We start from the raw sequence: 57671 nt of genomic DNA, 5'->3' as shown, positions 1-57671 counted from the left end.
TTTTTCACACGTTGGTTCATTTGGTAAACGGACTCTGGCCGTAAAACAATGGGTAGATCCATTCCTCGAAATTTAAGAACCACAAATCCTTTTTTTCCATCTTTCCAAATGGATTTGAATTCATTTAAATCTTTCGGGATACGTCCGTTAATTGACTCTACAACTTTGTATTTATATTTTTTGTATTTCGAAGTTTCAGGATCGTTAAATGTATAACTGAGTACAATGTCACGAACCGTATACCGATACAACAAATCCTGAATGAAATAACTATAATGATATTTTAAAGAACTATCTAAGTCCCCATCTTCCGAATGAAAAAAAGATCTGGTGATAGGTTGAAAAACAAACCCTGCTTGTAAAAAATAATCCTCTGTTGAGTCTCGATACAAATCCAAAGCATAATTTTTTTGCAGATTCACTTCCGCATCATACTGTTTTCCGGCCCGGTAATAACTAACGGTTACTTTGGAATTCAGTTGTTTGTTTTCTATCCAATCGATGATAAATTCTTTTTTGTTGGCACCAGAAATTTCGCCGTCATTGGTCAGCGGCAAACCATCTACTGCAGTTACAAAATCTTTTTCCTTTAAAACTTTTGAAAATGTAGAAGAAGGATAAATCCGGTTCACAAAAATTCCCGATTGGTCAGAGGGAACCTTCATCGCTTGTTTTAAACTTTTAGGATTTCCATTTTGAAAAGTAAAACCAATATTTGGAAATCCATCATACTTTCCGTCACCTATATCTTCTAAAAAATGACGAATGATATCATTCGATATCAAATAAGCAATGCCTTGTTCCAATGTACTAATTTGAAACACAAGACCTACTACTTTCCCATTTTGTACGGCGGGGCCACCAGAATTCCCTGGTTGGATATTAGCATTAATTTTTAATACATTTCGATAATCTAACCCGGAGTAGGTGTAACGATTTTTTTCAAAACGAAGGACAGATCCTTTTTCTACCGATAAACTATCAGCCCCATTCGGAAATCCTAGTAACAATACATCCGATCCTAAATTGGGAACTCCTTCCAAAAAGGAAAGGGAATTGGTTTGTTCCGAAAAATCGGGATCATTTACCTGTAATAATGCTAAATCACAATCATAACCAATATACTTAACATCTGCTAAATATTCTTTTTTCGTGAAACTACTTTTAACAAGAATTCTTTTGGCATCACGTACCACATGAGCGTTGGTTAAAATGGTTTGGCCAGGTAAAACAAAACCCGATCCAAATCCCGTATACAAATTCTTTTTCATCCATGGTTGTGTTTTGTTTTCGGTGTTAAATCCTTCATTACGAATGAGAACTACAGAACGAAAAATAGAATCAACCGCTGGCTCAGGATCAACTTGAGCCAAGAGAGAAAAACTCATTAGGAAAAAGAGAAAACTAAATTTTAATAATTTATTCATAATACAAAACGATTTTCTCCCAAAAGGTTTGCGTTTCGGTAATTTTTTTTAAAACAGCATTTCCTAAAACTCGATCACCGGGTTTTGGATCTTTCCAAATTGTATTGGATGAAATCAAATCACCTGATCCTGAAGAAGGAACTCGGATCAAACTATAAACAGAATCACGAACGCAAGAAATTCGAAAAACATAAGAAACTGTTTGGTCCCAATAAAAACTCTGATCCTTCTCGATAAATTCTAAAGGACAAGAGGAATCAAAAAATACTTCAATATTTGAAGGGACTTCTTTTCTCCTTTTGGGATTTTCAGAGATAGATTTAAAATAAAATAAATTAGGATTTTGGATTGGTTTGTAAGAACTGATTGGTTGTTTTCCTGCTACAACCACTGGATTCTGTTTTTTAGATGGGTAATCTAGTTCCGTATCATCTGTATTCGATTTTGATGATACGAAGGATGACTTAGTTTCACTTGCCACAAGTCCTGTTTCAATTTCTAAATATTGTTTTTTTCCAATTCGATGAACAGCTCTTAATTGGAAAGTATCTGGAGCCAGATTCCTTTTTTGGTTGGATTGGAACCTAATGAGCATGGGATCTGATTCATTTTGACAACTGAATCTAAAATAGGTAACAGATGAAATACTGGAAGCAGGTTCCAATCGACAACTTCCATCATCCACAGGAAAACTTCGATGGTTTCGAATCTGTTTTTTAATTTCAGTGGATGGTTTTCTCTCTTTCCATGCACTTACCTCTTCTTTCAGCAATTGTAAGGAAGAGTTTGTCATTGTGTGCTCTGCAAAAACAAATCCCGTCCCCAAAAGAAACAAAACCAATCCGAAGTATATAGATAATTGCCTGATCATGGAATACCGATTATAGTGATTATCGGCTGGTCTACCCTACAGAATCAACTGGCCTCCCTTTGATTTCTTTTCTCATTATGTCTCGAACCGAGGACGAACTTTTTTTTTGGTTTTCAGACTTTCAAAAATTCGAGGGGTGGAAAAGTAATGTAAGAAATAGGAGAATACTTTTTTGAACTGGAACTTTCTTAAAACCGAAATAGAACCTGGTGACTTCCTCATCGATTGTCGTTCCCAATCAGCATATGAAGAAGAAACATTAGAAGGTGCTTACTACTATCCATTTATCAAAAAAGCATTTGGATCCGATCCAGAATCCCAAAAAAAATTGTACGGGCCAATGACTGCTGTCGTACAAGAATTCCAAAAATCAAAAAAGACTCGAATCATCGTTTTCGATGAGGGAATGGGAATGTTTTCCACTCGTATGGTCTATTTACTTCGTGGAATGGGGATCAAAGATGCCTATGTCCTAGGCCAAAAATGGCCTGCTACGGGAAATAAAGCAAAAGGGGAACTAAAAGTAGAACCTCCGATTGCTGATAAAGTAAAACCCATTGAAGGTGTCGTGGACAAAGCCTTTATGGAGCGAAATCTTACGAAACTCCAAATTTTTGATGCCAGAACCATGGAAGAATACGAAGGCCGATTGCCACGCCTTACCGCTCCAGAAGAGGGAACTCTTTGTGGTCGTTTGCCAGGAGCTTTTTTATGGGATTGGAGAAATTTGTATGATGGGGAAGCCAACCTCATCGAACGTTCTTTATTCAAAAAACGCCTGAATGGTTTTCCTTTTATGCCAGAAAGACCCACTGTGATTTATGATTACAACGGGGCTCGGTCTTGTTTACTCGCACTCATGCTTCGTGAAGCAGGTTATATCGACATCACAACCTACCAAGGTTCTTGGTTTGAATGGAGAAAGTCGAGCCTACCGAAACAAGCAGTCGCCGTATTTGGTGCCAAACAAGGTGCTGCTGCAGCTCCTCGTGTGGGTGGAGTGGATCGCAAGAAAGTTTAAAAAAGGATTTACGAAACACAAAACCATCGATCCACTTACTCCTGCTCCTGGAGGGGTCGATGGTATCTCGTTTATTTTTTCTCTCGTTTTCAATTTTCTTTTTGGAATGTGCTTCTCGGGTCATTTCCAACCTTCCCATTTCGGAAGAATCCTTTCCCATAACACAAAAAATCCAATGGATTCAATCCACAAATGAATTCACATTAAGAAACCAGTCCCTCGCAAAAGACTTTATCAAACTTTCGTTAAACGAACCGTTTCTTTTGGCTTTTGCCAAAGAAACCACATCCAAATATCGGATGGCATCCTTTCAATTTAAAGAAAACCTCCAAAAATCCTGCACCAAACAATCCATAGATGAAATCAAAAAAGAATCGGGAAAAGTCAGCATCACAGGAAAGTTAACGGGAAAGGATTGTTCTAGCGATTACCAAATCCTCTTTATCGCTAAATCCGAAACCGAAATCGAATTCAAAATCACCCTTTCGGATCCCACACTCAACAGAATCCAGCTCCATTACGGTTCTTCACCTGATGAAAAAATCTTTGGGCTCGGCGAACAATTCACTTATGATGAACTCAAAGGAAAAACTCCGTTTTTGTTTACAGAAGAACAAGGAGTCGGACGCGGTGACCAACCGATCACGGCAGGAGCAAACTTACTCGCAGGTGCCGGTGGAAACGCTTACACAACCTATGCACCGATCCCTCACTATATTACTTCCGAAAACCGTTCTGTTTTTTTTGAAAACAGTGGTTATGCGAATTTTGATTTTGGAGATTCCAAAAAAATCAAAGTAGAATTTTGGGATTTCCAATCGGAAAAATCTCTTACCGGAACCATTTGGATTGGAACTTCTTCCAAAGCTCTGATTGAAGCTTATACCAAAAAAACAGGTAGATTTCCAAAACTCCCAGATTGGGCTTATGGAACTTGGCTTGGTATCCAAGGGGGAACTGAAAAAGTTTCTGCCATCGTCAAACAAGCAAAAGATGCAGGAAACCCTGTGACAGCACTTTGGATCCAGGACTGGTGCGGAAGACGAGTTACAAATTTTGGAGACCAACTCAAATGGCGTTGGTATGCGGATGATACTTTGTATCCTGACTTTAAAAAATTTGTTAAGTCGATGAATGATCAAAATTTACAGGTGTTAGGTTATATTAATTCCTTCCTTGCCGATACAGATCCTAAAAAACCGGGAGATGATTTTACAAACCCACTCTTAACAGAAGCAAAATCAAAAGGGTATCTTGTAAAAAACCAAAACGGTGAAGACTATCTCATCCAAACCGTTGGATTTCCCGCTTACCTGATTGACCTCACCAATCCGGCAGCCGTTCGTTGGACCAAAGACCTGATCAAAAAAAATATGATTGGGATGGGTCTTTCTGGTTGGATGGCTGATTTCGGAGAGTGGTTGCCTTATGACGCCAAACTTTATTCAGGTGTTGATGCCAAAATCTATCACAACCGTTATCCGGTCGATTGGGCCAAGGTCAATCGTGAGGCCATAAGAGAAGCTGGGATGGAAGGAAAAATTGTTTTTTTCACAAGAGCCGGATACAGTTATTCCAATGCCCACTCTACACTTTTTTGGGAAGGAGACCAAATGGTGAGTTTTGGAACCAATGACGGACTTCCTTCTTCTATCGTTGGACTCACAAGTTCAGGTATCAGTGGTTATGCGCTCAATCATAGTGATATTGGTGGTTACACAACCATTTCCAATCCACTTCGTAACTATCATAGACCCAAAGAACTTCTTTTACGATGGGCGGAAGCCTCTGCCTTCACACCAGTTTTCCGTACGCATGAAGGAAACAAACCTCTCAAAAATTGGCAAGTTTATACTTATACCAAACCGGATGGAACCAAATCCCTTGGTGACGAAGACACAGTGACACTTTTTGCAAAAATTGCCAGAATCCATTTTGCTCTTAAACCATATATTCAAAGTTTGGTGGAAGAAGCATCTCAAACAGGAATTCCTGTAGTGCGACACAATGCGATTGTGGAACCTGAAGACAAAAATTTATTAAAGTATAAATACCAGTTTTTCCTAGGAGATGACCTTCTTGTGGCTCCGGTTGTGGAAAGTGGGGAAATTGTTCAGGAAGTTTACCTTCCTCGTGGAAGATGGCAACACCTTTGGACAGGAACCACTTACGACGGTTATAGAAAAGTACAAGTTCCCGCACCCATCGGAAAACCACCGGCTTTCATTCGTGTCGGTGGAAAATCGGAAGGCCTTATCCGTTCTTCGATTAGTTCCATTCGTAATAAAGACTAAGTAGTGGAGAAAAAACCCAAATGAAATTTGCACTGATTGGAGACATCCACGGGTATTGGAACCAACTTGATATCGAGTATTTCAATGCATCGGATTACGATTGTTTGTTTTTTACAGGAGACCTTCGAGGAAATCCCAAACTTGGTAAAATTTCTTTCCAAGGTCTCACCAAACGCGCGTATATGATACCCGGGAATTGGGATGGGATGAGTCTCACATCTATCATTGGAGAAGTGATCCAATCCAAAATCCTCATCCATTCAGGGCAAATTGGTCAAAACCGTAGGATGCGAAAACTTTCAGAGTTAGTAAAACCTATCTCATTACTCGGTTACAGTTCTTTAGTTTTATCCCCTGAATTGGATTTAAGCCTTATCGTAGGGCGGCCTCATGCTATGGGTGGGGGTCTTAGTTTTGCACCCAATATGCAAAAAACCTATATGGTTTCCAATATGGAAACATCGATCGAAAAATACAAACGTCTGATCGATGGAACCAAAGAGAAAAATTTATTTTTTCTTTCGCATAACGGGCCTTTTGGTTTGGGTGCAGCAAAAAATTCAATTTATGGGGCAGAATTTAAAAAAGAAGGTGGGGACTGGGGAGACATGGATCTAACAGAAGCCATTAGTTACGCTAAATCCATCGGGAAAAAAGTACCCTTGGTTCTGTCGGGCCATATGCACCACGCCATTAGTAAAAAGAAAGAAAGAGAAACCCATGAATACACAGGCGGAACTTTCTATGTCAATGGAGCCAAGGTCCCAAGAATCCAAGAAGGAAAACATTTCCATACAAAGATCGAATGGGACGGAGGTTCAGCCACTGTGATTCCCCTTTGGGTTTAGTGATCATTCACTAACCTAAATTAGTTTCGATTTCAATTTTCCCAGACAAAAGTTTATGCACCGGACAAGCATTGGCAACAGCGAGTAACCTCTCTCGTTGTTCTGTGCTTAGATTTCCAGAAAGAACCACAACTCTTGTAAATTTATGATCCTCTGCTGATCGTTTATCGATTGTTACGTGAACTTCTACAGAATCCAAAGGATATTCTTTTTTATCAGCATACATTCTTACTGTAATCGATGTGCAAGCACCTAAAGAAGAAGCTAACAATTCTGTTGGCATGGGCCCAAGATCCGTTCCTTCTTTGGAAGCCGGTTCGTCAGCAATCCAACTATGTTTACCTGCTGAAATTTTAGTTTCGTATTTCGTTTTGGCAGTGGATACTACTACCTTGTCTTCAAATACTGCTGTCATTTGGATTCTCCTCTATGAATTCGTTCGGCTTCTTTTCTGGTTAGATCACGATTCTTTAACATCGCATCTTCTACTTTTAGACGTATTGCTTCAAACTCTTCTTCATTCAAATTACGAGGAACCGAAATGGGTTCGCCGTAAGAAACAACAAAAGTAGTAAAGGGTTTCGGAACTCTATGTTTGTCCCAAGCTCTTTCTAAAATCCATTGCCTACTACACTCATAATGAAATGGAACTATGGGAACTTGAGTGACCTGCGCTGCAGCAATGATTCCCGGTTGGAGAATGAAGGCGGGGCCACGTGGGCCGTCAGGTGTAAAGGCAGCAGGTAAACCTTTCTTTAAATGTTGGATCACAGCCTTTAATGCCTTTGACCCACCTTTGGAACTACTCCCCCGAACACTTGTATTTCCAAACCGATGAACGACTTGATTGATATAGTCTCCGTCTTTGGATTCAGAAATCAAAACGGCTACGTCTTTTCCCCTGTGCAAATAAGGAGAGTACAAAACGTTCGTATGCCAAATTGAATAGATAAATGGTTTTTTGTTTTTGAATAATTCTTCGTATCGTTCGTTTGTCAGAAAACGAAACCTGGAAGTGAGGCCAATCAAACGTTGGAACCAAACGGCGATGAGTGGCAACAACCAGACTAAAAATCTACGTTTCAAATCGAATTTCTCTCCCTAGAGATTAGATTCCAGGGAAAGACAAATCTAAAGAAAGATCAAGTTAAGTTTTCTTTTTGAACAAATCACCGAGTTTGCCCAAATCTTCTGGTTTGATATTGGCTCCGGCGGCTTTTTTATTTTCTTCCTGAATTTCTTTATACACTTCCGCCCGGTGGACAGAAACATTTTTGGGAGCTTTGACACCAATCTTAACTTGATCCCCTTTGATATCGACAATCACAATTTCGATATCGTCACCGATCATAATCGATTGGTTGCTCCTCCTTGCGAGAACTAACACGGATTATACCTTTTCGGAAGACATCTCTTCCATAGATTCGATTATATTTTTTCGAATGGGATGATTTTCATCTCGAGAAATACATTGTTTCCCTTTTCCTTCTTTTCCATTCAAAATGATCGGGCCTTGTAAATTGGCCGTCATCCCTTTTGGGTTATCATGGGGAATGGTAACAATGAGAAAAATAAGGCCGTCTTTCCAAGTGGTAAGTCCAATGTCATGTAATTCCTCATCAGAAACCGCTGGTTTATAATCATTCATAAATAGTTCAGGTTGGATGACAATAAATGCAAGTCCCGATTCCTTTGTGGATTGTAACCATTTAAATGGACTTTCTGGACTTTCTTCAATGAGAGCATACTCATCAAATTCATCAAATCCAAGTAACCCTTGCGGGAATTTTAGGATTTGTTTTGCGTCCACTTGGATGGTTCCGAAAGGTTTTGTGTGAATCGTTACCGACATTCTAGTTCCTGTACTTTCTTTTCTTTCTAATATAACCGTCATTTAGTTTCCGTTACCGAAGGAAATCCATAAGAGTTGGTTTGATAATTTTAGAACCAACATTTAACGCATAACTATGAATTGTTTCTAACCACTTCATATTCATAATGGTTTCTGGGAAATCGATACCTTCGTTTTTAGCAAGAAGTTCTGTCATATACATTTTGTCGTAAGAAACTCGTTCTTCATGTTGTTCCAAACGATTCATACGAGCACCAATGGTTGACCGGTGGCGAAGGATATTTTCCAAAGCCAAATCCAAATCACCCAAATCCCTTCCACCGATTCGTTCTTGGTCTTTTTGGATCAAATCATTTCGAAGTTGGATGAGAACATCAAATACAGAAAGTCCAGTGACCGTTGCCGACTTAGAAAAGTTATTCGGTGGTTCGCTCGCACTTGGTTCAATGAGTCCAATGTCACGAAGTACAGTCCCTCCATCCACATCCTCTAACCAAATTTGGTGAGGTGCTGTAGAAGAAATAGAAATGTTATCTTGAGCAAGTTTACTTGCTTTGACTTCCAATGGTGAGTTATTGATTTTATCAATCACATCGTCGATGGTATCACCCACAGAGATATGAATCTCCACTCCATCAATTTTAAACTTTTGGTCGGAAGTGGCTTGGTAAGCAGAGTTATCCACTTTGGAAGTGACACTGACGTTGGTTCCCCAAAACACTTTGTTACCAGGAATGGTAATGGGAATGTATTCGCCTTTTTCGATTTCACGGAGTTGTTCTCCGATATCACCGCGATACTCTACACCTACGTATTGGTTTTTGAGTTCGAGGCCTTGCAGACCTTTAATTTTCGATTCAATTGGTTCAAAGGGAGGTCTTTCGATGACATGACCACCAAACAAAGGTTGTCCGGTCGCATCACGAGCATTGGCAAGATCCACAATGGCACGTAAATGTTGGTCGATCTCTTTACCGATCGCCACTTCCAATTCAAATCCCTTGTCCCCTTGGTAAATTCCGTTTCCGGCCTGAACCGTAAGAACACGAGCCCTTTGGAAAATTTCTCCCATTTTGTCTAGGACACCATCAATCTGTTGTAACCTTTGGTATCCATCCCCAATGTTTTCTTCGTATTGGGAAAGTTCGTTCAGACGTGACCTGAAGTACATTTGGTTTGTGGCCGCACCCGGATCATCCGATGGTTTACGGATTTTTAATCCTGTACCGAGTTGGGTTTGGGTTTCGTCCATAGCCACTTGGTGGCGGTTTAAGTTCCGCACCAAGGAATTGTTTTGCATCATGTTAGTGATTCTGATCATGATTATACACCTAACCTATTGATGATGGTATCTAACATTTCATTGAGTGTTGAGATCATTCTTGCGGAAGCATTATAAGATTGTTGGAACTGAACCATATTGGCCATCTCCTCATCTAAGTTCACACCCATCACAGACTGACGCATGTTTTCTAGTTCCACCATCAGTTCATTTTGAGTGGTATACTCTTGTTTTGCTTCTCTTGCTTCTGTCCCTAGTCTAGAGATGAGTGAGTTATAAAAATCATCCGTTGTTTTGGAATAATCAAACATCACCGGTTTTTCTCGGAGGGCCGCTGCAATGAGAAGGGCATTGGATCCGTCTTTTTGACCGTTTGGTGAATTGTAATCACCAGATCCATTCACATCTTTACCACGAGCTGCGGCAATGTTTGCCGGATTGTTTCTCACATCTTCTGACATTTTAAAGAAAGAAGAAGGATGATACATCGGTGTGAGAGTGATGTCCTGCGCATTGGCTTGGAATTTGTTGATCTCACCCACTTTTCGGTAATCAAAAGACCCAGCAACCCCAGTCGCTGTTAAGATTCCAGTAAGACCCACAAGAAGTTCCCCGGAGTCTTCTAAGTGGCGGATCATAAAGTTTTCTTTTTTATCGAGAGGGTTCGTGGTTGCTTTTAGCGCCAACTGGTTGTCATGCGACATGTAAGCCACAACACCTGTTTCCGAACGATTGATTCGTTTGATGACTGCATTCAAAGTATCATCTTTGGAATAAGGAACTAAAATTTCAGTTTCTCCCCCAGGACTTGCTTTTAGAAAACGCATGGTTCCGGAAATTCCAATCGGACGATCGGCATCAATTGATGTACGACCTGTCACACGAAACACTGCGGTTTTATCGTTGAGTCCATCTCCATCGGTATCAATTTCACCAAAGGTATTGGTGGCGAGTGCTCGACTTTCAAAAAAGTTAAGATTGGTTTTTCCATTCAAACCAAATCCATCTTTATGGATTTCGTTGATGACATCCATTGCATTGATGGCAAGGGCATCCACCGCATTGATTTTTTCGACAAGGATTCGGTCTCTGATTTCGTATAAAGCTTGGATACTTCCCTTACGAAGAAGGACTGTATCCCCAGTCTCTGACCATTTTAAATCTAAAAGGCCATCGTTATTTGGATTTCCAACCAAATCGATTTTGTGAACCTTTTGGCCTTGGACTAGGATCTGTTGGCCAATAAAAACCATAAGTTCGTCTTCATCGCTACGACCAATGGTAATGTCCGCCATCCCCGCTAGTTCTTGTAAAAGTTCATCCCTTCTATCCAAAAGGTCATTGGGATTATCACCTAATGCTTGTGATTTTGTGATTTTTTCATTCAGAGATTTGATATTCTCTGCCACTGTATTCAAATGATTTACTTTTGATTCAATCTCACGATTGGACTGGTCGCGAAGTAATGAAAGTTTTCTATACACATCTTCCATTCGAGAACCAAGGGCTTCCGCTTTTTCCTGGACCACGGCTCTATGTGCTGTTTCTTCTGGATAGTTAGAAAGATCTTCCCAAGAAGACCAAAACTGATCCATCATAGAACGAAGGGTCGTTCCTGTTGGTTCATTAAAAACAGTTTCTACTTGGTATAAATAATCGTTCTTTTTCCCCCAATATTCTTTGAGAGAAGAAGAATCAATGATACGGTCATCAATGAAATTATCACGAACTCTTTCGATTTCGGAAATTTTTACCCCTTGTCCAATTTGCCCCGGCACTTCTGCTCGGTTGAAAGCTGGCTCATAAAGGGGATCCATACTATTCATCACCACTCGTTGGCGAGCATAATGTTTGTTATCCGCATTGGATATGTTATGACCAGTGGTTTGGATCGCTTGTTGGTGGACCGAAAGTCCTCGTTTTCCTATTTCAATTCCTTGGAATGTTGATCCCATACGATTCTCCTAGGCAGTCGCGTTCAAAATGATCGCGCCCTTTTGGCCCTGCCCACGCCTTGTCGGTTGTTTGTGTGAGGTATAAACTTTTTCTCTGGATAACTCTTGCAAAGAGTCAACAGTTGTTTGCAAAAACTCTTTTCTTGTTTTTAAGAGTTTATCATTCGTGATGATGGCATCTTTCAAATCTGCCACGACCTTCTTTAATTCTAAAGCAAAGGTTTTGAGTTTAAAATTGGAATCACGATCCATTTGGTTTAAAAAACTAGTGAGAGTGATGGAAGATTCGTCTTTTGTGAATTTTTCTTTTTCGTAGACGTCTTCGATGGCCTTCATGCGAATTCGTTCCAATTCGGAGGCTTCTACCATAATATGATAACTATCTTTGACAAGGGACTCGAGAGTTTTTCCGTCCGCAGAATGGATGGCCGCTCTTTTTTTGCCTTCCAATTCCAGAAGGCGCTTGTAACAGTCTATTTCATTAGTAAATAAACTTCTAAGTGATTCTACCCAATCCAACATGCGAATTCCTTTTCCCTTATGGGAAGGATCGACGGATTCCCAAACTAGCTTAGGAAAATTTATAAAAATTTACTATTTTCAGGCCTATGTCACTAAAATCGCCTTGTACCAAAGTCTGTATGATGGATCCCGACTCAGGACTCTGTGCGGGATGTTTTCGAACCATTGAGGAGATTGGAAAATGGTCGGTGATGACCGAAGAGGAGAGAGAAAAAGTTTGGAGTGAGCTCCCGCAAAGAAAAGCGGGAAACTCTCTCAGGTAAATTGGTTATTTAGTACCTTTATCGATCTTATTGCGGTGTTCTTCGCACAATCTATAGAGTTGGTCTGTAGATGGATTCTTCTTTGTGACTTTTTTTCCGCATACAATACACATTCCTTGGGCTCTTCTTCTTTTGTATAACAATTGAACTCGCTCTGCACCGGAAAGATTGTATTTACTGATTTGAAGGCGAACCCCTTTTACCAAATAGCTTCCGATGGCAGTCTCTTCGCCTTTTTTTAATTCGGCAAAAATCTTACTCAGCTCATCCGGTTTTATCGATTTAGGTTTCATACATTCTCCTGCTTTCTTGCTAAATTTAACTCTCTGTTAGATTCTAAATGTTAATGCACATTAGTCAGTACCCACTAACGCGCAACACAATTTTGAAATCATATCCGAATTGTCGAATATAGACAAAAAAACTAGGGATAAACTCTAATATTTAGAATCATTTTTGTGTTGGCAGAGGTTAAAATATCTATTAAGATCAAATCATTGGAGCCAAGTATGGAAAAGAAATACAAAACACTCAAAGATTTTTTCCCATTTTATTTAGAAGAACATAGTAATCCCTTCAACCGTGCTCTTCACTTCATTGGATCAAGTCTAGCCTTAGGATGTATCCTTGGATTTTTATCTACAGGTAAGTTCTATATCTTAGCCTTTGCCCTTGTTAGTGGGTATTTCTTCGCATGGATTGGGCATTTTTTTGTAGAAAAGAACCGACCGGCAACCTTTACCTATCCGTTTTATTCTTTTATCTCCGATTGGATCATGTATTTCAAGATGTTGACCGGGCGCATCGATGTAGAATTTGCCAAAATTAAGTCAAATAAAGGATAAGATGAAACTTGTTCTCAACTTCCTTGTAACTCTTGTTTTGTTCGTTGGTTGTCGTCCTAAAGAAATCACCAAACAAGAGATCACTTCCCTTCGGGACGGAAACCACGAAAGTTTGGTGAGTTATGGCAATTTGATTTTACCAAAAATCCTTGGACCAGAACTCAAACGTTTTGAATCGGAAGTGGACAAAGACCAAAAGAGCGAAGTGAACATCACCTACGGTAGTAACTCCGCACTCACCTTTAATGATAACTCTGATTATAGGAAAACAGGGACGGAATACCAAAGTTTGGTCATGTTAAGAGTGGGTTATGCCCTGGCCCTCCATCATTTCCATAGACTTTCTCTCAGCCTTTCTAAACCTTTTTTCATTCAGGGGGAAAACAACCCGGATGCAGAAATCCAAGAAGCAGAAATTTTTAGAACCACTATTTCCAAATCGGAACTCGATAGTTTTTGGGAAAACCATCCTAACTTTGATCCCTACATTGCTCCCAAAATCGGAGACAAAGAATGGGAAAAAATCACAGGGGAAATTCAGAAATTATGGAAAGTGGAATTGGATGAATTTAGCAGGGTCAAGTTGGAATGACCCAAGGCTGCGAATCACCTAACGCCCGCTCCAAACGATCTAAATAAGATAGTTTGGGAATTTCGTAAGCACCCAACTGCCAGGTCACATGATTGAGTTGTTGGGTGTCAAAAAGCTCAAAACCAGAAGTTCTTAGTTTTTCAAATAGATGATACAATCCCACCTTCCCTGCATCTGATTCAAAAGAAAACATACTTTCCCCGGCAAAAAATTTGCCAATGGCAACTCCATAAACCCCACCAACGAGTACATTCTCTGAATTCCAAACTTCTACGGAATGGGCCCATCCCAACCTATGTAGTTCCGCATAACCTTCGATAAATCCAGGTGTGATCCAAGTATTATCTTTTTCTCTATAAGAACAACCTTGCATCACGATGGGAAAGGCTTCATTAAAACTAATCCGAAATTTTCCTTGTTTTACTTTTCTCTGAACGGTTTTGGAAAAATGAACTCTTTGTAAATCAAAGATGGCACGGGGATCCAGACAATACCAACGAACTGGATCTTCCGACCAAGGGAAAATTCCATGCGTATATGCATATAACAAACGCTCTACGGAAAAATCCCCACCTACAGCGATTAAATCTTCCTTCCATGTCCGTGGGTTTTTAAAGAATTGATCAAATGTCCTTTGTGTCAAGGTTCCAATACTTCCTTAGGATAATCGTAAACAATTTTTACTTTCAGACTTTTTCCATTTTCATCATTGATATTGGAAAGTCCTTCAAATTGTAAGATCCTTCTCGTTTGGACATCGTAAACCAAAAGGAAAGGTTTCACAACTTGTTTCAAAAGAAAATTATCAACCTCTAATCGTAAATACAAAGCAGGCCTTCCCTTCCATTCTCCGTCGCGGATTTTTTCCGCAGCAAATTTATAATCATCAAGTTGGATGGGAGCCAGAAAATGAAAAGACAACCTTTCTCCTTTGGATAAAGGTTCCCAATTGTTTCTGACAAAATAATCAAAACCCCCGTCCATCACAGCGGGTGTTTTGGGTGTGTAAGTTTTTTCGGAAAGTGGATCTTCTTTTTTACGTTTGGAAAATAACCGGACAGACCTACCTTTTACATCCGCTCCTTCAATATAACCATCACGAAAGTCCTCCGTTTTAAATGTAGGAACTTCTGCGTTTTTATCAAATTCGATGTGTTTGGTGCCAAAAACCTTTCCTTCCGCATCTTTGTATTGGATATCCGAATAGATGTGTTTTCCATTATTATAATATTCTTTATGATTGTCAGAATATATGTATTTTCCAGTACTTAGGTCGTACGCCTTTCCGAAGTATTGGTACTTTGGTTTTTCTGCCCATAGAGGCAAAAAGGATGGAAAAACTATGGCAAAAATTAGGATTTTACGTATCATACTGCTTAGACCATGAAAAAATACAGACTGACCGACCAAAGGACACTTTTAGGAATTGTTTCCAAACTCACCAGTACCGTCCTCCAAGAAAGAGATTCCAAACAAAAGTTCACTCTTACAAACCCGGTTGCGGTGAACGATATTTTGAAGTCGGTTCATATCACGATCACAACAACGGAACCCCTCCTATCCAAACCAAAATCCTTGGTCTGTGTTCTTAAAGAAAATAGAGTCGAACTTCGTGTCAAACCAGTGAACCCTTACCAAGACGATCTTCTCCAAGTTTACGAAATCCTCATCGAACCTTTGGAACGCTCAGCCAAACGAGCAGCCATTGAAGACATCTCCGCTTATGAAATCAAAATGGCACAAACGGCAGATCTCGGAACTGTCATCTCAATCTATGGAAAAACTTCGATCATCAACCAAATTTTGACCCAATGGCAAGTCCACTTAGAACAAACTCTGACAAACTATGGATACTTTATTAAAAAAGTACAAATTGGTTTTTATTATGCTGTGGACACACAACTAATGGAAGCCCTTGCCACCTCCAAAGCCCCATATTACGTGCGTGATGCGAATCGAAGGGTTTTTTATACAGATAGAAGTTTTTATAGTCCGAAAAAACTCACAGAAATATATATTCGTTCTTACTTAGATTCTCTCCTCTTAAACAATACTAAATCCACACTCATTTTTCCATTTTTTGCCAATGGAAAAGTATTACTCGGATATTTTGAAATCATTAGCAATTTGCCAGACTTGGGAAATCCTTCCTTACAATCCGATATCGAAGGCCCAGAAGGAATTGGTTCTTTACTCACCTTTTTAGAACAAAAAGCAGAAGAATTTATTTTCCAATTAGAATTTGCCTATGCCAAAGATTGGGAAACCGCCATTCGCACAACACCCGTTAGAGATATTAGCCAGGATGGACGTGGGATTAGTATGTCCTTACCTGCTGGCACTAATATCGAAAACAGAACGTTAGGTTCTCCTGTCTCCTTTCAAATGGTTATCAATTCTTCTCCCTACACTTTTTATGGAAGTCTCAGAAGTCTAAAAAAAGCAGAATCAGATATTACAAATATAGGAATTCAAATTTTCCAATGTGACAAACCAGAAGGGATGTCTTTACTCAGTACATACGCATCTAATTTAATTGGAGAGGCTGTTTCGTGACGCAAGAACAATATGAAACCATCCTATCATTATTAACAGAGATACAAAAATCAGGAGGATCCGATCCTTATCGATTGGTTCTTTATCTGGTTCCCAATGTAGGAATTATTTTTGGTACCACACTTTTGTTTTTTTTGTTTCAGTGGTGGCATAAACAAAAGATGGCTCTGATCCAATCAGGGCAATACAAACCTTGGAGTTTTGACATCAGATTGTATTCATTTTTCCTAGGTCTTTTGTTGACATTCACTGGTTTTGCCTTATCGTTTGTATTTATACTCGTCTTAGGTAGTTCTATGGCGATGTTAGGAGGGTTAATCCCATTCGCAATTGGACTCGGTCTCTTGACCTTTTACAAAATGAGTCGGTAGAGTCGACAAAACGGATCTGTAATGAGGAGGATTGGAATTCTGTCCAATCTGTCTTACGTGGAGACGTGTCCCAATTCGAAGTGCTCATGAAAAGATACCAAGGTATGGTATTTTCACAGGCAAAAAAAGCCTTCCTCACGGATGAAGAAGCAGAAGATTTCACCCAAGAAGTTTTTTTAAAAACTTACGAATCACTCAGCCAATTTCGCGGTGAATCACAATTTTCCACTTGGTTGTTTCAGATCGCAAGGTTTCGCCTAACAAAAGTTTTTAAAAAGAAAAAACTACCCATTACTGATTGGAAAGAAGATATCAGTTCTGTTGCCGATCATTCAAAACCTAGTGTAGTAGATATTTTAGACAAAGAAGAAACAAGCCACAACTTGCGATCCCTCATTGCAAAATTACCAAAATCATACCAAATGCCGATTTTATTACATTACTTTGAAAATAAACCTCTCAAAGAAATTGCATCCGATTTAAATATAAAACTGGGTACGATCAAAAGCCATATTTCCAGAGGGAAGGATCTTATCAGAAAATGGTGGTCACATGAAATCGAAAGTTGATCCCAAAATCATTCGCAACACCGACGCATTTCATCATCCTGATCCGTTTTTAAAACATTCGGAAGCACCTCCTGTCATCCGTTTGCGTGTGTTAGGACAAATATTGCCACTGAAGTTTTTATTTTCCTCCGTAGGGCTTTCTATTTTGTTATTTCTTATCCCTATGGTGACAATGTTTCTTTCCGTTTTTTATCATGAGAACACAGGATTACTTTTACCGATTTTGATTAGTTCCAGTTTGTTTTTCTGTTTTTACTCACTTGTACTTGGCTTTTTACTCCTCAACACAAGAATTCCTTTTCTGAATGAATGGAAAGAGAAACTTGGATTTGAAGAGGTCTAGAGTATTCGTGAAAGGTCTATTGGTTCTCCCCATTCTTTGTTTTGCCATCTCCCTTTCCGCCGAGGCGTTGCCATCAGCGGAAGAATTTTTGAAAATGGATTTGGATAAATCTCTACCGTTAATCGAGTCCCTTTCCAAAGAGGATTCCAAAGTGCTCGTTTCGGAGCTCCGAACAGAAATCAAAAAGTCCTATCCGAAGGCAGACCATTTTTATTTTCTCATCTCTCACTTGGAAGAAATCCAAGCCATTGAAAAAGAACAAGCCCGCCTTCGTTCCCTACTTTGGGTCTACGTACTTGCATTCTTGTTATTTTTTGGATTCCTTGGATTTTTGTTACTCAGACAACGCCAAGCCATCCGAGACATCAACCAAATGCTCGAGAAATAGATAGATATCGTTTCATTGTAATCATTTTGTATTCTGTTTGTAATGAATCCCTGTTACTTTTGGAATAATTCATGAAAATACTAATTGTAGATGACGAAGAAGACATTGCAGGACTGATCCAATTCCATTTAGAGGAAGAAGGATTTCAGACTGAAGTATGTCACAATGGGATGGAAGTCCTCCCTCGTTTAGAAAAAAACCTCCCCGAAGGAATCATCTTAGATTTGATGTTACCGGGAATCGGTGGGATGGATCTTTGCAAACGCATCAAAGAAAAATACCCTCACATTCCTATTTTAATGGTAACCGCAAAAACTGGGGAAACAGATGTAGTACTTGGTCTAGAGCTTGGTGCCGATGACTACATTCGCAAACCATTTAATATTCGAGAACTTGTTGCTCGCGTAAGAACCGTTACGCGAAGAACTACAGATCCAAACCAAGAAGTTCAAGGAACCATATCCACCGGAAAAATCCAAATCAATCCAACTGCACACAAAGTGTTTGTCGAAGGAACTGAAATTGATCTGACATTAATCGAATTCAAACTTTTACAACTGTTTGCAGGAAATCCTGGAGTGGCTTTTTCTCGGGACAAACTCCTGGATCGGATTTGGGGAAAAGATGTTTTTGTAACGGATAGAACCGTAGATGTAAATATCAAACGCCTTCGCGACAAATTACTTTCCGAAAAAGAAAGATTAGAAACCATTCGCGGGGTCGGTTACCGATTCCGAGATGCGTAGTTTTTTTTCTACATTACTGTTACTCAACTGGGGTCTTTTACTTGTTTTGTTGACCCTAGCATTGGGTGTATTTTATATTTACGATCTAGTTGTGCCCGCAGTACGGCCGCTCATCCTATTTGGTTTTGTTTTAATTTCTATTTTCGGTACATTTTATATTTCTACAAACATTGCGATGCGAATCACAGATCCGCTAGCCACTGTTGAGAAAAAAACAAAAGAAATCAATGCGGGTGATTTTGGAGTTGAACTTTCATCACCTGACATTCGAGAACTTGCCACACTGACCTCTTCCATTAACGAAATGGCAAGACGACTCAAAGTTCAATTTTTGGATTTAACCGTAGAAAAAGAAAAGTTTAATTATTTATTACAAAACTTAAAGGAAGGTGTTTTTGCGATTGATCGAAATGAAAAATTTCTATTTTTAAATCGTAATATTTCGGATACATTGATCCAAAAAAATTCCCAGTTTAAAGATTATATTCCTTCGATAAAAAATAAAGAACTCCTCACTTTCATTAAAGATAAAATCCATCATGGAGTGGAAGGGAAAACAGAATTTCAAGATGGAATTCACTTTTATACAGCCCGAATTTATCCTATCAAATCCGATTCCATGATCCAGTTGTACATTGGTGTGTTGTCAGACATCACTGAAGACAGGCAAAACCAACTCATTCGCGAACAATTTTTCCAAAATGCATCTCATGAATTAAAGACTCCCATAACATCGATTAAAGGGTACGCAGAGACTTTGGAATACAAACTAAAACTTCCACAAGATTCGAATGAAAGGAAATTCTTAGATGCCATTCTGCGAAATACGGAAAGACTCATTCGGATTGTAGAAGATATGTTGACGGTCTCACGTCTTGAAAACCATAAAACTGTTTTAAACCTGACTGACTTTTCGCTTTTGGATCTCGTAAAGAATGTATCGGACTCTCTCGGTGTCATTTATTCTCAGAAAAAACAGAATTTGGTTTTGGACATCCCCTCGGACTTCAAAGTGCAGGCCGATCGTTTGTTACTAGAAGATCTACTTGTGAATTTAATTTCCAACGCCTCAGCCTATAGCCCAGAAGGTTCCAGTGTGATTGTCAGGGCTTTGTCGACAGAAAATAATAACCAAATCCAGGTGATCGACCATGGAATTGGAATTTCTGCGGAAGATGCAGAAAGGATCTTTGAACGTTTTTTCCGAGTGGATACCAATCGTTCCAGAAAAGAGGGGGGAACGGGACTTGGTCTTTCCATTGTCAAACACATCGCTCGCCTGCATTCTGGAGAAGTTTCCGTTTCCCCAAACCCCAAAGGTGGCTCCATTTTTGCCTTTGAATTTCCTAAAAAATAGATTCTCGTAAGGGAAGTACCCGGATAGAATATTGGTATCCGGTAGGTATTTATGAAGTTTCCATTGGGATTTTATTCCTTCGGCAAAAACATAGGGATCAAAGACACAAGTTTAGATTTCGCAGTCATTTATTCGGAAAATCGATGTAAGGCGGCCGCCGTATTCACTCGGAATAATTTTCCAGGTGCTCCCATTTATGTAGGCCGTGACCATATCAAAGACGGTTACCTCCAAGCCATTGTCATCAATTCTAAAAATTCCAATGTTGCCACGGGGGAACAAGGAATCAAAAATTCTTATGCGATTTGTACGGAACTTGGAAAATCTTTAGGAATCCCTGCTGAAGACATTCTTCCTTCCTCCACTGGAGTGATTGGTGTTCCCCTTCCCATCGAAAAAATCCTTAACGCTTGTTCTACGGCAAAAGCAGATTTAAAATTAGGAAATTTAGAAGAAGTGGCAGAAGCCATTATGACTACCGACACTCGTAAAAAAATCTCCTATCGGACGATGACAAACCAAGCGGGTGAAGGGGTGATGTTTGGAATTGCTAAGGGTGCAGGAATGATTGAACCCAATATGGCAACGATGTTGTCTTATATACTTTCTGATTATTTACCCGAATCAGGTGACCTACAAGGAATTTTAAAACGAGTTGTCGATGTCACCTACAATTGTGTCACCATTGATTCCGATACATCCACAAGTGATACCGTGGTTCTGATGTGTTCGGGTGTTCTTGGAACCATCCCTGATGATGTTTTTGAATCTCACTTAAGAGAAATCGCAACCGACCTTTCTAAATTAATTGCCCGCGATGGAGAAGGTGCATCCAAACTAATTGAACTCACTGTTTCCCATGGACGCGATGATTCACAAGTAACAAAAATCGGAAAATCCATTCTTAATTCTCCTCTTGTGAAAACTGCTATTTACGGTGGGGATCCTAATTGGGGAAGATTTGTAATGGCCATTGGTAAGGTATTTGATGAACCCATTCCTTATGATTCTTTGGAAATTCAATTGGGTGGAATTTCTGTTAAGGGAGCTGACAACGACACCAAAACAAAGTTAGCCGAATATCTAAAATCAAATGAAGAAATCAAAATCTCTGTCATTTTAAATACAGGATCCTTTCTAAAAACTTTTTGGAGTTGTGATTTTACCGAAGGGTATATTCAGGAAAACGCTTACTATACAACATGAATTCTAACAAATTCAAAAGTACTCTAAAATATTTTTTACCTTCAAGTTATCAGTTAAAACTGTCTGTAACCAATATATTCACACGTACTTTGTTTATTTTACTCGTTTATCTTTCCTATTTTCTGATTCTTTCTCAGATTCCGGAACAGATGTCTTATCGTTTGGAACTTGCTTTACTACTAACAAGTGCCTTCGCTCTAATTTTATACCTACCCATAATCGAAAGACTCACTCGTTATATTCGAACCAGATTTTTATCAGAGTATCTGACAGAAGATGCAGAATCCTATCGGCAAGCCATCAAACGATTTAACTTTGATGCACTGGTTAAAAACGTTTTTCCGGATATGGTAAAAATTACGGGAAGTCATTCGGGAACAATGGGAGTCCTCACTCAGAATGGAACCTTTGCTTTTCACTCTTACTTCCGAGGTCGCCAAAAAAAACTCAGTCCCACAAAAGACATTACGGTAAAAACAAGTTTCCAATCTTTTTTACTAAGTAAAAGAAACGGTGCCTCTGTTGCAGAGACCTATTCGTATGAAAACATAAATAACGACTTTATGGAACTACATGCAAACTATATTTATCCTTTTATTTTTCGTGAAAAATTATTTGGATTTATTGCTGTATCCAATATTCCAAATTCAGAAGCTACACATAGTTTGTCACTACTCGCAGGTCAATCAGCACTCACCATTCACAATCATATTCTCTCTTACCATATTTCGGAAAATAAAAAATACCAAAAGGAAGCTGAGTATGCCGTTCGTGTACAAAATCTTTTGGAAACAGGAACCATTCCTGAACTTCTTGGTTGGAAAATTACAGCATTCAAAAGAACAAGTAGAAACCTAATCGAGTTTTTTCAGGTGGAAGATGGAAGTTGGTTTTTTGTCATTTTAAATGCAGGAAAATCTTACCAACATATTGGAATCATTCTTTCCTATATTTTAGGAGTTGTTTATTCCCAATCCAGGCTTCGCATTCTAAAAGGTTTTTCTGATATCAAAGCACTAATTCAATCCACCTTCCAAAAGTTAGACTGGAAAGAAAACTACGAGATGATCATTGGAAAAATTGGTCATTCAGAACTCTATATAGTGCAAGAAGGAAAACAATTCCGAATCACAAGGAATTCCGAGGAAGTTGTTGCAAGTATGGGATGGAAAAACATGATCAATATGGATAAAGGCCCCATCATCATTCAACAACGTGGCGAACCTGTGCTCAAATTTAGTTACGAAGAGCCCGAAATCAAATGAGAGAACTAACAATCACCATACTCTCTTCTCTTTTGTTTTTTTTAATCCTACTTTTTGCTTTTATTGGATTTCAAAATAACAACAAAAGACTTCCTTTTTATCATTATCCTTCGGGACTCATTGCCAATATAGGAGAAGGAAACCGTTCCCATTGGGGAAACTCAGTGGTTCAAGAAGATCTGGAAAAATTTGAATCCATAACAGATTTTACGAATATTGATTCGTATCCCTTACATATCAAAGACAACAGCGGAAACATTTATGAGGAAAATTTCAAACTCAAAACGCTTCGCAAAACAGATGTTCTCGGAGTCTTTTTTTCAGATTTATTTTTGGCCTTTTTTAGTTTAGCAATCGCAGTATATTTTTATTATTCCACAAGAGATGCTTTGATATTTGGTTTTTTTCTCAACTTTGGACTTGTCATTCTTTCTAATGTTTTTGTCCTCACATTTAAAAATTCTATCTTTTTGTTTATCCTAACTCTCTATTTAGGAAGTTTTCTCCAATATCATTTGATCTATAGACTTCGGGGAAAAGAAATCAACTCCAAATGGTTATTACCACAAGTTCTCATTTCATTTATCATGGCAATGATTGCCTCACAAGAAAAATCCGATATGTTGTTAATCGACAGAATCGTCTTAGTTGCTCATGCCATTACCATCTTATTTGGTTCGATTAACATTTTTGCCAATATTTTTGAAATCGTAAAATCAAAACCACGAGAAGAAGCTTTACTCAAACGGATCATACTTGTTTTCTCCATTTTCCTTTATGTATCACTTCCGATTAGCACTCTCTTTTTCGACAGATACCCTTGGTTTTTTATCAACAGATCCTTTATCATCATAACATATTTTTTATTTATACTTTCTTTCTTTTATGGAACTTACCGTTATACATTTGTTCCTTCATTGGTGATTTTTACACCGAGTATTGTCACTCTCATTTTGGTTTTAATTATTTTAGGAACCTATATCGGCACTATTTTTGTTTTAGATTTTATTCTACCCATTCGTTATTTAAAAGATCGTTGGGTATTTAACCTGATTTATCTTTTTTTAGTCACTGCTTATCTCATCCCTCTCAAACTAAGGGTCAAAGAATTATTCGATTATTGGTTCTTCGAACAAAATCCAAAATTAAGTGAAGGAATTAATAAAATCACTGCCCTTCTATCATCTCCACTTTCGATGCGAAAAACGATTCTAACCATCAACCGAACGGTAAAAGACACGGTAAATGTTTCCAATATCATCATCTTAATTCCAGGAGATCAATTCGCGAGTACCGACCTAAAAAATATCGACTTTGTTCGTATCTCACCCCAATCAGAAATTTGGAATTATTTTACAAGTACTGATCGTGTGACGGTAACTTCCCATCTTGAATATGGAATTGGTTTACGCGAAACTTTATATAATTTTCTAAAAGGACTCAATGTCCAATTGGCATTCCCAGCTTATGATTCTTCTTCGAACAAAAAAAATATCCAAGCAATGATTCTCATTGGAGAGAAGTTAGATAAAAAATATTTCTCCATTGGAGAATTAAAATTTATCAATGAAGTGGTGAAAATTTCGGGGATGTTACTCGAAAACTATAGTTTGTTAGAAGATGAAATTCAAAAAAGAAAAATTGTAAGGGACATCCAAACAGCATCCATTGTCGACAACACACTACGGCTCATTTTACCCAGTGAAGTCAAAGGAATTGATTACGGATATATTTCTAAACCGGCCGTGGGAATTTCTGGAGATTATTTAGACATCATTCCTATTTCCCAAACCAAGATGATTGTTTTGTTAGGTGATGTTGCTGGACATGGACTGGGAACCGGATTTTTAGTCAGTGCCATCAAAGGAATTGTGAGAGAACAATTACGAAATGGAACTTCACTCGAAGGATTGTTTCGTGAAATCAATTCGTTTTTCCGTGCAAGATATAAAGGAAACGAGTTTATGACTCTCCTCGGTGGGATTTTTGATTCCAAAGAAAATATTTTTAAGTACGTCAATGCAGGTCATCTTTCGCTCATTGAGATGCGGGCCGATGGACAAATCAAACTACATTCGAAAACACAACGAGTACTTGGAATTCTAGAAACGGATTACCACGCCCAAGAATTAAAATTACTGCCTGGAACCAAACTTTTCCTTTATTCGGATGGAATCACTGAAGCCTTCAGTGAAAGAGATGAAATTTTTGGTGAAGAAACATTAATTGAATTTTTGCATTTCAACGCACAAAAAACCGTAAAGGAAATCCCTCCCCTACTCGAATCCAAAATGACAAATTTTCGTGGGAACCGAGAACAATCGGATGATATCACATTTATTGGTCTTTCTTTTACACCGAACTAGCCGATATTAAAATCGATGATGGCAGAAAAACCGGTTAAGTTTGTCATTTTTCTCTCTTTGATTTTGAGTTTAGTGGCGTTTTGGGATCACCAATTCACTTCCTACCTCAAAGAGTTTGTTGTACTCATCCATGAAATCTGTCATGCCACTGCTGCTCTATTCAGCGGGGGTGTTGTCAAAGGGATTGCTCTCCATGGAAATGAAGGAGGGGAAACCATCGCGATCCCTGCTTCTTTTCGCGGTTCCTTTATTTTGGTAGTTTCCGCAGGATACATTGGTTCTTCCCTTGTCGGAGCTTTTTTGTTACGCCTCGGATTCCAAGGCCGCCATGCTCGCCAAACAATGATTTTGTTAGGATTGTTTCTGATCTCTGTCAGTGTCCTTTATTCTAAACTAGGTGACCTTGCTTATCTTACCGGAATTTTTTGGGGAGTGGGCATTCTTGTCACTGGGATGTTAGGTGAAACCATTTCCATCCTTTCCTTAGTGTTTTTAGGTACTAGTATCTCTCTCTATTCCCTATATGATCTCTCTGATTTTGCAGAAAGATTAACCGAAACGGACGCGGGAATCCTTGCCTTTTGGATGTCTGGTCTCGGCCCCGAAGACTTACAAAACCAGGAAGTTCCCACTGTGGTTGTGGTTCTAGGTTACATGATCGCGACCCTTTGGTCTCTCCTTAGCATTGGAATTATTTTTATGTCTCTACGAAGTTCCCTCAGCCACGAAGAATCTCATGATTTCCCGGAAGTGGAAGAGTCGTTCGAAAGGTTTCCCGGTGAGCTTTCTCCTGAAGCAAAACTTTGGTTGGAAAAACGTGGTGTGGATCCCGAAAGTGGGATCGTTTTGCCCCCGAATTTGTTCCAGGACTTCCCTCCCAAAGACAACAACCCCTAGTCCTTCTCACAAATTTTCATTTGCCGAGGACACCGACTTCATAAATATAGAATCTCAATGGCAAAAAGAATCCTTATCACAGGTGGAGCCGGATTCATCGGTTCTCATCTGGCAGAAACTCTTTTGAACGCTGGGAACCAAATCATCGTATTGGACAATTTCCACACCGGACGAAAAGAAAACCTAACTCACCTCCTCTCCAATCCGAACTTTGAACTGATCCGCCATGACATCACGGATCCTATCAAATTGGAAGTGGACGAAATTTACAATATGGCATGTCCGGCCTCTCCCGTTCATTACCAAAGTAATCCTATCAAAACCATCAAAACCAATGTTTTGGGTATGACAAACATGCTCGGACTTGCCAAACGAGTGAAAGCTCGAATCCTCCAAGCAAGCACATCTGAAGTTTATGGGAACCCACTCGAACACCCACAGACAGAATCCTATTGGGGAAATGTAAACACCATCGGAATCAGAAGTTGTTATGATGAAGGAAAACGTTTAGCAGAAACTTTATGTTTCGATTACCACCGCCAACATGGTGTAGACATTCGAGTGATCCGTATTTTTAATACTTATGGCCCAAGAATGATCCCGGATGACGGTCGAGTGGTAAGTAACTTCATTGTACAAGCGTTACGCGGAGAAAATATTACCATTTATGGTGATGGAAGCCAAACTCGCTCCTTCTGTTACGTGGATGATTTAGTTCGTGGGATCATTACCATGATGAACACGGATAATTTCATTGGACCAGTCAACCTAGGCAATGACGGAGAATTCACGGTTAAAGAACTTGCGGAACTTGTAATCAAAGAAACAGGAAGTAAATCTAAAATCATTTACCTTCCACTTCCACAAGATGATCCAACCAGAAGAAAACCAAATCTAGGTTTGGCGAAAGAAAAATTGAATTATTCAACGACCGTTCCGCTCGTGGAAGGCGTAAAAAAAACCATCGAATATTTTAGCAAAAGAGTATAAAATGAAAATAGGCGTAATCAAAGAACCATCTTATGAAAACCGAGTGGCAATCACTCCGGATGTAGTTGACCCACTCAAAAAGTTAGGTTTTACTGTTTCCGTTGAAACAACTGCTGGGGACAATGCGTTTTTCTCCGACCAAGATTATAAAGATGTTGGTGCAACTGTAGAATCAAGAGATGCGATTCTTTCTGGATCAGACATCGTTGTATCCATCCATACATTGGATGAAGCCAGTGCTAAAAAAATTGGCAAAGACAAACTCTATATTGCTACACTTTCTCCTCTTGCTTTCCCTAAAAAAGTAAAAGAAATCGCAAACGCGTCTTTTAAAATTTTCTCTATGGACACAATCCCACGAATCACTCGGGCACAGTCCATGGACGTTCTCAGTAGCCAAGCAACAGTTTCTGGATACAAAGCAGTGTTACTTGCTGCTTCCAACTATAGCCGTTTTTTCCCAATGTTAACAACTGCCGCAGGAACCATCACTCCTGCTAGAGTTTTGATCCTCGGAGCAGGTGTTGCAGGACTCCAAGCCATTGCGACTTCTCGCCGACTTGGGGCAGTGGTGGATGTATTTGATACAAGACCAGAAGTGAAAGAACAGTGTATGTCACTTGGTGCAAAATTTGTGGAAGTAGAAGGAGCAGCTGATGCTTCGAATACTGGTGGTTATGCGGTGGAACAATCAGAAGATTACCAACGTCGCCAAAAAGAAGCCATTGCAAAGTATGCTGAAAAAGCAGATATCATTATCACAACAGCTCTCATTCCTGGAAAAAAAGCTCCTGTACTCATCACCAAAGATATGGTGGATAAAATGAGACAAGGTTCTGTGATTGTTGATTTGGCTGCGGTTAACGGTGGTAACTGTGAAGTGACCGAAAACGATAAAACAATTGTTTACAAAGGTATTACTGTGATTGGAAATTCCAACCTTCAAAGTACACAACCAATGGATGCAAGTAAAATGTATGCAAAGAACATTGTGAACTTCCTAAAGTTGTTTGTGAATAAAGAAAAACAATTCAACATCAACTTGGAAGATGAGATCATCAATGCATGTATGATTGCTGAAAACGGGGTGATTCGTCACAAACCTACACTCGCACTTCTCGGAGAATAACTCCGAGATTTAAGATTGGCATTGGAAAGATTAGGTTTTTACTTTTAAGTTTCTAATCTTTCCATTACTGGTTGTTTTCGATGGCCTGCGGTTGGGTTCTCCAACGACGGTGTACCCAAAAGTACTGCTCCGGAAATAACTTCACTTCTTCTTCCAAAGTTTTCGTCCAAAGTTCTGTATAATGCCGAATCACATCATCTTTGGAAGGATATAGTTTTTTATCAACAAAACCCAAATCCTTAACACGAACAATCACCTTCCCATCCGGGCCAGCTAACACAGAATAATATAACATCTTAGCACCAGTTAAGTATGCCATAAGGGCCGGACCAACAAATGTTGATGCTTGTCTGTTCATAAACGGAACAAAAATCCCAGCTTTTCCAGCATTTTGATCTGCACCAAATCCAATCCAATACCCTTGTTTGAGAAGTTTGATGACTTGTGTAGACTCTTGGACAGGAACAAGCACTACCCCATTTTTAGAACGCATCCGACGGAGTAACTGGTCAACAAAGGGGTTTCTTACCTTTTTGTAAATTCCTCCGCCCTTCATACGGATTCCTAAAAACTGAACTAAAATTTCCCAAGTGCCAAAGTGACCTGAAATTAGAATCACTCCTACTCCTTGTTTTTTAGTTTCTTCTTCAATTTGTAAACTTTCAGAATCGATAATTAGGTTTTTATCCAACCACTTTCTAGTCATTCGAGGTGCCCAAAGTGTATGCGCAAGAAGGATACCCAAATGACGATAATGAGCCTTTACTAAATTATGAATTTGAACTTCTGTATAAGCCGGAAAGGCAAAACGAATATTATCGGCAGCAACCTTTCTATGTTTTTTATCCAGAGGATAAATGAGTTTGGCTAAAAATATTCCATACGCCAAACACCATTTATACGGAAGAACCTTAAATGGAAAATAAAACAAATAAACAATTAAAAATGAAATAAAATATCCAATCTGTTTCATAACGTTAAAACAAAAGGCCAAAGATAATAATGAATTAAAACTGCAATGAGTCCAATTCCAAAACCAATGATCCATCCTCCCACAATATCACTCACAAAATGATGTAAGGTAACAAGTCTACCCACACCAGCAAACAAACTGAAGAAAAAGAAATACGGAGTCTCATGAAAGGCAAAAACTAAAATCGTAGATACAACAATGGAATTTGCGCTATGAGCCGAAGGAAAAGAATGTTTCATATCTGGATTGGAATCCACTTTTCCCATAACACTGACTAGGGGACGTTTCCTAGCGAAGTATTTTTTCAAAACCAACACTAAACGATCTGTTAGATAAGTAAAAACCAAAACAAAGGGCAAACTAATGTAAACCGGCTTGTAAAGATTGCTTAAAAACATAAGTGGCAACAAAACAAGGGCAAACATTTCTCCACGATTGACCCGAGACAAAACCCAACTGAGTTTTGGGTGGTGGAGATTTTTTTGGATCCAAGTCGAAAACTTTAAATCAATGGCAGAAATAAAATTCATTTAGAAAGCTCTTCTTTTATCTTTTGAAGTGCTTCCGAAAAAGAAGAAGTCCATTGGTTGCGAGTTGCCATATCTTTTAATGTCACAGTGCCTGCTTTGATTTCATCTTCACCACGAAGTAAAATCCAGCGGTACCCTTTTTTCTCTGCATAAGAAAGTTGTTTCCCCATTTTTTGAGAAAGTAAAGAAACCTCTACGGCAATCTTTTCTTTTCGTAGTTCCTTTGCAAAGTTATGATTTTCTGCAAAGGAAGACTCATCTAAAAGAGGAATGTAAACGGTGGAATCATTCACAAAATTTGGTAATAAATTGTGTGCAGTTAAAAAATTTTGAAGAGTTACATCCCCAAGACCAAACCCAATTCCAGAAAGTTCTTCATTGGAAAACAAACCAATTAAATTATCATACCTTCCACCACCATATAACGAACGTTTATTTTGTGGAGAAGTGTCAAAAATTTCAAAAATAAAACCCGTATAATAATCAAAACCTCTTACAACTGAAGGGTCAAAATAAACAATATCCTCTAATCCAATGGTTTTTAAATCCTCAAACAATGTTTGGATTGTGTTTCTAGTTTCATCTTTGATTCCAGGAATTTGACCGAGAGTATCTGTGGTGGCAGCAAGAAACAAGTTTATCTTTGATACTGCTGTTGGATCATTAGGAATGGTTTTTGAAACAAGAGCAATATACTCATCTTCCGTAATTTTATTTTTTTTATCTAAAATTTTAGAAACTTCATGCGCTTGGTTTGGACTTACCTTTAGACCATCTAACAAAAATTCGTCGAGAAGTGATCTGTGAGAAATTGTAACTTTAAAACTATTCCTTTTGGCTCCAAATGCAAAAAGAATATCACAAGCCAAAGATAAAATTTCTAATTCGGCCTTCTGGCTTGTCACACCAAACATGTCCACATTCAATTGCCAATGTTCACGAAGGCGACCATGGCCCGGTTGTTCGTATCGCCAAAGGTTAGGAATGGAAAACCAACGAATGGGACGAGGAAGGTCGCGCAATTTTTTTGCTACCATCCTAGCGACAGTTGGTGTCATCTCAGGTCGGATCGCAACCTCACGATCTCCCTTATCGATAAAATTATAAATTTGTTTCCCTACAATTTCTTCGCCCGTTTTAGCTCGGTATAAATCCAAAGATTCCACCATAGGGCCATCATACTCTTCATATCCATAGGATCTGGCGACATCTTTCATCACCGAAAATAAGTAGTTTCGAAGGCGCATATCCTCAGGGTAAAAATCCCGAGTGCCTTTATAGTTTTCTGTCGTTAGTTTTTGTTCTTTCAATCTTGGCCCCTATTGAACCCGCGTAAGATCAGCCAAAAAAGTCGATGAGACTGTGGTAAATCTCTTTGGCTTTTTTATCTCCGCTGACACCCGTGATCCTTCCACCCAATCGATAAAAATCATTCACCTCTTCCAAATGTCGTAATTCTATCGCCATCCGAATCGGTGCCTGCAATTTGAAATTGATATCCAGGGTAAATGTTGGTTTCACTTTCAGTGCTTTGATAATTTCCATATCGTTAACTTCCAAGGCAACTCCACCCCTGGAAACGTTGAGTACGTTTTGTTTGACATCAAGAATATGGGTGTTTGAGTCCATAATTCTTTCTTGAAACGTACGTTCAACCTCTTTAAACAGTTCCAAAACTTCACCAGGAATCCCTGGCCTTTCTGTTTCTAACGAAAGATATGCAAAAAAATGCATGTCTTTCATTTGAATGAATAAAGGAAAATAAATATAAGAACCTATTTTTTTCTTTTTGTATTCTTGGATTTTATCATCCAACAAAAACTCGTCTTCGAATGTTTTTTTAGGATCAAACACATCTTCAGAAGGAAAAGATTCAAATGTTTCTGTATCTAAAATAAAAATTGGTTTTTTATGTTCCTTCATTAGATCAATTTCATCACTATGAGTTGATCCAGAAAGAAATACCACTTTTGACTGCGGATAATTTTTTAGAACATTCCGTTGGATATCAGAAAGAATTACCTGGGAACTAACTCCTGTTAGTTTTGAAAAATCGATATTTGTTTTTGCAACTAAAAAATTAGAAGCAACAGCATTCCCTCGAACCTTTTCATTTCTGGGATCTTGTCTAGTTGCATAAGTTTGTCTTCTATCAATGACTTTGCCGAGAAGGAGGTTGTCCTTTTGATTGATTAATTCATAATCCACTTCGACGTGAAACTGAGGTGTGGCCTGGATCGTAAAAATTGTTTCGATTAATTCAGGGATAGTTTCTAATTCCCAAATATGTGCCCCATCCGGTCGTTCTCCTTTGAATTTCACGCGAATCAAAGTATCATAACCTTTTAGAAACAATCCATTTCCACCCATCATTTGTTTGAAAAACTCAGGTAAAACACGTACTGCTTCCAACGGAAGGTACTCTCGTTCTTGGTCGAAATGAATTTTTACACGATTGATCATAACTAATCTATTTTTTTGAAATTCACACGTCTATTTCGTGATCTTCCTTCTTCCGTTTCATTCTCTGCTATCGGTTGCGAATAATGGTACGCCTGCACTTTCATTCGCTCCTTAGGAACAGCTTTCAGTCGTAAGTATTGATACACAGAAAGTGCCCTATCTTCACTCAAACTGATATTGTATTCCTTATTCCCTACATTATCAGTATGTCCACCAATTTCAACTTTTTCATTTTTATGTTGGATGAGGAAGTCAGCAAAAAGATCCAATTTTTTCTTATCTTCATCACTCAACGTTCGTTCATTGAACGGGAAATAAATAATTGTATTGTACAAACTGTCAAAGTCATTTAAATTTCGGAGGTAAAGGACGGTTTCTTTCCCTTCCATAGAAGAAATTTTGTCTTTGGAAAAAAGGAAGGTTTCTTCCTTAAACCCTTTGGCTCTTACTAAAATTTCAAAATCCATGGTCGGAGATTTTTCTAAATCAAAACGGCTATCTTTAGATTCTAAGGATTTTCCTTTTCGGGTTAGATCATCAAAATAATAACAAATGGCATTCGGAATCACCAAATCTGTTTTTTTGTCTTTAACGATGAATCGGATTCCTTGGATGGTTTTGTCAGGTCGTTCGTCTTTCGTCGGACGGATGGGTTGTAGAATGATTTGAGAATATTGTTCCTTATCCTTTCCTACGTTCCCTCTCAAATCCAAAAGCAGTTCGGTCGGATGGAATCCGGGCGAAGACACTTCCACTCGGTATAATTTCCCAGTTTTAATTGTGGTTCTAAAATTCTCTGCATCAGAGGTGCTAAGATCCCCACCAATCCGTTTCGAAGTAATCACTTGGATGGGTCTTGTATCATCATAAATTTTCAGTGTGGCATCCAGACCAATCATAATGGCTTCAGATCCATCCAGAACTAAACCACGGAAAACAAATTCATAAGTACGACGTAAGTCCTCAGGAACCATGGTGCGGTAAATGTCAAATTGGCCTTCTCCGCCTGGACGGTTAGAAGAAAAATAAAACCACAGATCATCAAAGGTGGCCGAAATCCCTTCATTATCACTTTCTTCCCAAAGACTATAAGTAGAATAATCGGCTGGAGTATCAAAAGGAAATCCAGTAGATTCGCCTGACAGTTGTTGTTTGGTATTAAACGGAGAACCTAAAAGGATAGGTGTTTCAAAATAATTTTGTGAACTATTGTACTCGCTATAATAAAAACTAAATTTACGATTTTTATCTTCACGATTGGAACTAAAATACAGTCGTAATCCATCCCAGTGGTAACTAGGACTAATTTCATCATCCTTTGTATTCACGGTTGTTCCTACAGAAATTGGTTTTTGCCAAACCCCATCCCTACATCTAATTTTAGGTTTATCGGGATTTGTTTCTTTAGTAACTGTCGACGGTTCTCTTTTGGAAATCCAAAGGTCAAATCCGCCAATCCCACCCGGGCGGTTGGAGGAAAATACCATAGAACAACCATCAGGTGAAACGGCAGGCATTTTATCTTCAAAATGTGAGTTCACTTCATTCAAGTGAATGGGTACAGACCAAAGCCCCGTTCTAGGATTTATTTTTGTATAATATAAGTTGAGGCCATCATAACCTTCACGGTTTTTTTTAGGATCGGCTTGTGATTTATCACGAACAGACGTGAAGTACAATTCGTACGGTTTTTCTTCTTCATCAAAAAGGATAGAAAACATACCTTCAAAATTCGTAGTATTTAGTTCGCGAAAATTTTTGGGAGGTGACCAAACAGGCAATTTCATTCGGTCAGGAAAACTTAAATTCTCTGAAATCCAAATGTCCATCCCTCCCTCACCACCCGGGCGGTTGGATTGGAAAACCAAATACCTACCCGTGGGAGAAATGATGGGGTTGTATTCCACATTTTGAGTGTTAAGAGGCTGATAAAACCTTACGTCCTTCACTTTAGGTAAAGGTTGGGCCAGAAGTGGGAAAACCAAAATGATTAAGGAAATAAGGTATTTTTTCATCTGCCGTCTCTCCTATGTATCGGCAGTTCGGAATTTTCTGCCAAGGGAAAAATAAGGCTTTTAGGGGGAGGTTTACCGATAATCCTTCTCATTCATGGCCGAAATCTTCGGAATCTTAAACATTACCACAGACTCATTTAGTGACGGGGGAAAGTTCCTGAACCCGGATGATGCAATCAACCAAGGAAACAAACTTTTACAGGAAGGAGCGGATTGGTTGGATGTCTCCGGTCAGTCATCTAACATCAATGCAAGTTTAGTTTCTGAGGAAGAGGAATGGAGACGGGTAGAACCTATAATCCGACATTTTGTTCCTAAGGGTGTCCGAATCAGTTTGGATAGTTTCCGACCTGAGATCCAGAAAAGAGGAATTGAAGCCGGGGTGCGTTGTATCAACGACATCACTGGATTTACCTATGAAGGTGACCGTGATTTTTTAAGTTCCTACATCAAAAAGCACCCGGAGCTAAAACTCATCATCATGCATTCGCATAACAGAAATATTGCGAAAAGTAAATCCAATTTAACCCCAGAAAAAGTAATCAGAAAGGTTCAAACTTTCTTTCGGGATCGCCGCTCTGATTTAGTTGCCATGGACATTCCCGAATCCGCTCTCTACTTCGATCCAGGTATGGGTTTTTTCTTAAGTGAAGATCCAATGGTTTCTTTTCGAGTCCTGCAAGAATTGGAAATTTTAAAACTAGAATTTCCTAGGCTCATGGTAGGAGTTTCTAGAAAATCTTTTCTTGGAAATGTACTCGGCGAATTACCCATTCCAGATAGAGAATTTGCCACCTTGGCCTGCGAACTTCATCTTTTAAGATATAAAATTCCATTCATTCGAACGCATAACGTTCTGAAGCTCAGGCAAGCAGAAAAGATTTGGAATTTATGCCAGGAAAAGGAATAAACTTCAATTTTTAGAATAGGATTTGAGAGTTTAAGATTAACTTCTGCCCGAACGAGAAGCCTTTCTTACATCCTTTCCTTCTTTAGATAAAGTAGGAAAAAAAACGGACTCAGGGACAGCGTATCCTCTTTCGACCGCCTTACGGTAGTAAGGTAAAAGATTATCCCATCTAGGAGAATCTTTTAAAACAAGTAAAGTATCACGCCAAACTTCTAAAAAACTAATTTGGGTTTTTTCGTTTGGTGTCGCCGATTCCGCCCATTTGAGTGCGGTTTCGTAACGTCCTAATTCATAATTAGCTTTTACAAAATAAAAATGAAATTCCTGATTCTTTTTGGCTGCAACTTCGAGTGATTTTGCATAATCAAGCAAACTATACCAATTGCTTTTTTGGACTTGGATGTCTGCCATTCCGTACAATGCATTTTCATGGAAGGGAACTACTTCTAAAATCTGATTGAAATAACCTTCCGCATAAACAAAGTTACCTGTTTGTAAATAATAATTGGCAAGTTCTTCATAAGAATACAATTCCCAACCTTTTAGTCGGGAAAGTGCATCTAACAACACAACCCTTTCCTCATTTCGCAAGCGAACTTCCAACTCTTTTAAAATTGTTGTGTAAGTGACAGAGGAACGAGAAGGAGCTTCTTTTGTAATTTTTTGTTTGAGATGTTCGTATTCATCTAACAAATAATAGAATCGAAGGCGGTTTAAGTGAACAACCACTTCGTTAGGATTGGTTTGGATGCACTGATCCCAAACTGTTTCCGCTTGGTCCAACTGAATGGTTTTGGACAACCGAATCCCTTCCGCATTGCAGTCAGTGGCCTTGGAACCAGTCAGTTCCAAAAACAAGGTATCTGTTTCCAATTCATCTTGTTTAGCGATGGGATACCTACATCCAAATAAAAACAAAAAGTAACAAAGAAATAGAAGATAAGGGATACGAAATTTCAATCTAAGATGGCCTGTCTGGATCTGTGGTTTCCTTCATCTTTTGCGCAAATACCAAATATTGCATCGCTTTTTCTGGATTGCCATTGAAAAGATATAACAAACTTAAATCCAAAGCCTCTTGTGCATCGGGAGGAGAAAACTCTTCTGGGTTTTCTTTTGAAAGCTCTAATTTGGTTTGGAATTCTTTTAATTTCTTTTTTGCTTTGGTTTGGATCCGAGCCAAACTTTCGTGAGCCACTCCATCTTCTTCTTTCCAAGCTGCTTGCAAACTATCATTAAAATTCGTAAATCCTACATCTTCTTTTACCATGGTCGCAAGTAAGGTGGCAGATGCTTTATAATGCCCCTGTTTGGAGAGGATTTCGGATTGGATGATTTTTAATTGAGCATTTCCAGGATAAAGAATCAAATAACGTTCAATCATTTTTAAACTTTCTGGAAAACGATTCCTTTCATAATAAAACATCGCAAGCCCTCCTAAAGCTGATTTGTGGTCTGGTTCAATTTTAATGACATTGGTAAGATAAACTTCGGTTTTTTCATCATTGCCTAACTTCTGATAGGCTTGTGCGAGCAGTAGATGTGCTGAAATAAACTTCTTTTCAAAAGTAAGTGTTTGTTTTAAAAAACTAATCGCTTTTTCTGTTTCCTCATGTTTGTAGAGGGAAACTGCCAGATTATAACAATTTTTAACATTGGTATGAAGTTTATAAGCCTTAGAAAACAAGGGAATGGCTTCTGCGTGTTTTCCTTGTTTGGCGTAAATAACCCCTAGGTTTTGTAAGGCCAAATGGTAATTTGGATCTTTTTCGAGTAAAATTTTGTATTGGATTTCGGCACGATCCCACTCACCGTTTCGCTCCAAACGGACAGCCTCATTGAATAGAGATTGGATTTCTTGTGCCATACAGACCCATTATCGTTTCAGAAATGAATCTCCCCAAAGAAAATTTATCACGAGATTGGAAAAACCTTCCGAAAGGTACACACAAGAGTCCAGAGGAAAGGGGAAAGTTATGCAAAGACTCATGTTTATATCCATGATATTGTGGCTGGTATCCTGCAGTTCGGCAGATGCTACCCGCAGAGATTACAGTGCTTCCGGTGATCCGGAAGATATATTTTTTGAACGTTCTCAGAAGTCAAAACAGGCGAGTAACACTAAGTCGGAAGACCCAGTGGCTCGTTCCATCATTGATGATTTAGATTCTAATTCCAAAAATGCAGCTCCTGTTGCTACTGCCGCCATCCCAACAAAAAAACCGGCAGACCAGTTTGATGAAGTTGGTTTGTCCTCTTGGTATGGACAAAAATTCCAAGGTCGTCCCACTGCCAGTGGTGAACCTTTTGATCGAATGAAAATGACTGGTGCTCATAGAACACTGCCAATTGGAAGTGTGGTCAAAATTCAAAACTTAGAAAACAACAAAGAAGCCGTTGTCCGCATCAATGACCGTGGGCCATTTGTAGACGAACGTATTGTTGATGTATCCGAAAAAACTGCAGAACTATTAGAGTTTAAAGATAAAGGGATTACTAAAGTTGGAATCAAAGTTCTCAAAAAAGGTGAAGACGATCTCGCTGATGACTTAGATGATGCAGACCTTTTAGATGATGCTCCAGCAAAACCAGAAAAACTCACACCGGTAAAACCTGGTGCCGTGAAACCTATCGCAGCTGGGAAGGGATTCACCGTTCAAGTGGGAGTGTTTCAGGAAAAAGAAAGAGCAATCAAATACCAAGAAAACATGAAATCTGAATACAACCAAGCTGTGTTCGTAACTCCAAGAGATGGAAAGTTTGTAGTTCAAGTTGGGGATTTTGCAGACCGCACAAAAGCTGAATCTCTCAAATCAAAATTGAAATACGATGGGATTGATTGTTTCATCGCAAATCGTTAAAATTTCCCCTTTTTCCGGGCAATTGGTGGTTCCGCCGAATTGCTCGGGAAGGTAGGAAAATGAATTGATTTCGTCGTTCCTCCTGTTACGATTTCGTATTAAATTAGCAACTAGAAGACCCTATGAGTGAAAGCATATTATCCGTTGACCACATACTAACAAATTATTATACATTCGGTAGTTTAATTGTCACTGTCCTCCTTGCGGTCTTGACTACTTTCTTTTTCTCGCTAAAAGACAAAACCGTTGCCACCAAACACATGGCCCTTGCCTGCCTATTTTTGTGTTTGTTTCAGTTTGGATACCTTTTAGGTGCGTTTTACTACCATCCCATCGCATCCTACCATCGTTGGATCACAGGTGGTTTTATTATCTTTGGGATCACACATTTCGGTCAGTTCTTCTTTCGATTTCCTGACAACGAAGATAAAAAAGCAGCATCCATCATGCTCGCAATCCTTCATGCAATCGCCATTGTTGTGGTTCTTTGGTTCCTTGTCACTGTATCACAAGGAGAAAGAAAATACCACTTCACGGCCCACCATTGGGATTTTAACTCCGAAGGTGCAAGTCGGATCTTAAGTTTATTCATCGCAGCCTATTCATTCATCAACTTCCTTGTTCTTCCTGGTTACCGAATCTTACATCTAACTAAGGATAAACGAGGAACTCTTTTCATTATGTTGATTGCAGCACTCATTGCAGCTGTTGTACCAAACATCACTAACGTGATGAGTCGTGATGGCGCGATGGAACGTTCCACTTACCTCACAGCACTTGTATTATTGTTCACTTTAACTTTTTTCATCATCACAATTACCTTTATCAATAATAGTAGTGAACGAACTACCTTTATGGTGAAAATTGTAGGAATTTCCTTTGTAACCATCCTACTCATCATGCAGGCTTTCAGTTACTTGGTAGACCAGGAAAAAGAAACTTCTTATGACAGCACTGCGATTCAAAAGGCCCTTCGTGTTGCCGAAGGTGGGGAAAGGTCAAAGGACATTTTATTTGTCATAGAGTATGATCTAACTAGCCAAAATCTAAAAAAAGCATATTTACCATCTTCCGTAAATATGGATTTACCACTAGTCCAAGCAGATCTTTACAACACTGCTCTTTACGATGAAGTGGTTTCCATTGGCGAAGCAGATTACCGCAATACACTTAAGTCTACCCTTGCAAAAACTCCTTATTATTTTGAAGGTTATAAAAATGCGATCACTCTATTTTTGGATGAAAATCCAGATTCAGAAGGTGCGGAACTAAAAGCAGAAGTTTCCAAACTAATAGAGAAACTCAATCGTAGAACCTTTATCAACACAAACAAACTGGGAGACATTTTACCGGAACAGTTTTGTGAAGAAGGTGTTAAATACGTTGAAAAAGTGAAAAACGTAGACAGTTTCCGTGATGCCATCCTCAAACATGTGAATGATTGTAAATGGGATGGAAAAGAAATTTCAGGAAGGGATCTTCGCGTTGAAATGTTGAAGTTCTTCCGTTATTTCAAACCGGATTTAACTAGACATTATAGAAAAGATTTAGATGGAGTTTCGCATTACGTTGCTTACATGACGTATGATGCGAAGAAAAAAATCAACAGGGAAGTTGGTTTTAATTACCGCGATTACCGCGCTTATATGCATAAGTCAGCAAAGTTAGAACTAATCATTCTAGCGATTGTGATGGTTGTGTTACTTATCATTTTCCCTTTATTCTTCCGGTCAGCACTAGTCAATCCACTCTATGCACTCCTCGCAGGGGTTGAAAAAGTAAACCAAGGAAATTTAGAAGTTGAAGTTCCCATCAAAGTAAATGATGAAATTGGATATTTAGCCGAATCATTTAACGGGATGGTGTCCTCCATTCGTGATGCTAGAAGAGAACTCCAAGACTATGCAGAAAACTTGGAAGAAAAAGTTAAAGAACGAACGAAGGAACTCCAAGAAAAAATGGATGAAATCCATCGTTTGAAAGTACAACAAGATGGTGACTACTTCCTCACTTCACTCCTTGCAAAACCTCTATTTTTTAATGCAAACAAGTCAGATAACATTCGATGTGATTTCTTTGTTCACCAAAAGAAAACCTTTGAATTCCGTAACAAAACCGGAGATTTGGGTGGCGATATTTGTATCACAGGAAACCTAAAATTAGGAAAACCTGATGATTTCCATCGTTATACGATGGTGATGAATGGGGATGCTATGGGTAAATCCATGCAAGGGGCTGGTGGTTCTCTTGTGATGGGTGTGGTCATGAACTCTATCATGGCACGATCTGCCGGTAACAAAAGAATTCTCAACCGTACTCCGGAAGAATGGCTCACAGACGTTTACGAAGAAGTCAATGCCGTATTCAAATCTTTCAGCGGTACTATGGTCATTTCTGCAACGGTAATGTTGATTGATGATGAAAGTGGTAAAATCTGGTATTTCAATGCAGAACACCCTTACAGTATCCTTTACCGCGATGGAAAAGCCTGTTTCATTGAAGATGAATTAAAACTTCGTAAACTTGGTTTGGATTCAGAATACCCATTCGAAGTACAAACCTTCCAACTCCTTCCTGGTGACCAATTGATCCTTGGTTCCGATGGACGTGATGATATTGATTTAACTCCAGACGAAGACGTAAGAACCATCAACGAAGACGAAACTATGGTTCTTCGATTTGTGGAAGAAGCTGATGGTGATATTTACGAAGTTGAAAAGTTAGTCAAAAAATCTGGTGATGTGACAGACGATATCTCTATGTTAAGTGTTGTCTTTAAAAGTGAAAAATCTCCTATTTCTCACAGCCCTGAAAAAGACGATCTTTCTCACCAACCCGTTGATGATTTCTTTGATACCCCAGGTGATGATTGGGATGAAGCACTCACAACATCTGGTGCTTTCGAAGAGGGAAAGGTTCTTTACCAAAATGGAGAAATCGAAAGGGCCATCACAGTGATGAAAAAAGCCTTCCTCGGGGATTCATCCAACCAAAAACTAAACAAGTTTCTTGGCCTTGTCAGTTATAAGGGCAAAGAATACGATATCGCTGCAAAAGTTCTAACTGAGTTCTTAAGAGAAAACGAAGGTTCAGGCGAATATTGGTACTACTTAGCAATGTCTGAGAAAAAACTTGGGAATTACGAAAGTGCTCTGAAAGCAGCTCAAGAAGCTCTCAAGTATGACTCTGAAAATTTCCAAAACTTAATCAACCTTGCGGACGTTAGCCGACTTCTTGGAAATGTAGACCGGGCTGTTACTTATGTAACCCGAGCACAATCTATTGACCCAACAAACAAAAACGTTTTGAAACTTTCTAAGTTATTAGAAAAAGCGACCAGCCTCAATTAATTGAGGTTGGGCCTCTAAATTTTCTAAAAACCAGCTTGCCAGAGAAAAAATTTCTGTCAGAATGATCGAACCCAATTTTATAAAATAAGGATCTATATGAATCAAAAACTTGTTTTAAGTGTATGGACGGCCATCCTCTTCACAGGAAGTTCTCTACTTGCCCAAGAGGCTGACGTTGCAGTGGGAAGATACCTTCCACCTGAAAAAGACTCAGTCATCGAGATTTTCAAATGTGGTGATAAATACTGCGGAAAAACAGTTTGTATCAAAGACAATGCTTACCAGGAAAAAGAAAAAGACAAAGGTGTTCCTGGAACTCCTTACTTAGATCATAACAACGAAGATCCAAAGTTACGTAACCGACCAAACCTTGGTATGGTTTTCATCACAGGTTTTGATTACGCCGGAGAAGGTGTTTATAAAAACGGAAAGATCTACAACCCACGTGATGGTAAAACATACTGCGGAAAATTCACTTCTCTCGAAGGTGGAAACCGTTTGGATTTAAAAGGGACTCTTTGTTCCATTACCTTTATTGGAAAAACCAACAACTGGGTGAAACTTGGTGGTTTGAATTTAGACGACCCAAAATGGGATTGTACTTTCAAAGCTAAAAAATAATCATTCTTATACAAACCTGCCCTCCATAACGGAGGCAGGTTTCTGATTTTACTTTAATCCTCTTCGAAGAACTTCTAATACTTATTTCTTTTCAAAGTCTTTATACAACAAGGAAGGTTGGATGCCTTGATTGGCTTGGTACTTACCTGATTTGTATTCGCTGATTTCCCCTTCTACTGTATGGTAAAAAATTTGGCAAATCTGGACTCCTGAATACACACGAAGCGGATGGGTAACTTGGATTTCTAATGTCCAAAATCCTTTGAATCCTACATCCCCAAACCCAGCGGTGATATGAACAAACATACCAAGTCGCCCAATGGAAGACCGACCCTCTAACATAGGCACTAGGTTATGAGTTTCTGTAAATTCAATGGTTCTTCCTAAATAGAGTTTGCCCGGTTCTAATAATAAACCATCCTCTGGGATCTTTAGATTCTGTACAGGATTTGGTTTTTTCATGTCCAAAGGAAATTCTGAATACACCAATAGATCTTCATGCAAACGTAAGTTATACGAATTTGGATTTAATAGATTCGCATCGTATGGTTCGATTTTAATATCGTTCCCTAGTCTTTTTAAAATTTCTTTTCCGGTTAAAATCACGGATCATTCTCCCTTAAAATTAGGTTTTCTTTTTTCAGCAAACGCTTGTAAGGCTTCTAATCGATCTTTAGTGCCTATTGTCTCAAAATAACACAACCTTTCCCACTCTAGGGCAGACTTCATCGGTAATTCCATCCCACGGCGCACCGCCTTTTTGGCAGCAGAAACAGCGATAGGTGCAGATTCCGATATCTCCCGTGCTAAGGCAAGAGAAGATTCCCTTAAATGGTCAGGTTCCAATACATGCGAAACAAGGCCCTTGGCCATGGCTTCTTTTCCAGTTAGTTTTTTTCCGGAGAATATCCATTCCATGGCTGTTGATTCTCCCACAATGCGAGAAAGTCTCTGGGTTCCCCCTGCTCCCGGAATGATTCCGAGTTTGGTTTCTGTGAGTCCCATCTGGGCAGATTCACTCGCATAACGAATATCACATGATAATGCCATTTCCAATCCGCCGCCAAAAGCAAATCCATTAATGGCCGCAATTGTCGGAATCGGAAGATTTGCCAGTTCAGAAAAACACAAGTTGATGTCTCGGAGGAACCGTTTTACCTGTATGTCTGACATTGACTTTCTTTCTTTTAAATCAGCACCGGATGAAAAAGAATCACCTTTCCCGATAAGAACAAGTGCCCGAGCCGAACTTCCTTTCACCTCTTGGATTTTCGCTCGTAGTTCTTCCAGAAGTTGGATGGAGATTGCATTTTTTGCTTCTGGCCGATTTAATTCTATCAATGCTACATAAGTATGATGGGTTTGAAGGGTGACAGTGTTCATAGAATTTCTCCTGGGCAAAAAAATAGAAATGAAAACAGTTTTGAATTTCCGATAATGGAAGTAGCCGTCATGAGAAGGATTTTATACACAATCGGATTCTCACTAGTACTTGGAAGCAGTTTTTCCTGCACATCCTCTTCTTCTGAAGATCCACTAGCTGCTCTCCTCACTTCACCGCCTGTGGTATCCTCTGTCACTCCGCAGATCGGTACTCCTGCACAAAATAATACAAATGCTATGTATTCTGCGACCGAAGTTTTGATCAAAGGCGAAAACTTTGGAGTGGATACCGTTGTCCGGTTTAACGAAATTGTGGCTGCAATCACACTCAACCTCGGAACAGAACTTTATACGAAAGTTCCCGATGGTGCTTATTCTGGGTTTATTACGGTTTCAAAATCAGGTGGTTCTTGTTTGCCAAACACAAAAACGGGTGTCAACTGTGCAGGAATGGAATACTTTATTGACTGTTATGCGGCTACAAACAAACAATATGGCTCTGAAATTGAATTAAAACAAGGGAGCAGTTTGTCTGTTGAATTTGATGGGCAAGAAACCAAAGCGTTCCATACCGATACATTATTATCATCCAGAAATTTAACCATTGGATGCGAAAGTGCGGTTACCGTCCGAGTGTTTGATCGTTCTTGTAAAGCTACTGACTATGTTTTACAAAACGATCCCATCATTCCTTTTCCAGCAGGAGTTGCGACTCAGTTTTATATCACTGCTGACTCAAAAACTTGTAGTTTAGTCCTTTAGTAAGATTTATTTTTTACAAATCTTTTGAATATAATAATGTTTGCGGCACCCATCCACTCATTCATATGTTCTCGAAAGATTAAATCCCTTGGTTTTGAATTTTTAATTTCCTCATCCAATTCATCATACTTTTGAATGGTTAATTTAGAAATTTCTTTGTATTTCTCTTCAATCATTTCGGTTAGTTTCTTAAGTAATGCCAGGTTGTTTTTTTCTTCACCTACATTTGGCAAAATCACTTCATTCCAATAGTCAATGATGTGTTTTTTTACGTATTCCCCAGGAATCACACGAATTACCTTTTTTCCATCTGTTCCGCGTGCATGGATATAACCAGTGTTTACCTCCATGAGAAACTTTTTGGCAATCATGTAAAAATGAGAAGGCCCCAAATGAAACAAAAACACATATTTAACTTGGTTGGGGATCATCATATTCATTAGGATAATGTTTTCGCAAAATTGAAAAAACTGCTTTAGAAAGTTTTGGTATTCCACTTCAAAATCTTCTGCAGATTTATTTTTCTTTTCTGTACTTGTCATAGAACGAATGAGTTCTGCACGAAGTACTTGTTCATCAGCACCAAGATGTAAATCCAAACTAATGGCCGACTTAAACAAACTTTTTTCTGCTACATATTTATCCAATTCATATCTGAAAAAATAATGTTGGTCCGAATTCCAAGTATACTTTCCATAGGCTTGGATGTAATTAATCACACCGTCTTCTTTCAGTTTAGCCTTTTGGTTGGACGAAGTTGTTTTTTGATTCGAATCTTCAGTATTTTTTTGGATTACTTCATCTGCTTTGTAAACAATTCCTGAATCTTCCGGTTCCAAAGAAGGAGGTTTATCATATAAAGCTTCATCAAAAACGGAAGACAAACGATAGATAATACGATCACGGAACTTTGGTTTGGTGGGTTTGTATTCAGTTAAATAGTTGGGATTATCAATTTGTAAAATAAAACTCATTCGTTTGAGAAAAATCTCAAGTTGGTTTAATCTTTCCAATGCAGGTAAAATTCTGTAGTTTAGTAGAGCATTAGTTTGAAAATCTGGATCACTAAACTTTGCATTCAAAACTGCATCTCGTAAATAAACCCAAGCCTCTTTGCTTTCGATATAAAAATAACGAAGCATTTCAAAGATCAAATGGAATTGAACGTAATCATCCCGACTAACTTCATCTAAGTTACGTGAAAAATAACGAGAGTATTCTTTTCGGACTTGGGCAAACATATGTTTTTCATCCAAGTTAAAAAGAATTTCTTTGATTTTCTTTTGTGCTTTATCTAACTCTTGGTCAAGGTTCTTTCGAAAGGGGAGGAGTTCGCGTTTGTTGGCTTCAGTGAGCCCAGTGCTAAGAAACTGAAGAAAACTTCCCACCAAACTTTGGAATCCGGTGAGGAAGTACACATAACCTTTTTTGAAATCGGTAAGTAGGTCTAATTCGTTCCCACCCCCTTGGTTCTCTGCCGACATACCAAGAGGATAGTAAGTAGGATTTTTAAAAAATCAACAGGATTTAATTGGAATAAAAGATCTCGATTAAATTTTGGCTAGGATCCGCAAAAGTCAAACTCTCTCCAGAATCTGTTCCTTCTGGTCCTTTGATGATCTTTACGTTCTTTTCCTCAAGTTCGCTGATGGCTTCTGTAAAATCATCCACATCCATCACAAAACTAAGGAGAGGGAGAGAACGATCGGAAACTTCTGCCTTTACCAATCGGATACGGAAGGAATCCAGAGAAAGAATTGCCTCAGTAGCCTTCTTTGTCTCCACTTCGAAGTCAAAAATGTCCCGGTAAAAATCGATAGAGGTGTCGAGTTGGGAGACGGGGATACTGACGTGGCCAATGCCTTCTACAATAATCATAATGGAATTACACCTTCGTGAACTTTTCTGTCATCATGCTTGAAAAACCGGCTTTGTCGAGAAAAAAGCAATGTCCCATCACAAACTCGAAACTAAAAATTGAATTTCAATTCCCACTTAGGAAAAAAGAATCAAAATATGAATGTATTTCGGATTTCAGTCATCGTTTTAGCCTTTTTTGCCCTTTCCTGCAAGGAAGCGATCGTTCCTTTTGAAACAGCCCATGAAAACCTCGCGGCAAAACTCCTATCAGAGAACCAAATCCTTCTAGAAGAGTATCTAAAAGACGATCCAAAACCCAATTGGAAAACTTTTTCAGAATCGATAGATGCATTGGTGAGCAATGGGCATCCAAAATTGAAAACCTGGGCAGAATCCCTACGCCCTCTAGTTCCGGCCGCAGGCAGTGACTTAGAATCTAGTTATGAGAAAATTTCCAAAATTCAAGAAATATTGATTCAAATCAAAACTGAAGTACCAAACCAATCTCAGTACAATCGATTTTACTGTCCAATGGTTGATAAATCTTGGGTAATGACAGGAAAAGAAGTAAAAAACCCATACGCTCCAGAAATGAGAGATTGTGGAGAATTATTACAATAAACTATGCCAAAATGTTTTCTCGGTACTTCCCTTTATGATGCCTGCCCTCCCAGTTGCAGGCTATCATTCGCAAAACAAGATGTAGATGAAGATTGTATTGCAAAGGATAAACTTGAGGCATTTTTACAAGATAGAGTTACATTCAAAATTGGATTTTCCGCATTTTCGCAGATCCCGGCAAAAACTCTTGAAAGGTTCATTTGGCATTCCAAAGACAATTTAGAATTAATCTCTTATTTTCTTTATATTGGTGAACCCACTCTCGTAAGGGAAATCATCGAATCGTTTTCGAATCACACACTCAGTTATCTTTTTAAATGTGATTTTGAAAACTACATGAACATTCGCGAATCTATCAAAAGAGAAAAATCTATCAAACATATGTTTGATATTCGAAGTTTCAAATACTGGACTTTTGTTAGTTATTTACGTATCTGTGATTTGATTCAGTATTTTGTTCGTTACTTAAAAGAACCAGAATATGCCTGTCAGTTTATTGTAATTTTACCTTCAGAAATTGTTTCCAATCTCAATAAGTACACTGGCCTCGATTTCGAAGAAGAAAAGTCCTTATACACAGCTCTTGGAGATTCTATCTACGAACTTCCGCTCCAATCACCAAAAATCTACGATCATATGATGCAACTTTTTGCAGAAGATCCAGAGGTTTCAATTATCCTTTCTACGATGGAAGGACTCATTCATAGACAACAATTGATTTTAGAAACAAGTGAAAAACTCATTTCGTATATTGCCGAACATAGAATCGATAAAAACTTTCAGTTTATTTTTTCTGAATTGAATGGAATGGAAATTGGAACCGCCGCTGAAATCCTAAACCAACTTCTCGAAAAAAAAATGATCACAATATCTCAAAAATTAATGATCATCGATTTTCTTGACACTGGTAAATTAGAATTGTAGAATAAACTAACGTTCGTCAGTTTATTCTACTTTTTTCAAATACTAGCCCGCAATTTTAACTTTTTTCGCCAAATAAACGCTAAACAACAAACTAAACACAGAAATCATTCCTACGAGTTCATAGTTCACAAGTTGGTTATCAGCAGATTGTACCAGTATCAATCCCGCAATGTAGGAAGCTGCTCCTGAAGAAATCTGTTGGATGGCGGAATTAACAGACATAAAACTACCACGAATTCTTGGTTCCACTGCAGAAGTGATCATTGCAAACGCAGGAACCATTCGCCCCGAAACCAAAATCATAAATAAAGTTGTGACTGTAAGCACCACAGGTAATGAAGTTTTTGAGAGAGTGACTACAATCACAATCGGAATGACTGCCACAATAGAAATGATTTGGTATACTTTCAATTTTCCATAACGATCTGATAATTTTCCAATGAATCGACTTGTAAAAAAAGTAAACAATCCACCAAAAAAATAAATATATGGGAGTTCATCGATCGCTAAACCAACGTTAGACACTAAAAATGGACTAAGAAAAGGAATGATGGTAAAGCCACCAAACATCAAAAATACCATAAAGATAAACGGAGCAAAGTGATCTTTTTTAGTGATCACTTGTTTTAAGGACTTTAGTTGGGATTGTTTGGGATGAATTTCTGAATCCAAATGGTAACGAATGGATGGTAGTACTTTATAACCGACAGGTAAAATTAAAAACCCAGCAATTGCCAAAGAAAGGAATGGGAAATGCCATCCAAACTTATTTGCCAAAGACAAACCAATGGGGATTCCAATGACCGATGCCACAGAAAAGGAACTCATCACAACACCAGTTGCCGTTCCCCTTCTGAAAACAGGGATGATATCTCCAATGATGGAAAGAACTGTTGCTCCGATCATTCCGCCAAAACCACCGGCAACAACCCTCGCAAAAAGTAAAAATCCGTAATTGGGAGCAAAAGCACAAAGTAAAGTTCCAAAGGAGAACCCAAAGAACAAAACAAGAAGGCTCATTTTGCGATCATAAGAATCTAAAAACAAAGCCCCAATCAGTCCGAACACACCAGCACTGATAGAATAGGAAGAAACAAGTAAGCCAAATGCTGCCGAATCGATTTTGAAACTTTCCATAAACACTGGCCCCAGGGGCATCATGATGACAAAATCCAAGATGTGTAAAAATTGGAGGGCGGCAAGGATGAAGATGATGGCTCTTTCTTTTTGGATGGTATGAAGCGGATGGGTAAGAGGTTGGCTCATAAAACTAATATTGACCAGCCGTTCAAAATTTCCAAAACTATTTAGTTTCGAATTGCCAACTTTTACATTCCGTAATAAATTTCCCTCTATGAAATACGCGTTAATTACAGGTGCTTCCACTGGACTCGGAAAAGATTTTGCTCTGACTTTGGCTAAAAAAGGTTATACCCCTGTTTTAGTTGCTCGAGACTCAAATCGACTAAAAGCCTTAGCTGCAGAAATTAAAAACAAACACGGGATCCAAAGTGTGGTCATAGCTCAAGATTTAGCAAAACCAAACTCAGCCGAAGTTTTATACAAAGCAGTCAAAAAACTAAAGTTATCCATTCACTGTTTGGTGAACAATGCTGGTTTTGGTATCAATGGAGAATTCCATAAAAATTCTTTCGAAAAAGAATCTCAACTGATCCAACTCAACGTAACAACACTTTCCGAACTTTGCCATTTGTTTTTGCAAGATATGGTCGCAGCAAAGGATGGTTATATTCTTAATGTTGCCTCAACTGCTGCCTACCAACCAGGCCCTCTCATGTCGAGTTACTATGCATCAAAAGCCTATGTCCTTTCACTCAGCGAAGGATTGGCAGAAGAAGTGAGAGATTATGGTGTTACAGTCACATGCCTTTGTCCAGGACCAACACAAACTGAATTTTTCGAAAGAGCCAATATGACTAAAATCAATTTAGTAAAGTCATCATTTTTAATTATGAAATCACAAGATGTGGTGGATAGTGGGCTTGATGCATTGTTTAGTAAAAAAGTGATTAAAATTCCTGGTTTTATGAACTTCCTAGTCGCACAATCCGTTCGAATCTCGCCAAGATTTCTCGTTCGAAAAATTGCTAAGTTTTTACACCAAGCAGGATGATTTGACCGAGTCCCAGTTTTCATTTTCCAGTCGATTTCAGTTGTTAGGTGATTTGAATTCAGAAAACAAAATCTACCAAACCAAACAAAATTTGGAAAAAACGGGAAATGAGATTTTTGATCTTACTGGTTCCAATCCTACAAAACTAGGGTTGGAATTTCCGCCTTCCGCATTGTCTCATATATTTTCAAACTTGGATCTTAGCCAATATGAACCCCAAGCCGAAGGTTTGGAATCCACTAGACAGGCCATTGTTGCCGATTACAAAAATCGCGGCATCCAAACAACCACATCCAATTTGATTTTAACGGCGAGTACTTCCGAAGCTTATTCCTATATCTTCAAACTATTTACAAACCCAGGTGATGAAGTCCTCACACCAAACCCTGGTTATCCGCTGTTTAGTTTCCTCATTGGCCTCGAAAATCTAAAGGAAGTCCACTACCCACTCAAAGAAGATCCAGAAACTGGAAACTGGGTTTACTCAGCGGAAACCATCGCCAATTGTATTAGCACAAAAACAAAACTCATAGTCCTTGTGAGTCCAGCAAACCCAACTGGTTCGAGAACCACTGCCCAGTTTTGGAAAGAATGGGAAACACTCGGAATCAAAATTCCCATCCTACTCGATGAAGTTTTTGTGGGTTATGAGTTCTCCGGGGAACCACACCAAATCCCAGAGGCTCCTAATTTTCCTCTCTTCGTTTGTAACGGATTTTCCAAAATGTTGGCCCTTCCTGGATTCAAACTCGGATGGATTCTCCTCCAAAGCCCTGAAGTGTATCAGTCAGAAATTCAAAAAAATTTAAGTTTCATTGCCGATACTTACCTTTCTGTCAATGCACCGGTACAATTGGCTACACCAGAACTTTTTCCTTGGAAAACCATGATTCAAAATCGAATCCGAACAAGAATTATGCGAAACTTAGCCCAATGTATTTTGTTTTCCGAAGAGAATCTTAAGATCATAAATAAACCAGCGATGGAAGCCGGTTGGTATTTTTTAATCGAATTAAATTTGGAAAAAAAAGATGAAGATATAGTTCTAGAAATTTTGACCCAAACAAAGGTTTTTGTCCACCCAGGATCTTGGTACGGATTTTCGCATAACAGATGTATTCTTGTCGTTAGTTTAATTTCTGACGAAGAAGTTTTGCGAAATGGACTACTCGCCCTTCAGACCTTTCTCAAATAATCGATAATTGCAGTTTTTTGTGCCAAAGCATCTGCCTTTCCCAATTCATAAGTTTCTCTAACCCCTTTGGGATTTGTATAGTCAAAGGAAGTGATAGGCAAAGGTTTCGAAGGAGTGATTAAATAAGATCTTGCTAAAAGGTCTGGATCCTTGCCTACAATGGTATTGGGTTCATAATGAATTCCAATAATTTTCGCGTTATGCGAAAAAGTCTCTATCATCATATTATTGGTGAGTCCGCCATCCAAATAATATTCATTCCCAACAGATTGGAAGTCAACAATGGGAGGAATGGAGGAGGAATTCATGATGAATTGTTCGATGGTTTCTGAGTTCACAAAATCTTTTTCTGTAAAATCAACATCTTCCATATTCCATTTTTTGATCATTTCGGCGGTTCGATTGGCAGGGATTCCTTCCGACCGATCCCGATCATCCAAAATAAAAGCTCGTCCCGTTTCAGAAATGAGTCTCGCCAAACGAAACTTATTCTTTAAGGAATCTTCCTTTGGATGAGCTTTCACAGAATGGATCCAAATTTTGGCACCGGACTCCAATACCTTATCGAATTTCATACCAAAACGAATGGTGCGGCGGTACATATCTTCATGAGGGAAAGTGGACTCACCACGAAGGAAGTTCGAAAAATGGAAGTTACGCGAATTCCGTTTTGTGATTTCTTCAAAGTATTCTACAGATTCTTCTTCTGTTTGGGAAAGGATACAAAGTGCCATAGCGGCACCAGCAGAAACACCAGAAAGTTCTGTAAAACGCACTCCCCATTCGCGAAGGGTTTTCCCAACACCTAATGCATAAAAGGCCTTACAACCGCCACCAGCAATCGCAAGCGAAACATCATAAGAAGGAAATATTTTAACTAATGTTTGTAAAACTTGTTCTCTAACGCCCATAAAATCGACAAATTCTATTCCCCTTCCCATCGAAAGCATAGAGTGTTGTTTTCTCCTAAAAATCTGTCAAAGTATAAACTAGCACGACAATCGTCTTCTGTCGCCAGGAAGAAATCATATCCACCAGCCGGATATTTGATTTTGCAACATCCCTTTTTGTCCTTTCTATCGGGAGGTTGTCTCACCGATTTATCCTGTCCTTTCAGATCCCCTAGTGTTGGAGGTAACTCTTGTCTCGAATCAGCAATCCCTTCCGATACAAAGATCACAAAAAACAATAGAAGTAAGAAAATAGTTCGCATTCTATACAAATAGACAGGCCGAGAGATGGACAAGTTCAGTGATTCCTCTAAAATTGATGGCGTAGGATCAATCGTGCAATCTGTATTTCTAATGGATAGGAAATATTTTTCTTTACCCATTTCTTAAATCTAATATAATCTCCCCACTAATCATCCTTTGGGGACATCAATGAACAACACGAGACTACAATACCACGCAACGGGAGGGCAACTCTTCATTCTTCTTTTGAAGAATATGTTTCTAACCGTAGTAACATTAGGGATCTATAGCTTTTGGGCCAGAACCAATGTCCAAAAATTTATGGCAGAGAATTTGGAATGGGCGGGAGAACGTTTTTCCTTCCACGGGACAGGAAAAGAGAGATTCATTGGTTTTCTCAAGGCTTTAGGAATATTCATAGTTCTTTATATTGGAATTTATATCATCCAAACCATCCTGTCATTCATTCCGATTCCTTATTTTGCATCGATCGTAGGGTCTCTTCTATCCTTAGGCGTGATTTTAGCACTGGTGCCCGTCATTGTGGTAGGTGGAAGAAAGTATCTTACCTCACGTACAGGTTACCGTAACCTACGTTTTGGATTTGATGGAAAAATTTTGGAAGTGGCAAAACTTTACGGAAAAGGAATTCTTCTAACAATCATTACACTAGGAATCTACTACCCATGGTTCTTTGCAGAAAAGGAAGCATATGTGCAAAGTAAAACCAGATACGGAAATACAAACTTCGGATTTTCCGCAGAAGGTAAGGAGATTTTTTTCCTCTACTTAAAAGGATTCCTTTTAAGCATAGTGACTCTTGGAATTTACTATTCTTGGTTTTTAGCAGATGTTCAAAACTACATTTGGAACAGAACCAGTTTCCAAGGGAAAAAGTTTAGATCCGACATTACAGGTGGCAAAATTTTTGTAAATTTTCTCATCGCATATTTAATCATCCTATTTACTTTAGGAATTGGATTTGCTTGGGCTGTAGTCCGATTGACAAAACTTTTTATTGAGTCAGTCAGTTTGGAGGCAGAGGTTGATTTCTCTACCATTTCAGCACAACCAGATGCAACTGCAAATGCTACCGCGGAAGGTTTGGAAGCACTAGCGGAAACTTTAGAAGCCTTCCTATCATAAACTTTGTTTCAAAACCAAACATTTACATCCCGATATTTTGACGGAGTATCAGCGGTCCCCGAAGAAGGGACCGTTCTGATTCATGGCCAATCTATCGAATTTTCTTCGGGTGATACGACCCACAAACTTGTGATTTCCCAATTTACAGAATTCACATTGACGCATAAAGGTTGTAAGTTGGTCTTACTACCGGATGAAGTCAGAGAAAGTCCTGTTTTAGAAATTTTTTCTTCGAAAGAAGATGCAAAAAAATTGGAATCCCTTTGGATCCAAACCAAAAAATCTCAAAGTCATACTCATGCTTTTTTCTACTCCATTCGAGAAATGAATCCCCTTGTCCTTGGGATTTTATCCATTCTCATTGTGGCCGTCATTGGTTTTTTCTATTTTAAGGGATTAGAACTCGTGACAAACTTCATTCCTTTATCTGCCGACAAATCGTTAGGTGAATCCGTTCAACTTAAAATGGACGCTCAGTTTGAAGCATGTAATACCAAAGCCACAGACAAATTCTTTGCGGAAGCACTAAAAAAAATCGTACCTAAAGGTAGCCCTCACGACTTTTCCGTTTCAGTCATTGCATCTACCATCCCGAATGCCTTTGCTCTCTCTAATGGCAAAATTTATTTTTTTTCCGGACTCCTGAATGATGCCAAATCACAAGAAGAAGTCATTGGAGTTTTGGCTCACGAAATTGCACATGTGGAAAAAAGACACCATATGAGAAATTTGGTGAAAGCTGGTGGCACTTCGCTTGCTATTAGTTTGGTGATCGGCCCGGGACTCGGGAATATGGAATTTTTAGAAACGTTTACCGAAATTGGATCTACAATATTAGTTTTAAAGTTTTCTAGAGATTTTGAAACGGAAGCTGACATCACATCCATTGAATATTTAAAAAGTCAAAATTTCTCATCCTCAGGTCTCCTTACTTTTTTCCAAAGAATGCAAGAGTTAGAAAAGGAAATGACCAAATCAGAAGAGAACCCTAAGGAAACTAATGCCAAAGATGATCAAGTAGTCACCAAATCAATTACCGATTTTTTGAGCACCCATCCTGCTACAGAAGAAAGAATGAAAACATTAGAATCTTTGATTCGGACAGGCAAAAAAGGATCTATCAAAAAAGTGGTGTCGGATAAAATTTGGAAAGAAGTTCAGTCCGTCTGTTTGGATTTTAAAAATTCAGATTCTAAATGATTGTAAATTTGTTTCAAAGTTTCGCTTAAGCTATGTTTGTTTTTCCAACCAAGGTTTTTTAACTTAGAATTGTCTCCGTAAACTTTGGAAGTTTCTGAAGCGCGCACTCTTTTGGAATCCACTTCAAATCGAATGTCCTGGCCAGACAATCGAACCAACTCTTCCAACATATAACGAATGCTTCTTTCTTCCCCAGAACAGATATTGTAAATCTCTCCGGACTGGCCCTTCTCCACTAAAGTGATATACCCATTCACAATATCTTCCACATGGGAAAAATCTCTAGTGGGTTCCAAATCACCAACAGCAATGTTTTTTTTCCCTGAATGTTTGGCTTCGATGATCTGCCAACAAAAGTTAGGAATGACAAACTCTTTTCTTTGCCCAATTCCAATATGATTAAAGGGTCTTGCGATCACTACTGATACATACGGGCTATACTGCGCATATTGCCGGCAATAAGATTCCGCTGCCAATTTGCTACCGGCATACGGGTTTACTGGATTTGGCAAAAAGGATTCTTGTAATGGCAGGAGAGAGAGGTTTTGTTTTCCATAAACATCTGCCGAAGAAACGTACAACATTTTACAAGGCCTTTGCAAACGGTGTAAGGTTTCGAGAAGGTTGAGTGTACCTCCCACGTTGATTTCTTCCGTTTCCCAAGGGTTTTCAATGGCCATAGGAACAAAAGCTTGGGCAGCCAAATGGATGAGAGTGTCCGGTTGGATATCTTCTAGATTTTTTGTGACGGCCTTGCGGTCACGAATGTCACCTTGGAAACAATGGATTTCGAACTCAGCATGGGATTCAAGAGCGGGAAGTAGGTAACTTCCGACAAATCCGCTGGCTCCAGTGACTAAAATATGTTTTTTTTTCATAGAAAAGGGAAATTTCCGATTCGGCCCTAAGATTTAGTTGCCATTCTTCCAAATTTTCAAATCCTCTCAACAAAAGAAAGAAAACTGTGGAAGACAAAAAGAAATTCAATCCCTCCCCCTTTGTCGAAATCCGAGACCCACAGTTGAATGTATCGGAATTGGTTCAAAAAATCGAATCGAAGATCCCTCTAGATCCAACACAAAAACCCGATTGGTTAGAACTCACAAAAGTCAGTTATCGACCGGAATCACCGCAGGGTTTTCGAAAATTTGATCCTGCTGGAACGGCACATCTGTTTGAAAAAGGGATATCGAGTCCTAAATTCTCTAACCCTAAATTTTGGTTCATCAAAGGACCCATAAAATTTATCATCACTCGCTTAATCTCTGTTTATGGACTCATCGACAAAAAACTTTCTGAAAATCGGATCCGAGCATTTTTTTCCGTTTTGCATGAACTTGTCAGGTTGGGGAAAAGATTAGAACAAATTGAGAACCGATTTGACGGTTTTTATAGAGACCATCTATTAAATGGATCTTCCGATGAATTGCCTAACTTTGGTTGGGCGGTGAACTCTTATTTTACAGACTCAGGATCCAATCCAAGTTGGAAACTTGCCCTTGAAGATATTTCTAAAACAAATAAGATTACCGTATTGTTTCCTGAATGGGGTGACATTCTCAAACAACTTTCTATGAACAAAATTCCATTCCAATGTATCACTTCACATGAAGAAGAATTTAAGTTCATTCAAAGTAAAATTACTGCCACAATCCAATTGGAAAAAAAACTATTTCCCTTAAAACATATCTTGAATTCATCCTCCGATGTTTTAGTTTACTTACCTCTGGGTAGATTTCCATCTTTTTGGATCGAAAGAATTTTTGCTGAAATTTCAATGTCCATTGATACGGGAAAACATTTGTATTTTTCCGTTTCCACTAAACCAACTGACGCCAATCGTCCGTTCCGCGATCTACAAGTTTCTGAAATTGATTTGGATCTATTACCAAAATATTTAGGAACTCTTGGTTTCAAACAAGTTCGGGATCTTTCTACAACGGAAGATACGAAAGTTTACAGATATACAAAACTCGATACATGAATGTTTTTCAACATTTAGATGAACTCAAAGATTCTGACGGTGTTGGCAATGATGCAATTGGACTTTCAGAAGTTTTTATTTCTTTGGGTTACAAGTCTCATTTCATTACCAGAATAGAAAGAAAAGGCAAACCGTTATCGAGTCAGTTTCACTTGGTGAATTCGTTCGATTACCCAACATCACCGGAAGACATTCATATTTTACACTATGGAGGAGCCGGTTACCCTTATCATTTATTTCAGAATTTACCCGGCAAAAAAATCTTACGATTCCATAATATAACTCCGGCAATCTATTACAAAGATACAACCACTCCAGATATTTTTTCAGCAATGGAAAAATTTGAGTCCTTATCTTATTTGGAAATCGCAAGTTTATCAATTTTTTGTGATTCGATCTGGTGTGATTCGGAATTTAACTTCCAAACTATCTCTGGATACCAATTCAAAAATCCTTATGTGATTCCTATTTGTAAAATTTATGATATTCACTCAAAATTGGAATCACAATCTCGAAACTTATCTTTGGTTTTTGTCGGCAGGTATTCCCCTCAAAAAAAATGGGAAAATTTCATTGAATTGTTCTCTCATTGGGTAAAGGAATATCCGGAAGCCAAATGTTTGTGTATTGGATCAGTAATAGGTGCTTTTGACGGATATTTCAATAAACTAATCGATGTTGTGCGAAAGTTTGATTTAGAAGATAAAGTTCAGTTCCTAACGGGAAAATCCGATGTAGAAGTTTTATCGCTTTTAAAAGAATCGGGAGCATTCGTTTCGATGAGTGAACACGAAGGATTTTGTTTGCCCATCCTAGAAGCATTTGGCTCTGGCATTCCCGTATTTGCATTTGCAAAAGGAGCAATTCCTGGCACCATGAAAGAGGCAGGAGTTCTTTTTGATGCAAAGGACTTTCCTAAGATTACAAAACAAATGAAAGAGATTTTATCTGATAAAGAAAAACGGACTTCCTTGATTTCTCAGCAATTCCAAGTATTGGAATCGTACAATCAATTTCCATTTTCTGAAGTGGTTTCGGGAATTCTAAATACTGGTATCCAATGAACATACATCAATTTTCTGCAGGATTCCAATTAGGTGACGCTATCTCTCAAGAAATGTTAGAGATAAAACGTTTACTTAACAAAGAAGGTTATCAGGGAAAAATTTTTGCAGAAAATGTTTTTTCTTATGACAGAAAATATGCAGAAAAAATCACCAAAGCTAAAATCAAACCAAATGATGTTTTAGTTTATCACCACTCCATTCATAGTGATGTTTTAGACTTTGTTCTAAAGTTTCCAAATCGAAAAATTCTAATTTACCATAACGTAACACCTGAAGATTTTTTCTCAGGATACGATCTTAAATTTTCATACTTATTACGTAAAGGCCGTGAAGATTTAGAAATCATCCGTGATACGTTTCATCACTCTTTTGCTGTTTCCAATTTTAACTTAAATGAACTGCAAGAAATTGGATTTAAACATGCTAGATTACTTCCCTTACATTTGAACTTTCAAAAATGGAAAGATGTTCCAAGAGATTTCAAATTAAAATCATTTGATTTCCCATCTTTTTTATTTGTTGGT

At 38.6% G+C, this 57671-nt stretch carries 60 protein-coding genes (2 of these 60 cut by a window edge); 33 read left to right on the top strand and 27 right to left on the bottom strand.

What is annotated here, in order from left to right; all coding sequences use genetic code 11:
* Positions 1 to 1427, bottom strand: partial view of a S1C family serine protease gene (locus EHQ16_RS07795; RefSeq protein WP_135634123.1) — the 5' portion only. It extends 31 nt beyond the left edge of the window; only the first 1427 of its 1458 coding nucleotides appear in the window; its start codon is at positions 1425 to 1427; its stop codon lies beyond the left edge, outside the window.
* Positions 1420 to 2220, bottom strand: coding sequence for an LIC11113 family protein (locus tag EHQ16_RS07790; RefSeq protein ID WP_244241972.1), 801 nt, complete (start codon positions 2218 to 2220; stop codon positions 1420 to 1422). The genes EHQ16_RS07795 and EHQ16_RS07790 overlap by 8 nt, the downstream gene beginning before the upstream one ends.
* Positions 2221 to 2470: 250 nt before the next feature.
* Between EHQ16_RS07790 and EHQ16_RS07785 the strand changes: the two genes are divergently transcribed.
* The 3 genes from EHQ16_RS07785 to EHQ16_RS07775 are packed head-to-tail and all read left to right on the top strand — an operon-like array spanning position 2471 to position 6461.
* The gene (locus tag EHQ16_RS07785; protein WP_135588423.1) at positions 2471 to 3319 is read left to right on the top strand and encodes a sulfurtransferase; all 849 of its coding nucleotides are present in this window, start codon (positions 2471 to 2473) and stop codon (positions 3317 to 3319) included.
* 59 nt (positions 3320 to 3378) lie between these two features.
* Positions 3379 to 5613, top strand: coding sequence for an alpha-glucosidase (locus tag EHQ16_RS07780; RefSeq protein WP_135634125.1), 2235 nt, complete (start codon positions 3379 to 3381; stop codon positions 5611 to 5613).
* Between the two features lie 20 nt (positions 5614 to 5633).
* Complete coding sequence (locus EHQ16_RS07775) at positions 5634 to 6461, top strand: metallophosphoesterase (protein WP_135634127.1); 828 nt, start codon at positions 5634 to 5636, stop codon at positions 6459 to 6461.
* A gap of 10 nt (positions 6462 to 6471) precedes the next feature.
* On the opposite strand, the gene EHQ16_RS07770 is transcribed toward EHQ16_RS07775, so the two are convergent.
* The 7 genes from EHQ16_RS07770 to flgN all read right to left on the bottom strand — a co-directional run bounded on the left by EHQ16_RS07770 (position 6472) and on the right by flgN (position 12072).
* Entirely contained in the window at positions 6472 to 6876 is a 405-nt protein-coding gene (locus EHQ16_RS07770; RefSeq protein WP_135634129.1) for an OsmC family protein, read from the bottom strand.
* Positions 6873 to 7547, bottom strand: a complete 675-nt coding sequence (locus EHQ16_RS07765; protein ID WP_135634131.1) for a lysophospholipid acyltransferase family protein — start codon at positions 7545 to 7547, stop codon at positions 6873 to 6875. The genes EHQ16_RS07770 and EHQ16_RS07765 overlap by 4 nt, the downstream gene beginning before the upstream one ends.
* A gap of 61 nt (positions 7548 to 7608) precedes the next feature.
* Positions 7609 to 7848, bottom strand: a complete 240-nt coding sequence (csrA, locus tag EHQ16_RS07760) for a carbon storage regulator CsrA (RefSeq protein ID WP_083901971.1) — start codon at positions 7846 to 7848, stop codon at positions 7609 to 7611.
* A gap of 3 nt (positions 7849 to 7851) precedes the next feature.
* Positions 7852 to 8313, bottom strand: a complete 462-nt coding sequence (gene fliW, locus EHQ16_RS07755) for a flagellar assembly protein FliW (protein WP_208742265.1) — start codon at positions 8311 to 8313, stop codon at positions 7852 to 7854.
* A 52-nt stretch (positions 8314 to 8365) separates the two neighbouring features.
* Positions 8366 to 9631 carry a flagellar hook-associated protein 3 gene (locus tag EHQ16_RS07750; protein ID WP_231292547.1) on the bottom strand — a complete coding sequence of 422 codons (1266 nt, stop codon included), beginning with the start codon at positions 9629 to 9631 and terminating at the stop codon, positions 8366 to 8368.
* A gap of 5 nt (positions 9632 to 9636) precedes the next feature.
* Positions 9637 to 11550 carry a flagellar hook-associated protein FlgK gene (gene flgK / locus EHQ16_RS07745; RefSeq protein WP_100718711.1) on the bottom strand — a complete coding sequence of 638 codons (1914 nt, stop codon included), beginning with the start codon at positions 11548 to 11550 and terminating at the stop codon, positions 9637 to 9639.
* Positions 11551 to 11559: 9 nt separating this feature from the next.
* Entirely contained in the window at positions 11560 to 12072 is a 513-nt protein-coding gene (gene flgN / locus EHQ16_RS07740) for a flagellar export chaperone FlgN (protein ID WP_135634135.1), read from the bottom strand.
* Between the two features lie 86 nt (positions 12073 to 12158).
* Here flgN and EHQ16_RS07735 point away from each other — a divergent pair, with 86 nt between their 5' ends.
* Entirely contained in the window at positions 12159 to 12335 is a 177-nt protein-coding gene (locus EHQ16_RS07735; RefSeq protein ID WP_135601505.1) for a DUF1289 domain-containing protein, read from the top strand.
* Positions 12336 to 12340: 5 nt separating this feature from the next.
* Here EHQ16_RS07735 and EHQ16_RS07730 read toward each other — a convergent pair whose 3' ends face one another.
* Positions 12341 to 12628, bottom strand: coding sequence for an LIC10235 family protein (locus EHQ16_RS07730; RefSeq protein ID WP_135588415.1), 288 nt, complete (start codon positions 12626 to 12628; stop codon positions 12341 to 12343).
* A gap of 216 nt (positions 12629 to 12844) precedes the next feature.
* On the opposite strand from EHQ16_RS07730, the gene EHQ16_RS07725 reads away from it, so the two are divergent.
* Together EHQ16_RS07725 and EHQ16_RS07720 are read left to right on the top strand one after the other, a co-directional pair.
* A complete protein-coding gene (locus tag EHQ16_RS07725; protein ID WP_135634137.1) occupies positions 12845 to 13180 on the top strand; it encodes an Mpo1-like protein in 336 nt (111 codons plus the stop codon).
* Between the two features lies 1 nt (position 13181).
* The gene (locus EHQ16_RS07720) at positions 13182 to 13772 is read left to right on the top strand and encodes a hypothetical protein (protein WP_135634138.1); all 591 of its coding nucleotides are present in this window, start codon (positions 13182 to 13184) and stop codon (positions 13770 to 13772) included.
* Here EHQ16_RS07720 and aat read toward each other — a convergent pair.
* Both aat and EHQ16_RS07710 read right to left on the bottom strand, forming a co-directional pair.
* The gene (gene aat, locus EHQ16_RS07715; RefSeq protein ID WP_135634139.1) at positions 13759 to 14415 is read right to left on the bottom strand and encodes a leucyl/phenylalanyl-tRNA--protein transferase; all 657 of its coding nucleotides are present in this window, start codon (positions 14413 to 14415) and stop codon (positions 13759 to 13761) included. The genes EHQ16_RS07720 and aat overlap by 14 nt on opposite strands.
* On the bottom strand, positions 14412 to 15143 hold the full coding sequence (locus EHQ16_RS07710) for a hypothetical protein (RefSeq protein ID WP_135634140.1): 732 nt from the start codon (positions 15141 to 15143) through the stop codon (positions 14412 to 14414). Before EHQ16_RS07710 ends, aat begins: the two co-directional genes overlap by 4 nt.
* A 12-nt stretch (positions 15144 to 15155) precedes the next feature.
* On the opposite strand from EHQ16_RS07710, the gene EHQ16_RS07705 reads away from it, so the two are divergent.
* The 13 genes from EHQ16_RS07705 to EHQ16_RS07645 all read left to right on the top strand — a co-directional run bounded on the left by EHQ16_RS07705 (position 15156) and on the right by EHQ16_RS07645 (position 27955).
* Positions 15156 to 16328 (top strand): hypothetical protein, encoded by a 1173-nt coding sequence (locus EHQ16_RS07705; RefSeq protein WP_135634145.1) that lies wholly within the window; start codon positions 15156 to 15158, stop codon positions 16326 to 16328.
* A complete protein-coding gene (locus EHQ16_RS07700; protein WP_135634147.1) occupies positions 16325 to 16699 on the top strand; it encodes a hypothetical protein in 375 nt (124 codons plus the stop codon). Before EHQ16_RS07705 ends, EHQ16_RS07700 begins: the two co-directional genes overlap by 4 nt.
* A gap of 86 nt (positions 16700 to 16785) precedes the next feature.
* On the top strand, positions 16786 to 17268 hold the full coding sequence (locus EHQ16_RS07695) for an RNA polymerase sigma factor (protein WP_135634149.1): 483 nt from the start codon (positions 16786 to 16788) through the stop codon (positions 17266 to 17268).
* Positions 17252 to 17611, top strand: coding sequence for a hypothetical protein (locus tag EHQ16_RS07690; protein ID WP_135634151.1), 360 nt, complete (start codon positions 17252 to 17254; stop codon positions 17609 to 17611). Before EHQ16_RS07695 ends, EHQ16_RS07690 begins: the two co-directional genes overlap by 17 nt.
* Before the next feature lie 7 nt (positions 17612 to 17618).
* The gene (locus tag EHQ16_RS07685; protein ID WP_135634153.1) at positions 17619 to 17999 is read left to right on the top strand and encodes a hypothetical protein; all 381 of its coding nucleotides are present in this window, start codon (positions 17619 to 17621) and stop codon (positions 17997 to 17999) included.
* 71 nt (positions 18000 to 18070) lie between these two features.
* Complete coding sequence (locus tag EHQ16_RS07680; RefSeq protein ID WP_135634155.1) at positions 18071 to 18745, top strand: response regulator; 675 nt, start codon at positions 18071 to 18073, stop codon at positions 18743 to 18745.
* Positions 18738 to 20102, top strand: coding sequence for a HAMP domain-containing sensor histidine kinase (locus EHQ16_RS07675; protein ID WP_135634157.1), 1365 nt, complete (start codon positions 18738 to 18740; stop codon positions 20100 to 20102). Before EHQ16_RS07680 ends, EHQ16_RS07675 begins: the two co-directional genes overlap by 8 nt.
* Positions 20103 to 20153: 51 nt before the next feature.
* A complete protein-coding gene (gene argJ, locus EHQ16_RS07670) occupies positions 20154 to 21308 on the top strand; it encodes a bifunctional glutamate N-acetyltransferase/amino-acid acetyltransferase ArgJ (RefSeq protein WP_135634159.1) in 1155 nt (384 codons plus the stop codon).
* Complete coding sequence (locus tag EHQ16_RS07665) at positions 21305 to 22573, top strand: hypothetical protein (protein WP_135634161.1); 1269 nt, start codon at positions 21305 to 21307, stop codon at positions 22571 to 22573. The genes argJ and EHQ16_RS07665 overlap by 4 nt, the downstream gene beginning before the upstream one ends.
* Positions 22570 to 24939 (top strand): PP2C family protein-serine/threonine phosphatase, encoded by a 2370-nt coding sequence (locus tag EHQ16_RS07660; RefSeq protein ID WP_135634163.1) that lies wholly within the window; start codon positions 22570 to 22572, stop codon positions 24937 to 24939. The genes EHQ16_RS07665 and EHQ16_RS07660 overlap by 4 nt, the downstream gene beginning before the upstream one ends.
* An 18-nt stretch (positions 24940 to 24957) precedes the next feature.
* A complete protein-coding gene (locus tag EHQ16_RS07655; protein WP_246835113.1) occupies positions 24958 to 25836 on the top strand; it encodes a M50 family metallopeptidase in 879 nt (292 codons plus the stop codon).
* A gap of 57 nt (positions 25837 to 25893) precedes the next feature.
* Positions 25894 to 26826: a UDP-glucuronic acid decarboxylase family protein gene (locus EHQ16_RS07650; protein ID WP_135634167.1), complete on the top strand. Its 933-nt coding sequence runs from the start codon at positions 25894 to 25896 to the stop codon at positions 26824 to 26826.
* Between the two features lies 1 nt (position 26827).
* A complete protein-coding gene (locus tag EHQ16_RS07645) occupies positions 26828 to 27955 on the top strand; it encodes a Re/Si-specific NAD(P)(+) transhydrogenase subunit alpha (protein WP_135634169.1) in 1128 nt (375 codons plus the stop codon).
* 64 nt (positions 27956 to 28019) lie between these two features.
* Here the strand turns inward: EHQ16_RS07645 and EHQ16_RS07640 are convergent, their stop codons facing one another.
* Genes EHQ16_RS07640 through EHQ16_RS07620 form a run of 5 tightly spaced genes read right to left on the bottom strand, consistent with a single transcriptional unit; the run spans position 28020 to position 33936 of the window.
* Complete coding sequence (locus tag EHQ16_RS07640) at positions 28020 to 28928, bottom strand: lysophospholipid acyltransferase family protein (RefSeq protein WP_135634171.1); 909 nt, start codon at positions 28926 to 28928, stop codon at positions 28020 to 28022.
* Entirely contained in the window at positions 28925 to 29458 is a 534-nt protein-coding gene (locus EHQ16_RS07635; RefSeq protein ID WP_135634173.1) for a phosphatase PAP2 family protein, read from the bottom strand. Before EHQ16_RS07635 ends, EHQ16_RS07640 begins: the two co-directional genes overlap by 4 nt.
* Positions 29455 to 30768, bottom strand: coding sequence for a histidine--tRNA ligase (gene hisS / locus EHQ16_RS07630; protein ID WP_135634175.1), 1314 nt, complete (start codon positions 30766 to 30768; stop codon positions 29455 to 29457). The genes EHQ16_RS07635 and hisS overlap by 4 nt, the downstream gene beginning before the upstream one ends.
* A 28-nt stretch (positions 30769 to 30796) precedes the next feature.
* Positions 30797 to 31921, bottom strand: coding sequence for a DUF1577 domain-containing protein (locus tag EHQ16_RS07625; protein WP_135634177.1), 1125 nt, complete (start codon positions 31919 to 31921; stop codon positions 30797 to 30799).
* 2 nt (positions 31922 to 31923) lie between these two features.
* Positions 31924 to 33936 carry an OmpA family protein gene (locus tag EHQ16_RS07620; RefSeq protein ID WP_135634179.1) on the bottom strand — a complete coding sequence of 671 codons (2013 nt, stop codon included), beginning with the start codon at positions 33934 to 33936 and terminating at the stop codon, positions 31924 to 31926.
* A 94-nt stretch (positions 33937 to 34030) separates the two neighbouring features.
* Here EHQ16_RS07620 and folP point away from each other — a divergent pair, with 94 nt between their 5' ends.
* Complete coding sequence (gene folP / locus EHQ16_RS07615) at positions 34031 to 34846, top strand: dihydropteroate synthase (RefSeq protein ID WP_135634181.1); 816 nt, start codon at positions 34031 to 34033, stop codon at positions 34844 to 34846.
* 36 nt (positions 34847 to 34882) lie between these two features.
* On the opposite strand, the gene EHQ16_RS07610 is transcribed toward folP, so the two are convergent.
* Together EHQ16_RS07610 and EHQ16_RS07605 are read right to left on the bottom strand one after the other, a co-directional pair.
* Entirely contained in the window at positions 34883 to 35806 is a 924-nt protein-coding gene (locus EHQ16_RS07610) for a tetratricopeptide repeat protein (protein WP_135634183.1), read from the bottom strand.
* A 1-nt stretch (position 35807) separates the two neighbouring features.
* Complete coding sequence (locus tag EHQ16_RS07605; RefSeq protein WP_135634185.1) at positions 35808 to 36713, bottom strand: tetratricopeptide repeat protein; 906 nt, start codon at positions 36711 to 36713, stop codon at positions 35808 to 35810.
* A gap of 109 nt (positions 36714 to 36822) precedes the next feature.
* On the opposite strand from EHQ16_RS07605, the gene mpl36 reads away from it, so the two are divergent.
* From mpl36 to EHQ16_RS07590, 3 genes are all read left to right on the top strand, one after another.
* Positions 36823 to 37707 (top strand): RlpA family plasminogen-binding lipoprotein MPL36, encoded by an 885-nt coding sequence (gene mpl36 / locus EHQ16_RS07600; protein ID WP_135634187.1) that lies wholly within the window; start codon positions 36823 to 36825, stop codon positions 37705 to 37707.
* Positions 37708 to 37829: 122 nt separating this feature from the next.
* On the top strand, positions 37830 to 41057 hold the full coding sequence (locus tag EHQ16_RS07595) for a SpoIIE family protein phosphatase (protein ID WP_135634189.1): 3228 nt from the start codon (positions 37830 to 37832) through the stop codon (positions 41055 to 41057).
* 96 nt (positions 41058 to 41153) lie between these two features.
* Positions 41154 to 41678: a DUF2147 domain-containing protein gene (locus EHQ16_RS07590; protein ID WP_100789103.1), complete on the top strand. Its 525-nt coding sequence runs from the start codon at positions 41154 to 41156 to the stop codon at positions 41676 to 41678.
* Positions 41679 to 41759: 81 nt separating this feature from the next.
* Here EHQ16_RS07590 and dcd read toward each other — a convergent pair whose 3' ends face one another.
* Positions 41760 to 42284, bottom strand: coding sequence for a dCTP deaminase (gene dcd / locus EHQ16_RS07585; protein WP_135634191.1), 525 nt, complete (start codon positions 42282 to 42284; stop codon positions 41760 to 41762).
* A 3-nt stretch (positions 42285 to 42287) separates the two neighbouring features.
* Entirely contained in the window at positions 42288 to 43061 is a 774-nt protein-coding gene (locus EHQ16_RS07580; RefSeq protein ID WP_135634193.1) for an enoyl-CoA hydratase-related protein, read from the bottom strand.
* Between the two features lie 69 nt (positions 43062 to 43130).
* Between EHQ16_RS07580 and EHQ16_RS07575 the strand changes: the two genes are divergently transcribed.
* Complete coding sequence (locus EHQ16_RS07575; RefSeq protein WP_135634195.1) at positions 43131 to 43823, top strand: LIC10067 family putative lipoprotein; 693 nt, start codon at positions 43131 to 43133, stop codon at positions 43821 to 43823.
* Here the strand turns inward: EHQ16_RS07575 and EHQ16_RS07570 are convergent.
* Both EHQ16_RS07570 and EHQ16_RS07565 read right to left on the bottom strand, forming a co-directional pair.
* A complete protein-coding gene (locus EHQ16_RS07570) occupies positions 43820 to 45307 on the bottom strand; it encodes a hypothetical protein (RefSeq protein WP_135634197.1) in 1488 nt (495 codons plus the stop codon). The genes EHQ16_RS07575 and EHQ16_RS07570 overlap by 4 nt on opposite strands.
* Positions 45308 to 45350: 43 nt before the next feature.
* Positions 45351 to 45701 carry a VOC family protein gene (locus EHQ16_RS07565; RefSeq protein WP_004784589.1) on the bottom strand — a complete coding sequence of 117 codons (351 nt, stop codon included), beginning with the start codon at positions 45699 to 45701 and terminating at the stop codon, positions 45351 to 45353.
* Positions 45702 to 45800: 99 nt separating this feature from the next.
* On the opposite strand from EHQ16_RS07565, the gene EHQ16_RS07560 reads away from it, so the two are divergent.
* The gene (locus EHQ16_RS07560; RefSeq protein WP_135634199.1) at positions 45801 to 46304 is read left to right on the top strand and encodes a DUF3347 domain-containing protein; all 504 of its coding nucleotides are present in this window, start codon (positions 45801 to 45803) and stop codon (positions 46302 to 46304) included.
* A gap of 3 nt (positions 46305 to 46307) precedes the next feature.
* Positions 46308 to 47228, top strand: coding sequence for a hypothetical protein (locus tag EHQ16_RS07555; RefSeq protein WP_135634201.1), 921 nt, complete (start codon positions 46308 to 46310; stop codon positions 47226 to 47228).
* 42 nt (positions 47229 to 47270) lie between these two features.
* Here EHQ16_RS07555 and EHQ16_RS07550 read toward each other — a convergent pair whose 3' ends face one another.
* Positions 47271 to 48494, bottom strand: coding sequence for an MFS transporter (locus tag EHQ16_RS07550; RefSeq protein WP_135634203.1), 1224 nt, complete (start codon positions 48492 to 48494; stop codon positions 47271 to 47273).
* An 88-nt stretch (positions 48495 to 48582) separates the two neighbouring features.
* On the opposite strand from EHQ16_RS07550, the gene EHQ16_RS07545 reads away from it, so the two are divergent.
* Positions 48583 to 49362 (top strand): SDR family NAD(P)-dependent oxidoreductase, encoded by a 780-nt coding sequence (locus EHQ16_RS07545; protein ID WP_135634205.1) that lies wholly within the window; start codon positions 48583 to 48585, stop codon positions 49360 to 49362.
* A 1-nt stretch (position 49363) separates the two neighbouring features.
* On the top strand, positions 49364 to 50557 hold the full coding sequence (locus tag EHQ16_RS07540; protein ID WP_135634207.1) for a pyridoxal phosphate-dependent aminotransferase: 1194 nt from the start codon (positions 49364 to 49366) through the stop codon (positions 50555 to 50557).
* On the opposite strand, the gene EHQ16_RS07535 is transcribed toward EHQ16_RS07540, so the two are convergent.
* Together EHQ16_RS07535 and EHQ16_RS07530 are read right to left on the bottom strand one after the other, a co-directional pair.
* Positions 50539 to 51507: a patatin-like phospholipase family protein gene (locus tag EHQ16_RS07535; RefSeq protein WP_135634209.1), complete on the bottom strand. Its 969-nt coding sequence runs from the start codon at positions 51505 to 51507 to the stop codon at positions 50539 to 50541. The genes EHQ16_RS07540 and EHQ16_RS07535 overlap by 19 nt on opposite strands.
* Positions 51483 to 51890, bottom strand: coding sequence for an LIC_11321 family protein (locus EHQ16_RS07530; protein ID WP_244241971.1), 408 nt, complete (start codon positions 51888 to 51890; stop codon positions 51483 to 51485). The genes EHQ16_RS07535 and EHQ16_RS07530 overlap by 25 nt, the downstream gene beginning before the upstream one ends.
* Positions 51891 to 51939: 49 nt before the next feature.
* Here EHQ16_RS07530 and EHQ16_RS07525 point away from each other — a divergent pair, with 49 nt between their 5' ends.
* Together EHQ16_RS07525 and EHQ16_RS07520 are read left to right on the top strand one after the other, a co-directional pair.
* A complete protein-coding gene (locus tag EHQ16_RS07525; protein WP_135634211.1) occupies positions 51940 to 52896 on the top strand; it encodes a YjgN family protein in 957 nt (318 codons plus the stop codon).
* 3 nt (positions 52897 to 52899) lie between these two features.
* The gene (locus EHQ16_RS07520) at positions 52900 to 54096 is read left to right on the top strand and encodes a M48 family metallopeptidase (protein WP_135634213.1); all 1197 of its coding nucleotides are present in this window, start codon (positions 52900 to 52902) and stop codon (positions 54094 to 54096) included.
* Here EHQ16_RS07520 and EHQ16_RS07515 read toward each other — a convergent pair.
* On the bottom strand, positions 54054 to 54974 hold the full coding sequence (locus EHQ16_RS07515) for a GDP-mannose 4,6-dehydratase (protein ID WP_135634215.1): 921 nt from the start codon (positions 54972 to 54974) through the stop codon (positions 54054 to 54056). The two genes, EHQ16_RS07520 and EHQ16_RS07515, sit on opposite strands and share 43 nt — an antisense overlap.
* An 86-nt stretch (positions 54975 to 55060) precedes the next feature.
* Between EHQ16_RS07515 and EHQ16_RS07510 the strand changes: the two genes are divergently transcribed.
* The 3 genes in view from EHQ16_RS07510 to EHQ16_RS07500 are tightly spaced (each overlapping or abutting the next) and all read left to right on the top strand, a layout consistent with a single transcriptional unit that may run on beyond the window.
* A complete protein-coding gene (locus EHQ16_RS07510) occupies positions 55061 to 56080 on the top strand; it encodes an LIC_10202 family protein (protein ID WP_135634217.1) in 1020 nt (339 codons plus the stop codon).
* The gene (locus EHQ16_RS07505; RefSeq protein ID WP_135634219.1) at positions 56077 to 57144 is read left to right on the top strand and encodes a glycosyltransferase; all 1068 of its coding nucleotides are present in this window, start codon (positions 56077 to 56079) and stop codon (positions 57142 to 57144) included. Before EHQ16_RS07510 ends, EHQ16_RS07505 begins: the two co-directional genes overlap by 4 nt.
* Positions 57141 to 57671 carry the 5' portion of a glycosyltransferase family 4 protein gene (locus tag EHQ16_RS07500; protein ID WP_135634221.1) on the top strand. Its footprint extends 519 nt past the window's final position, so only the first 531 of its 1050 coding nucleotides appear in the window; the start codon lies at positions 57141 to 57143; its stop codon lies off the right edge, out of view. Before EHQ16_RS07505 ends, EHQ16_RS07500 begins: the two co-directional genes overlap by 4 nt.

The sequence above is a fragment of the Leptospira kanakyensis genome, from assembly GCF_004769235.1.
Lineage (GTDB): Bacteria > Spirochaetota > Leptospiria > Leptospirales > Leptospiraceae > Leptospira_A > Leptospira_A kanakyensis.
Note: the sequence above shows the minus strand (reverse complement) of the source record. Positions and strands in the feature narration are given on the sequence as shown.

Excerpts from the sequence above, each read along its gene's own strand:
- EHQ16_RS07790 (WP_244241972.1), bottom strand. The coding sequence starts at position 2,220 with ATGACAAACTCTTCCTTACAATTGCTGAAAGAAGAGGTAAGTGCATGG.
- EHQ16_RS07780 (WP_135634125.1), top strand. The coding sequence starts at position 3,379 with ATGGTATCTCGTTTATTTTTTCTCTCGTTTTCAATTTTCTTTTTGGAA.
- EHQ16_RS07775 (WP_135634127.1), top strand. The coding sequence starts at position 5,634 with ATGAAATTTGCACTGATTGGAGACATCCACGGGTATTGGAACCAACTT.
- EHQ16_RS07770 (WP_135634129.1), bottom strand. The coding sequence starts at position 6,876 with ATGACAGCAGTATTTGAAGACAAGGTAGTAGTATCCACTGCCAAAACG.
- fliW (WP_208742265.1), bottom strand. The coding sequence starts at position 8,313 with ATGTCGGTAACGATTCACACAAAACCTTTCGGAACCATCCAAGTGGAC.
- flgK (WP_100718711.1), bottom strand. The coding sequence starts at position 11,550 with ATGGGATCAACATTCCAAGGAATTGAAATAGGAAAACGAGGACTTTCG.
- flgN (WP_135634135.1), bottom strand. The coding sequence starts at position 12,072 with ATGTTGGATTGGGTAGAATCACTTAGAAGTTTATTTACTAATGAAATA.
- EHQ16_RS07735 (WP_135601505.1), top strand. The coding sequence starts at position 12,159 with ATGTCACTAAAATCGCCTTGTACCAAAGTCTGTATGATGGATCCCGAC.
- EHQ16_RS07730 (WP_135588415.1), bottom strand. The coding sequence starts at position 12,628 with ATGAAACCTAAATCGATAAAACCGGATGAGCTGAGTAAGATTTTTGCC.
- EHQ16_RS07725 (WP_135634137.1), top strand. The coding sequence starts at position 12,845 with ATGGAAAAGAAATACAAAACACTCAAAGATTTTTTCCCATTTTATTTA.
- EHQ16_RS07720 (WP_135634138.1), top strand. The coding sequence starts at position 13,182 with ATGAAACTTGTTCTCAACTTCCTTGTAACTCTTGTTTTGTTCGTTGGT.
- EHQ16_RS07710 (WP_135634140.1), bottom strand. The coding sequence starts at position 15,143 with ATGATACGTAAAATCCTAATTTTTGCCATAGTTTTTCCATCCTTTTTG.
- EHQ16_RS07705 (WP_135634145.1), top strand. The coding sequence starts at position 15,156 with ATGAAAAAATACAGACTGACCGACCAAAGGACACTTTTAGGAATTGTT.
- EHQ16_RS07695 (WP_135634149.1), top strand. The coding sequence starts at position 16,786 with ATGAAAAGATACCAAGGTATGGTATTTTCACAGGCAAAAAAAGCCTTC.
- EHQ16_RS07690 (WP_135634151.1), top strand. The coding sequence starts at position 17,252 with ATGAAATCGAAAGTTGATCCCAAAATCATTCGCAACACCGACGCATTT.
- EHQ16_RS07680 (WP_135634155.1), top strand. The coding sequence starts at position 18,071 with ATGAAAATACTAATTGTAGATGACGAAGAAGACATTGCAGGACTGATC.
- EHQ16_RS07675 (WP_135634157.1), top strand. The coding sequence starts at position 18,738 with ATGCGTAGTTTTTTTTCTACATTACTGTTACTCAACTGGGGTCTTTTA.
- argJ (WP_135634159.1), top strand. The coding sequence starts at position 20,154 with ATGAAGTTTCCATTGGGATTTTATTCCTTCGGCAAAAACATAGGGATC.
- EHQ16_RS07665 (WP_135634161.1), top strand. The coding sequence starts at position 21,305 with ATGAATTCTAACAAATTCAAAAGTACTCTAAAATATTTTTTACCTTCA.
- EHQ16_RS07660 (WP_135634163.1), top strand. The coding sequence starts at position 22,570 with ATGAGAGAACTAACAATCACCATACTCTCTTCTCTTTTGTTTTTTTTA.
- EHQ16_RS07655 (WP_246835113.1), top strand. The coding sequence starts at position 24,958 with ATGGCAGAAAAACCGGTTAAGTTTGTCATTTTTCTCTCTTTGATTTTG.
- EHQ16_RS07650 (WP_135634167.1), top strand. The coding sequence starts at position 25,894 with ATGGCAAAAAGAATCCTTATCACAGGTGGAGCCGGATTCATCGGTTCT.
- EHQ16_RS07645 (WP_135634169.1), top strand. The coding sequence starts at position 26,828 with ATGAAAATAGGCGTAATCAAAGAACCATCTTATGAAAACCGAGTGGCA.
- EHQ16_RS07640 (WP_135634171.1), bottom strand. The coding sequence starts at position 28,928 with ATGAAACAGATTGGATATTTTATTTCATTTTTAATTGTTTATTTGTTT.
- EHQ16_RS07635 (WP_135634173.1), bottom strand. The coding sequence starts at position 29,458 with ATGAATTTTATTTCTGCCATTGATTTAAAGTTTTCGACTTGGATCCAA.
- EHQ16_RS07625 (WP_135634177.1), bottom strand. The coding sequence starts at position 31,921 with ATGATCAATCGTGTAAAAATTCATTTCGACCAAGAACGAGAGTACCTT.
- EHQ16_RS07620 (WP_135634179.1), bottom strand. The coding sequence starts at position 33,936 with ATGAAAAAATACCTTATTTCCTTAATCATTTTGGTTTTCCCACTTCTG.
- folP (WP_135634181.1), top strand. The coding sequence starts at position 34,031 with ATGGCCGAAATCTTCGGAATCTTAAACATTACCACAGACTCATTTAGT.
- EHQ16_RS07605 (WP_135634185.1), bottom strand. The coding sequence starts at position 36,713 with ATGGCACAAGAAATCCAATCTCTATTCAATGAGGCTGTCCGTTTGGAG.
- mpl36 (WP_135634187.1), top strand. The coding sequence starts at position 36,823 with ATGCAAAGACTCATGTTTATATCCATGATATTGTGGCTGGTATCCTGC.
- EHQ16_RS07595 (WP_135634189.1), top strand. The coding sequence starts at position 37,830 with ATGAGTGAAAGCATATTATCCGTTGACCACATACTAACAAATTATTAT.
- EHQ16_RS07590 (WP_100789103.1), top strand. The coding sequence starts at position 41,154 with ATGAATCAAAAACTTGTTTTAAGTGTATGGACGGCCATCCTCTTCACA.
- EHQ16_RS07580 (WP_135634193.1), bottom strand. The coding sequence starts at position 43,061 with ATGAACACTGTCACCCTTCAAACCCATCATACTTATGTAGCATTGATA.
- EHQ16_RS07575 (WP_135634195.1), top strand. The coding sequence starts at position 43,131 with ATGAGAAGGATTTTATACACAATCGGATTCTCACTAGTACTTGGAAGC.
- EHQ16_RS07570 (WP_135634197.1), bottom strand. The coding sequence starts at position 45,307 with ATGTCGGCAGAGAACCAAGGGGGTGGGAACGAATTAGACCTACTTACC.
- EHQ16_RS07565 (WP_004784589.1), bottom strand. The coding sequence starts at position 45,701 with ATGATTATTGTAGAAGGCATTGGCCACGTCAGTATCCCCGTCTCCCAA.
- EHQ16_RS07555 (WP_135634201.1), top strand. The coding sequence starts at position 46,308 with ATGCCAAAATGTTTTCTCGGTACTTCCCTTTATGATGCCTGCCCTCCC.
- EHQ16_RS07550 (WP_135634203.1), bottom strand. The coding sequence starts at position 48,494 with ATGAGCCAACCTCTTACCCATCCGCTTCATACCATCCAAAAAGAAAGA.
- EHQ16_RS07545 (WP_135634205.1), top strand. The coding sequence starts at position 48,583 with ATGAAATACGCGTTAATTACAGGTGCTTCCACTGGACTCGGAAAAGAT.
- EHQ16_RS07535 (WP_135634209.1), bottom strand. The coding sequence starts at position 51,507 with ATGCTTTCGATGGGAAGGGGAATAGAATTTGTCGATTTTATGGGCGTT.
- EHQ16_RS07530 (WP_244241971.1), bottom strand. The coding sequence starts at position 51,890 with ATGGGTAAAGAAAAATATTTCCTATCCATTAGAAATACAGATTGCACG.
- EHQ16_RS07525 (WP_135634211.1), top strand. The coding sequence starts at position 51,940 with ATGAACAACACGAGACTACAATACCACGCAACGGGAGGGCAACTCTTC.
- EHQ16_RS07515 (WP_135634215.1), bottom strand. The coding sequence starts at position 54,974 with ATGAAAAAAAAACATATTTTAGTCACTGGAGCCAGCGGATTTGTCGGA.
- EHQ16_RS07505 (WP_135634219.1), top strand. The coding sequence starts at position 56,077 with ATGAATGTTTTTCAACATTTAGATGAACTCAAAGATTCTGACGGTGTT.